The following is a 57,671-nucleotide window of genomic DNA, read 5'->3' as shown; positions in this document are numbered from 1 at the left end:
CGCAGCCTCGCCCTCGTACCGCACGCGAAGGTGCAGAGCGTACGGCTCGCGCAGGGGCCCTGGGCCCGCCTCAAGGGGCTCGCGGACGTCCATGTGGACACCGGCGCCGACAAGACGGTGACGGCGCGGCTGCGGGACGCCGGGGAGGCGGCGGCACTCCTGCAGTCCCAGGCCGACCGCTCCCGCACGGGGCGCGGACAGGCCCGCCCGGACCGCTGGATGGCGTGAAGCACGAAGCACGACGGGCGGCCCGCAGGACCGGGGGCCGGGGTGGCAGGTCCGTGGAAGCGCCTGCGGACGGCCCGGAGAGGCGCGGTGCGGTCCCGGCCCGGTACGACGTGAGGGCACCGGCGACAGTGCCGGTGCCCTCACGTGAACCCGTGGACGTCCTGCCTCAGCGGCCGTCCTGCCTCAGGAGACCGCGCTCCGCAGTCCCGCCACGTCGATCCGCTCCGTCTCGTCGTGCGCGGTCAGGTCGATGACCTGGCCGACCCCGCGGGACTCCTCGTCCGCGGGCTTGAACTGGACGGCCTCCGACTCGGCCTTGTGCAGCGCGAGCGCCTCCTGGCCGACGACGTCCGCGAGGTCCTCGTTCTGCACGGCCTCCAGCGCGTCCGGCGACGTGCCCTGCTGCGTGCCGAAGAAGTCGAAACCGCCCTCGACCCGCCGACGCCGCCGGGGCGCGTTCGGTACGACCGCCACGGCCGTCGGCACGGTGAAGTGCCCGGAGGGCCGGACCGACTTCACGGGCTTCGTGGGCTTCACGGGGGTGAGGGCCGCCGCCGCGGACGCGTCGTCGGCGGGGGCCTGCGGTGCGGCGGTCTCCGGGGCGGCAGCGCCGGCCGGGCGGGCGGGTGCGGGCCGGGTGGACGGCGGTCGCACGGGCACCGGCCGGACGGTCGCGGAGGCGGTTTCCCCTGCCGAGGGCGCGGCGGCCGCGCGCCGGTGCCCGTCGGCCGCCTCGGACTTCCCCTCCGCCTCGTCCTCCTGGACCTGCGCCGGCCCGGACGCGGCCTGCGCCGGGTCGTCCTTCACCGGACCGCGCCGCGCGGACGTGTCCTTCGCCGGGCCCTCCGCGGCGGCGGCCTGCGTGCCGGAACCGCCCTTGGAAGAGGGGGTCTTCGCGGGTCCACCGCGGCCGGGGCCGTCCGTGCCGGGACCCGGCTCGCGATCAGCCTCAGCGTCGGTGTGCGCATCGGCGTCGGCGTCCACCTGGAGTTCGGGTTCGGTTGCGGATCCCGAGCCGGGCTCGGGCTCGGGCTCGGGCTCGGGCTCGGGCTCGGGATCCGGATCGAGGTCGGGTGCTGATTCGGGCTCGGATCCGGAGTTCGGGTTTGCCGCCCGCTCGCCCACGATCCGGTCCAGTGCCGAGTTGGCGCGCAGGAACAGCGAGGAACCCGTCGGGGAGAACGGCTTCGAGGAGTCGCCCCCCGACTCGCCGCCCTCCGGGCGGGTTCCGTCCTCCGGGCCGGTCGGGTCCTTCAGGCCGGCGCCGGTGCGCTCGGACGCCGGAGTGGGCGACGGCGCCGGAACCGTACGAGCCGCCTCGGCGGCCGACGCGGACCCCGGACCCGCCGACGGGACGGCGGCACCGGACGCCGCGGCACCGGACGCCCCCGGGGACGCCACGGCCCCGGGCGCCTGCGCTGTCCGGTCGGCCGAGGCCGCGGTCAGCGCCCGTGCGGGAACCGCCGTCTCTATCGCGAGCACTCGACGGCTCTCCAGCGCGGTCGCGCGCTCCGTCTCCGCCGTGGCGTACCGCCGCAGCAGCGCCGCGTGTTCGTTGCGAAGGCCTGCCAGTTCCGCCCGCTTGGCACGCAGCCGCTGCTCCAGCTTGGTGCGCAGCTCGCGAGACTCCTCGAGGTCGGTCTCCAGTTCGGCGACCCGCTCCTCGTAGCGCCACTCGTCGCCCGCACGCGCGCGCGTGAGCTCCGCGACGCGCTTGCCCGCGGCCGTGTCCCAGCGGCGCATGACGACCGAACCCACCACGGTCGTCAGCGCGGCGGCCGCGGCCAGCCCACGGAGCACCGAGGGCTCCGTGAACAGCCAGGGTCCGACGGCGCAGAGAAGCGAGACGCCGGCGATCGCCGAAGGAGGCAGCAGCCTGTGCAAGGGCGGGGAATGACGGTGACGTCCACGTGGCATGGCCAGAAACTTACCGCGCGTAGGCGAATCATGGTGCCCCGCGAGGTAAAAACACAGCCACCCCGCACCCTTCACACGCCCCGGGCACGAACACGATCACCGCATCGCCTCGCGAAAGCGCCACAACCTCAGGGCGAAGCCCCTCCCACGTCTTCGCAAAGACGTTGCAGGGGCCGCCACTTCGGTCCGCGGGAGACCCGTCACTTCACTCCCGCGAAGAGCGCATTCCGCCGGAGAGGCGGGGCGGCTACTTCTTGATCAGCCCCTTCGACTCCAGATACTCCTTCGCCACGTCGGCTTCCTTCTGGCGCTCCGCGTCGACCTTGCGGTTGAGTTCCACAAGATCATTCGTGGTGAGCGTTTCCGTCAACTTCCCCAGGGCGTCGGCTATCGCCCGGTCGCCGGCGTCCTTCGCGTTCACCACCGGAAGCACGTTGTCCGCGTTCTGCAGCTTCTTGTCGTCCTGAAGGAGCACGAGGTCGAAGTTCTTCAGCGTCGCGTCCGTGGTCGTGGTGAGGACCAGCTGGTCCGTGCCGTTGCTGACCGCCTGCTTCGACTGCGTCGTACCGACGCCCTTGGGGTCGATTCCTGATACGTCGATGCCGTACGTCTTCTTCAGACCCGGCGCGCAGAAGGGCCGCGTCTCGCATTCGTCGCCGGCCGCGATCTTGACCTTGACGCCCGACCTGCCGAGGTCGGAAAGGGTCTTGAGGTCGTGCTTCTCGGCGAATTCGGTGCTGACCGCGAACGCGTTCTGGTCGACCGCCGCACCGGCCGGCAGCACCTTGAGGCCCTTCGGCCCGGCGAGCTTCTCCAGTGCGGCGACCGTGGCGCCGACATCAGCGGAGGCGACGGGCTTCGCCTTCGGGCCGTTCTCCTTCACGTTGAGGAATTCCGCGAGGGTCGCCGCGTAATCGGGGACGATGTCGATGGCCCCCTTCTCCAGCTGGGGTTCGTAGATCTCGCGGTTCTCGACGGTCTTGACCGAGACGCTGTAACCCGCATTGTCGAGCACCTGCTTGTAGAGCTCGCCGAGGACCTTCGCCTCGGTGAACCCGGCCGCGCCGACCACGAGCTTGCCCTTGCCGCCGCCCGCCGCCTTGTCGGGGCCGTCGTCCTCCAGGCTGTCCCCGCCGCACGCGGTGAGCCCCGCGGTCAGCGCGCCGACGGCCACCGCCGCGACCGCCATCCGACGCGTTCTGCTGTTCATCGTTACCCCTCTTCGGAAGTCGTACGTCATCACGGTGCGCCCAGAACCGGGAGGTCACCGCGTATCGAGAAGCCGGATGTCACCGGGCGGTGCCCTGGCGCCCGCGCATCGGGTCGAAGACCCGTCCCGCCATCACCAGCGCGCCCTCGATCAGCAGCGCGAGCACGGCGACGAGGAACGCGCCGGCCACCACCTGCGGCGTGTTCTGCAGGCTGAATCCGGCGGTGATGATCCGGCCGAGTCCGCCCTCGCCGGCCGCCGCGGCGAGCGTCGCCGTGGCGATGATCTGCACCGTCGCGGACCGCACCCCGGTCATGATCAGCGGATACGCCAGCGGCAGTTCGACCTGCCGGAACACCTGGCCACCGCTCATGCCCATCCCGCGGGCCGCCTCCACGACGGACCTGTCCACCTCGCTCATGCCGATGTACGCGTTCGTCAGCAGCGGCGGCACGGCGAACAGCACCAGCGCGATGAGCGTGGGCAGGTCCCCGTGCCGGCCGAGCGGGGTGAGGGTGAGCAGGACGAGCACGGCGAGCGTGGGCACCGCCCGCCCCACGTTGGAGAGGTTCACGGCGAGCGCGCCCCCCTTGCCGATGTGCCCGAGCCACAGCGCGAGCGGCAGCGCGACGAGACAGGAGACGGCGAGCGTGACCCCGCTGAAGTACAGATGCTCGGTGAGCCGGTGCCAGACCCCCTTGTCGCCCTGCCAGTTCGCACCGGTCGTCAGCCAGTCGTACGCACCCGATACCGCGTTCACGCCGCCTCAGCCACCTTCGCCGGGGCCGCACGCCGCCGTATTCGGGGGGCGCGGGTCACCCGCGCCCAGGGAGTGAGCAGCCGCTGGAGCCCGAGCAGCAGCAGATCGGCGGCCAGGGCCAGCAGCACGCAGATCACGGACGCGGTGAGCACCTGCGCCTTGAAGTCGCTGTGGAGGCCGCTGACGATGAGCGTGCCGAGACCGCCGTAGTCCACGATGTACCCGACGGTCGTCAGGGCCACGGTCGAGACGGTGGCGATGCGGACCCCGGCGAGGACCGAGGGCAGCGCCAGCGGCAGTTCGATTTCCCAGAGCAGCCGCGCGGATCCGTAGCCCAGACCTCGGGCGGCCTCGCGGGCCTCCTCCGGGACGGCGTGCAGCCCGGCGAGGATGTTCCGTACGAGGATCGTCAGGGAGTACAGGACGAGTCCCGTGACGACCAGGGAGGCCGAGAGGCCGAACAGGGGCAGCAGCAGCGAGAACATCGCGAGCGAGGGGACCGAGTACAGGACGGTCGTCAGACCGAGGATCGGCCCGGCGAAGGCGCGGAACCGGCGGGCCAGCAGCGCCAGCGGGAAGGCCACGACGACACCGATGGCCACGGAGACCACGGTGATCCACACGTGCTGCACCGTCGCGTCGGTGAGCTCCTGGCTGCGGGAGCGGACGTACTCCCCGCAGATCCAGTCGTTGGCCACCAGGCAGTTCTGCTCGCTCACTCCGCCCACCTCCCCCACATCATCGAACGTATGCCAGTGGACCGCACGCCCGCACATCGTTTTGACTTGCTGGCGACCCTAACGCCGACCACTGACAATGGCCGAGAGTCGCCGTACGAGCGAAACACCGCCTTCACACAACGTCCGCCGTCCGCGGCCACAATGGGGAGCCATGATCCGGTTCGAGAACGTCACCAAGCGGTACGCGGACGGCACCACGGCCGTCGACGACCTGTCCTTCGAGGTCGCCGAGGGGGAGCTGGTCACGCTGGTCGGCCCCTCGGGCTGCGGCAAGACCACCACGATGAAGATGGTGAACCGGCTCATCGAACCGTCGAGCGGCCGGATATTCCTGGACGGCGAGGACATATCCACCGTCGACCCCGTCCGGCTCCGCCGCCGTATCGGCTACGTCATCCAGCAGGTCGGCCTCTTCCCGCACAAGACGGTGCTGGACAACACGGCGACCGTCCCACACCTGCTCGGCGTCAAGCGCGCCAAGGCCCGCGAGCGCGCGGCCGAGCTCCTCGACCTGGTCGGTCTCGACCCGTCCGTCTACGGCGGCCGCTACCCCGAGCAGCTGTCCGGCGGCCAGCGCCAGCGCGTCGGCGTGGCCCGGGCCCTGGCCGCCGACCCGCCCGTGCTGCTCATGGACGAGCCGTTCGGCGCGGTCGACCCGGTGGTGCGCGAGCACCTGCAGAACGAGTTCCTGAGGCTCCAGCAGTCCGTACGCAAGACGGTCCTGTTCGTCACGCACGACATCGAGGAGGCCGTACGTCTCGGCGACCGCATCGCCGTCTACGGCGCCGGCCGCATCGAGCAGTTCGACACCCCGTCCGCCGTCCTGGGCGCCCCGGCGACCGACTACGTGGCGGACTTCGTGGGCGCGGACCGGGGCCTGAAGCGGCTCTCGGTGACGCCCATCGAGGAGAGCGACCTCGACCAGCCGCCCGTGGTGCGCCTCGACGATCCGCTGCCCGGGAAGCTCGACGCGCCCTGGGCGGTCGTCCTGGACGCGAACGGCGACCTGCACGGCTGGATCTCCGCCGACCACGCGCGCGGGCGGACCGGCACGGTCAGGGAGCACGCCCGCCGCATGGAGGCCTGGCTGCCGGTGGGCGCGTCCCTGAAGCAGGCGTTCTCGACGATGCTCCAGCACGACGCCGGCTGGATCGCCGTCATCGACGAGAACAGCGAGGGCCGCTTCCTGGGGGTCCTCACCCCCGCCCGGCTGCACGAGGCCCTGCGCCGCTCCACCGCCGCGGACGCCCGGGACATCGCCCGCGCGGACGTCGATCTGGAGACGGTCAGCGGCTCCTGAGGCCCGCCGGCCGCCCAGGCCGCGGGCCCTCGCCGCGGGCCCTTGGCCGCAGACGGCCGGGGTCCCGCGGTGCTCAGCGGTCGCTCAGCCGTCCGCTGATCCACTGGAGGGTGCCGGGGATCTCGCGCCGCCAGGTGTTGAAGTTGTGTCCGCCGCTGTCGAGGATGACCGACGCGATCCGGGTCGGCGGCCTCGACTTCACCAGCTCTATGAACTTCAGCGTGTCCCGGTAGTTCGCCTCCCCCTGCCTGCTGCTGGTGACGAGCAGTGAGGTGTCGGGCGCGGGCCGGTGCTTGAGGTACCACCACAGGTCGGCGTGGTCGCGCAGCGCCACGTCCCCGTGGAAGAGGTCGCCCGTCGTGGGGTCAATGGGCGCCCGGTAGTACGGCGAGAGCCCCGCCCCCGCGGCGTACGTCCCGGGGTGGTGGACGGCGAGTTTCAGTGCGCAGTACCCGCCCGTGGAGTCGCCCACGACGCCCCAGCTGCCGGGCTTCCTGCCCACCCGGTAGTGGGCCGCCACGGCGTCGGGGAGGTCCTTGGCGAAGAAGGACTCGGCCTGCGGGCCGCCGGGTACGTCGACGCACTCGGTGTCCCGCGGCGGCGCCACGGTCGGCCGCAGCATGACCAGGATCATCGGCTGGATCTTCCCGTCCTTGGCCATCGCGTGCGCCGTCTGCGGGTAGTGCAGCCCCTTGATGAGCGCCTCGGCGGTGCCCGGGTAGCCGGTGAGGACGGTGACGGCCGGGAACGTCCGGGTGCGGTACCGCGGCTGGAAGTACTCCGGCGGCAGGTACACGTACGCGGGCGTGGCGATGTGGGTCGTACGGCCGACCACGTCGACCTTCTGGATCTGGCCGCCGACCTGCGGACGCGCCCCGCCCGACACGTTCACCTGCTGGGTGCCGACGACCTGGAGGGGGCCGCCGCCCGCCCCGCCGGGGCCGTGGTCGACGACCACGCCCTGACCGCTCTCCCGGCCGAACAGATCCGCCCAACTGGCGTAGAAGCCGAAGGCCTGGTTGGCGCAGAGCCCGACGGCGGCGAAGACCGCGACCTGGGTGGCCAGCAGCAGCCCGACCCGGCCGCTGACGGCCCGCCAGGTGTGCCGCGCCAGCCGCGGCCACAGCCACACCGTGCCGAGGAACAGCAGCACGGCGGCCACGACCGCCAGTACCAGCACCTTGTTGCTCGTGAGACCCATGGGCTCTTCCTGCCTGCGCTTTCCGGTCCCGGGCGCGCGCCACGCCTCTTCGCGGACGCTTGCCCGGGACTTTCCCTGCCTTTTGAAACGGCTTTCCGGAAGGGAGTGAACCTGTCTCCCCAAGACACCGTCCTAGAGGGCGCAATGTCGCCGGATGCCGGATTGGCACCGGATTCACGGTCTCTCGCGGAACTACGGGATGCGATGTCTGTCAGGATAGATGGGGAAATGTCCGGCGCGGTTCCGGACCGGCCGCACAAGACGCGCCGACTGCTCCGCGGCCCGAGTGCCGAGGCCGCCCCCACGGTGGTCGCCCGGGCCTGCGCCCTCGTAGGACTCCTGGACATCTCCGCAGGTGTCTTCCCGCGTTTCCGGCACAGCCGCATGCACACGCTGGCCGAGGTACTGCCGGGCGCGCTGGGCCCGTTCGCCGCCGCGCTGTCGCTCAGTGCCGGCGTGCTCCTGCTGCTCCTCGCGCACGGGCTGCGCCGTCACAAGCGCCGGGCGTGGCGGGCCGCCGTCGTCCTGCTGCCGGCCGGTGCCGTGGCCCAGTTCGCGTACCGGCACTCCCTCATCGGCGTCGCCATCTCCCTCGCGCTGCTCGTGCCGCTGCTGCGCCACCGCGGTGAGTTCGCCGCCCTGCCCGACCCGCGCAGCCGGTGGCGGGCCCTCGCCAACTTCGTGCTGATGGGCGCCGGTTCACTGGCCCTCGGGCTGGTCATCGTCAGCGTCCACTCCGACCGGATGACCGGCGACCCCAGCCTCGCCGACCGCATCCAGCACGTGCTGTTCGGCCTCTTCGGCTTCACCGGCCCCGTCGACTACACGGGACCCACCTCCTGGACGGTCGCCTTCTCCCTCGGCGCGCTCGGCCTCCTGACCGCCGTCACCACGATCTACCTGGCCTTCCGGCCCGAACACCCCGCCGCGCGGCTCACACCGGACGACGAGAGCCGGCTGCGCGCCCTGCTGGAACGGCACGGCGGCCGCGACTCCCTCGGCCACTTCGCGCTCCGCCGCGACAAGGCCGTCGTCTTCTCCCCCAGCGGCAAGGCCGCGGTCACCTACCGCGTCGTCTCGGGTGTGATGCTCGCGAGCGGCGACCCGATCGGCGACGTGGAGGCCTGGCCCGGCGCCATCGAGCGCTTCATGGACGAGGCCAGGGCCCACTCCTGGACGCCCGCCGTCATGGGCTGCTCGGAGACGGGCGGTGAGGTGTGGACGCGCGAGACCGGGCTCGACGCCCTCGAACTGGGCGACGAGGCGGTGGTGGACGTCGCGGATTTCAGCCTGTCCGGGCGCGCGATGCGCAATGTGCGCCAGATGGTGAAGCGCATCGAGCGGGCCGGTTACGAAACCCGCGTCCGGCGCGTCCGTGACCTCGGCGAGGGCGAACTCGACCGGATACGCCGGGCGGCCGAGGACTGGCGCGGCACCGACACCGAACGCGGCTTCTCCATGGCGCTGGGCCGCATCGGCGACCCCGCGGACGGCGACTGCCTGATCGCCACCGCCCACAAGGCCGACGCCCGGCCGGGCCCGTACGGCGACCTCAAGGCCGTCCTGCACTTCGTCCCGTGGGGTGCCGACGGCGTCTCGCTCGACCTCATGCGCCGCGACCGTGCGGCCGACCCCGGCATGAACGAACTCCTCATCGTGGCCGCCCTGCAGGCGGCCCCCCGCCTGGGCATCGCACACGTGTCCCTGAACTTCGCGATGTTCCGCGCGGCGCTGGCCCGCGGCGAGAAGATCGGGGCGGGGCCGGTGCTGCGCGCCTGGCGCGGCCTGCTGGTCTTCCTGTCCCGCTGGTTCCAGATCGAGTCCCTGTACAAGTTCAACGCCAAGTTCCGGCCCCGCTGGGAGCCCCGCTTCGTCGTCTACCGCTCCTCCGGCGAACTCCCGCGGATCGGCCTCGCGGCCATGCAGGCGGAAGGGTTCGTGAACCTGGCCCTGCCCCGGCTGCTGCGCCGCCGCACGCCGGTACCCCGCCGCCCCTGCGCGCACGGGGTCACGGAGCGGGAGATCCGGCCGGCGTGAACCCCCGGGAACGTGCCGGGGCGGGTCCTCCCGCCCCGGCCCCGGGGTGCCTCCCTCGGGCCCTCGCGTCCGCAGAGCCCGCCGACGGCGGGGACGGGCCGGTCCGCCCGAGGGGAAGCGGCCCACCCCCGGAGGCCTAGGCTGGACGTATGAGCACCAAGAGCGGGCGCGGCGAAGTCGCGGGGCTGCCGGCATGGGACCGCTGCGCGGTCATGGGGGTCGTCAACGTGACGCCCGACTCCTTCTCCGACGGGGGCCGCTGGTTCGACACGACGGCCGCTGTCAAGCACGGCCTCGGTCTGGTCGCCGAGGGCGCCGACCTGGTGGACGTCGGCGGTGAGTCGACCCGTCCCGGGGCCACCCGCGTCGACGAGGCCGAGGAACTGCGGCGCGTCGTCCCCGTCGTGCGGGGACTGGCCTCGGAGGGCGTGACCGTCTCGGTCGACACCATGCGCGCCTCGGTCGCCGAGCAGTCCCTCGCCGCCGGGGCCGCCCTCGTCAACGACGTCAGCGGCGGCCTCGCCGACCCCGCGATGATCCCGGTCGTCGCCGCCGCAGGCGCCCCCTTCGTGGTCATGCACTGGCGCGGCTTCCTCACGGGCGGCAACGTCGAGGGCTCGTACGAGGACGTCGTCTCCGAGGTCGTCGACGAACTCCACGCGCGCGTGGAGGCCGTTCTGGCGGGCGGCATCGCCCCCGACCGGATCGTCCTGGACCCCGGCCTCGGCTTCTCCAAGGAGGCCGGCCACGACCTGTCCCTGCTGGCCCACCTCGACCGGCTGCTTGCCCTCGGCCACCCGCTGCTCGTCGCGGCCTCCCGAAAACGTTTCCTCGGTCGTGTTCTGGCGGGCCCCGAGGGCGCCCCGCCGCCCGCCCGCGAACGGGATGCCGCCACCGCCGCCGTCTCCGCGCTCGCCGCCCAGCAGGGCGCCTGGGCCGTCCGTGTCCACGAGGTGCGGGCCACCGCCGACGCCGTCCGGGTCGCCCGTGCCGTGGAGGGTGCCCGCGCCGGCACGCCCGCCCGGGCCGCGGGCACCGTCCCCGGCACCGCGGTCCGGGACGCCGGCCCGCACGAGCCGGGCGGAGCGGGAGACCGGTGAGCGCGCCCCACACCGACGTCGAGCAGGTGGAGCTCGCCAACACCGCCTACTACGAGGCGATGGAGCGAGGTGACTTCGACGAAGTGTCCTCACTCTGGATCACACCGTCGGATCTCGGCCACGACGAAGACGTCCACGACCCGGCGGACGCCGCCGTGATCTCCTGCGTCCACCCCGGCTGGCCCGTGCTGTTCGGCCGCGGCGAGGTCCTCAGGTCGTATGCGCTGATCATGGCGAACACCGAGTACATCCAGTTCTTCCTCACCGACGTCCACGTCTCCGTCACCGGCGACACCGCCCTGGTGACCTGCACCGAGAACATCCTGAGCGGCGGTCCGCCGCCGGCGGACGGCGACGAGCTGGGCCCGCTCGTGGGCCAGCTCGTCGTCGCCACCAACGTGTTCCACCGCACACCGGACGGCTGGAAACTCTGGTCGCACCACGCCTCGCCAGTACTGGCCGAATCCGGTACCGAGGACGACGAGGACACACCCGGTTGAGTGGGTAGGCGCGCAGCAGCGGTTCGAACCACGGGGCCCTGGGTAGGGGCGGCTATCAACCCGTGAGCCGCCGTGTTCCCCATGGGAAACGTCCGGTGCAGCCCTGGCGGCTTCGCACCGGCGCCCCACCCGTGGCCGAGCACTGTCAGTGCCCGCAGGTAGATTCACCTGAGGCTGGTGCGCCGACCGCACTCGGTACGCACCCGCCGCCACCGACGATTGCAGGAGTGATTCGCGTGGATCGTGTCGCGCTGCGCGGCCTGAAGGCCCGTGGGCACCACGGCGTCTTCCCCAGGGAGCGCGAGGAGGGCCAGACCTTCATCGTGGACCTGGCACTGGGCCTGGACACCCGGCCGGCCGCGGCCGACGACGACCTGACGAAGACCGTGCACTACGGCATCGTGGCCGAGGAGGTCGTGGCGGTCGTCGAGGGCGAGCCCGTCGATCTCATCGAGACGCTCGCCGAGCGCATCGCCCAGACCTGTCTGAAGCACGAAGGGGTCCTGGAGGTCGAGGTCTGCGTCCACAAACCGGACGCGCCGATCACGGTCCCCTTCGACGACGTGACCGTCACCATCACCCGGAGCCGAGTATGACCGCCTTCTTCACCGGGGGTCAGAGCGACCCGACCGTCCAGCCGGTGCCGCCCTCGGTGGTCGAGCGGGTCGACGCCGCCGACATCACCCTGAACAACCCGAAGCGCGCGGTGATCTCCCTCGGGTCGAACCTGGGCAACCGCCTGGAGACCATCCAGGGGGCCGTCGACGCCCTGGAGGACACCCCCGGCGTCCGCGTCAAGGCCGTCTCCCCCGTCTACGAGACCGAGCCCTGGGGCGTGTCCCCGGACAGCCAGCCCGCCTACTTCAACGCGGTCGTGGTCCTCAAGACCACCCTTCCGCCCTCGTCCCTGCTGGAGCGGGCGCACGCGGTGGAGGAGGCCTTCAACCGCGTCCGCGACGAGCGCTGGGGCCCCCGCACGATCGACGTGGACATCATCGCCTACGACGGTGTCGTCTCCGACGACCCCGAGCTGACGCTGCCCCACCCGCGCGCCCACGAACGCGCGTTCGTCCTCGCGCCCTGGCACGACGTGGACCCCGAGGCCCAGTTGCCCGGGCACGGCTCCGTGGCCGGTCTCCTCGGCTCCCTCACCCGGGACGGTGTCACGCCCCGCGCCGACCTGGAACTCCGGCTGCCCGAGTAGTCGTTAAGGTCAGGACGACCAACCAAGGCCGGCTTACCGAAGGGGCAACGTGAAAGAGCTGCGCATCAGGACGCTGGCTGCCGTGTTCGTCGTGGCCGGCGTCCTGTCCTGGGCGGGCGCCCGCCTGTGGAACGCGGTGGGGACCCTCCCCCGGGTCCCGCTGGCCGCCCCCGTCGTCCTCGCCCTGATCGCCGTCGTCCTGCTGGCCACGGCGCTCTCGCTGCGCGCCCGCCTCCGGGCCCAGCGCGAGCGCCGGCCCGGCGCCAAGGGCGTCGACCCCCTGATGGCCGCCCGCGCCGTCGTCTTCGGCCAGGCCAGCGCCCTCGTCGCCGCCCTGGTCTCCGGGATGTACGGCGGCACGGGCGCCTTCCTGCTGGAGTCCCTGGAGGTCCCCGCCCGCCGCGACCAGGCCATCTACGCGGGCTTCTCGGTCCTCGCCGGCATCGGCGTCATCGCCGCCGCCTTCTTCCTGGAGCGCGTCTGCAAGCTCCCGGAGGACGACGACGAGAACGACGGGACGGCCGCGGCGGCGTAGGCGCGCCGCGCGGGCACCCCCGGAGCCGCCGTCTCGCGGCGGCCCGGACGCGGGTCAGCGGGCCCCGGCGCGGGTCAAGGCCCCCCGGCGCGGGTCAGCGGGCCATGATCAGGCTCATCGCCTCGTTGCGGGTGGCCGGGTCGCGCAGCTGCCCGCGCACCGCCGACGTGATGGTCTTGGCCCCCGGCTTGCGCACCCCCCGCATGGACATGCACATGTGCTCGCACTCCACGACGACGATCACCCCGCGCGGCTCCAGGATCGCCATCAGCGAGTCGGCGACCTGCGTCGTCAGCCGCTCCTGCACCTGAGGGCGGCGGGCGTAGACGTCCACCAGACGGGCCAGCTTCGACAGACCCGTGATCTTGCCGTCGACGGACGGGATGTACCCGACGTGGGCCACCCCGACGAAGGGCACGAGGTGATGCTCGCAGGAGCTGAGGACCTCGATGTCCTTCACCAGGACCATCTCGTCGTGCCCGATGTCGAACGTCGTCGTGAGCACGTCCTCGGGCTTCTGCCACAGCCCCGCGAATATCTCCCGGTACGCCCGGGCCACCCGCCCCGGCGTCTCACGCAGGCCCTCGCGGTCCGGGTCCTCGCCGACCGCGATGAGCAGCTCGCGCACGGCGTTCTCGGCACGCTTCTCGTCGAACACGCCGATCGTGCCCTCGCCGTCCAGCGTCACGGGGTCGGTCATCTGTTCCTCGTTCCTTGGCCTCTCACGCGTGTGACTCGACGCGTGATCATTCCGGGCATCAGAAATGCCGCACCCCCCAGGCTAGAACCTGGGGGGTGCGGCATCCATTCCGGGCCTGGTGAGGCCGCCGGGAGCCGGGACATCAGCTCTCGGGGCGCTCCTCCGGGGCGGTCTCCGTCGAGGGGACGGACTCCGTCGCGCCGGCGATGGCGGCGGAGGCGCCGTTCGCCCCGTTCGTCAGCGACAGCTCCTTGGGGGAGAGCACCGGCGGGCGGGTGGACGGCGTGCGCCGGGAGGAACCGGTCCACGCGGGGCGGGCCGGACGCTTGACGATGGGAGTGAAGATCTCGGCGATCTGCTCCTTGCCCAGCGTCTCCTTCTCCAGCAGCTGGAGCACCAGGTTGTCGAGGACGTCGCGGTTCTCGACCAGGATCTCCCAGGCCTCGTTGTGCGCGTTCTCGATGAGCTTCTTGACCTCTTCGTCGACGAGCGCGGCGACCTCTTCCGAGTAGTCGCGCTGGTGCGCCATCTCCCGGCCGAGGAACGGCTCGGTGTTGTCGCCGCCGAACTTGATCGCGCCGAGGCGCTCGGTCATGCCGTACTGCGTGACCATCGCGCGGGCCGTCGCCGTGGCCTTCTCGATGTCGTTCGCGGCACCCGTGGTCGGGTCGTGGAAGACGAGTTCCTCGGCCGCGCGGCCGCCCAGCATGTACGCGAGCTGGTCCAGCATCTCGTTGCGCGTGGTCGAGTACTTGTCCTCGTCCGGCAGGACCATCGTGTAACCGAGGGCCCGGCCGCGCGACAGGATCGTGATCTTGTGCACCGGGTCGGAGTTCGGAGACGCCGCCGCGACCAGGGCGTGACCGCCCTCGTGGTACGCGGTGATCTTCTTCTCCTTGTCCGACATGATCCGGGTCCGCTTCTGCGGGCCCGCGACCACACGGTCGATCGCCTCGTCGAGCATGTTGTTGTCGATGAGCTTCAGGTTGCTGCGCGCCGTGAGGAGCGCGGCTTCGTTCAGCACGTTCGCCAGGTCCGCACCGGTGAAGCCCGGAGTGCGGCGCGCCACGGCGGACAGATCGACGTCCGGGGCGACCGGCTTGCCCTTCTGGTGGACCTTGAGGATCTCCAGACGGCCCTGCATGTCCGGGCGGTCGACCGCGATCTGGCGGTCGAAGCGGCCGGGGCGCAGCAGCGCCGGGTCGAGGATGTCGGGCCGGTTCGTGGCGGCGATGAGGATCACGCCGCCCTTCACGTCGAAGCCGTCCATCTCGACGAGCAGCTGGTTCAGCGTCTGTTCGCGCTCGTCGTGACCGCCGCCGAGGCCGGCGCCGCGATGACGGCCGACCGCGTCGATCTCGTCGACGAAGACGATCGCCGGAGCGTTCGCCTTGGCCTGCTCGAACAGGTCACGGACCCGGGAGGCACCGACACCGACGAACATCTCGACGAAGTCGGAACCGGAGATCGAGTAGAAGGGAACGCCCGCCTCACCCGCGACGGCGCGGGCGAGCAGCGTCTTGCCCGTGCCGGGCGGGCCGTAGAGGAGCACACCCTTGGGGATCTTCGCCCCGACGGCCTGGAACTTCGCCGGCTCCTGCAGGAACTCCTTGATCTCGTGGAGTTCCTCGACCGCCTCGTCCGAGCCCGCGACGTCCGAGAACGTCGTCTTCGGGGTGTCCTTGGTGATGAGCTTCGCCTTGGACTTCCCGAAGTTCATGACCCGGGAGCCGCCGCCCTGCATCTGATTCATCAGGAACAGGAAGACGACGACGATGAGGACGAAGGGAAGCAGGGACAGCAGGATGCCCACGAAGGGGTTCTGCTTGGACGGCGAAACGGTGTAGCCGTCCGGAATCTGCTTGTTCTGGTATTTGTCCTGGAGGGTGGTGGCGAGGGCCACACCCTGGTCGCCGATGTAGCTCGCCTGGATCTTCGAGCTGCCGTCGACCTTCTCACCGTCCTTGAGCGAGGCCTTGATGACCTGCTCGTCGCCGGTGGTGATCTTGGCCGACTCGACCTTGTTGTCATTGATCGCCTGGACGACCTGGCCGGTGTCCACTGTCTTGTAGCCGCCGGACGAGCCGACGACCTGCATCAACACGACCACGGCAAGGACGGCCAGCACGATCCACATGACCGGCCCACGGAAGTATCGCTTCACGTCCATCCATACGGAGCGGAACCGCCCCGTCCCTCCTGCCATAGTGAGTTTGACAAAGACTTGTAAAGACTGTTCTTCGGACGGTACCCCAGCATTGTCACCCGAAGTCGCAGGGGACGACTGTCAATCCCGCCCACGCATGCTCCAACGGCGCGGAACCCGCTGGGGTTCCCGATCGTCCTGTGAAGAACGGCACCGCGCCCGTCAGCCGCCGTAGACGTGGGGCGCGAGCGTACCGACGAACGGGAGGTTGCGGTACTTCTCGGCGTAGTCGAGGCCGTAGCCGATGACGAACTCGTTCGGGATGTCGAAGCCGACCCACTCCACGTCGATCGCGACCTTGGCCGCCTCCGGCTTGCGCAGCAGCGTGCACACCTTGAGGGAGGCCGGCTCGCGGGAGCCGAGGTTGGAGATCAGCCAGGACAGCGTCAGACCCGAGTCGATGATGTCCTCGACGATCAGGACGTGCTTGCCCTTGATGTCGGTGTCGAGGTCCTTGAGGATCCGCACCACACCGGAGGACTGGGTGCCCGCGCCGTACGAGGACACGGCCATCCAGTCCATCGTGACGGGGGTGGACAGCGCACGTGCCAGGTCCGCCATGACCATCACCGCGCCCTTGAGTACGCCGACGATCAGCAGGTCCTTGCCCGCGTACTCCGCGTCGATCTTCGCGGCCAGCTCGGCCAGCTTCGCGTCGATCTCTTCCTTGGTGATGAGCACCGACTTGAGGTCGGTGCCCATGTCTTTCGCGTCCACCCGCATCACTTTCGGTCGTCCGTCCCAACGGCCGCTCGGACCGCCCACACCCCGCGTAAGCGGTCCCCAGGAGCCACGCGAGCGGCTCCGGCGGAGGGTCCGGTTCAGCCTTGCCGGATCACCAGTCTGCCACCCTGCCGCCGGGCGACGACTTTGCCCGGGAGATTGATGGCCCCCTGACCGCGCCATCCGGTGATCAGCCGGTCCATCTCCTCGACGTGCCGGGCGAACAGCGAGCCGGCCGGTGCGCCCGCCTCGATGGCCGCGCGGCGCAGGATGCGGCGGCGCACGGCGGGCGGCAGGGCGTAGAGCTTGGCGCACTCCAGGAGGCCGGCGGAGTCGCGCACGGACGTCTCCGCCTGCCGGGCCCAGGCGTCGAGGGCGTCCGCGTCGTCGCGCGAGAGCTGGGCCGTACGGGCGAGTGCCTCGACGACTCCTTTGCCGAGGGCCTTCTCCAGCGCGGGCAGCCCCTCGTGGCGCAGCCGGGAGCGGGTGTAGGCCGGGTCGGCGTTGTGCGGGTCGTCCCAGACGGGGAGCGACTGGGCCATGCAGGCCTTGCGGGCGGTCTGCCGGTCCAGGTGCAGGAACGGGCGCCGGTAACGGCCGTCGGCCCCCGAGACCGCGGCCATTCCGGACAGGGAGCGGATGCCGGAGCCGCGGGCGAGGCCGAGCAGGACGGTTTCCGCTTGGTCGTCGCGGGTGTGGCCGAGCAGGACCGCGGCGGCTCCGTGCCGTTCGGCGGCGGCGTCCAGGGCGGCGTAGCGGGCGTCGCGGGCGGCGGCTTCGGGCCCGCCGTCGCGGCCGACGGTGACGGCGACGGACTCGGCGGGACCCAGTCCCAGCTCGGTCAGGCGCAGGACGACCTCGTCGGCGCGCAGGCCGGAGCCGGGCTGCAGGCCGTGGTCGACGGTGATGCCGCCGGCCCGGATGCCGAGTTTGGGGGCCTCGAAGGCGAGGGCGGAGGCGAGCGCCATGGAGTCGGCGCCGCCGGAGCACGCCACGAGCACGAGCGGCGGGGGCTGTTCGTGCGGAATGTCCGCAGACGCGCGGGTGCCGCGGGCGCGCCGGCCGGCAGGGGCCGGGACGCGCTCGCCGCTGCCGAGAGCCGCGGGGCGTACGGCGGCGGAGGAGGGCGCGCACCCGGCGCAGGAGGCGGGCGTGCGCCCGGCGTCCGGGGAGGGCGCGTGCTCGGTGAGGATGTCGTGGAGTACGCGGCGAACCGCCAGGCGTATCGCCGCGACCGCAGGATGGGGACCCATGTCCGGTTCCCTTCATGAAGTTTTCGGGGGGTGAACTCGGTGTCGGTCACTCAGAGTGTGTAGATGGTGACAGAACCGGGCCGTTCCCCGAGCATTGCACGCCTACTCCTGGCTCACGGTCCCTCGGACGGGTGATTGAAGGGGCGTTCGCCTGCCGTCGGCCGGATTCGTTTCACGCCCCCCGCGGGCGGCTTCACGACTCCGCCGTGCGGTGCACCCGGGTGACCCAGTCCGCCGGTTTGGCGATCTCCGCCTTGGTCGGGAGCGTGTTCGGGGAGGTCCAGACGCGGTTGAAGCCGTCCATGCCGACCTGTTCGACGACCGCGCGGACGAACCGCTCGCCGTCCCGGTACTGCCTGAGCTTGGCGTCGAGGCCGAGCAGCTTGCGCAGGGCGAGGTCCAGGCGGGAGGCGCCCGCGGCGCGGCGCTGCTGGAATTTCTCGCGGATCTCGGCGACGGACGGGACGACGGCGGGGCCGACGCCGTCCATCACGAAGTCGGCGTGCCCTTCGAGCAGGGACATGACGGCGGTGAGTCGGGCGAGGATCTCCCGCTGGGCGGGCGTCTGCACCAGTTCGACGAGGGACCGGCCGCCGTCCTCGCCCTCCTCGCCCTCGGGGCGTCCGCCGACGAGGGACTGCGCGGCTTCCCTGATCCGCTCCAGGACGGTCATCGGGTCGACGTCGGTCTCCGCCAGGAAAGACTGGATTTCGCCCTCGAGGTGGTCGCGCAGCCAGGGCACGGCCGTGAACTGGGTGCGGTGCGTCTCCTCGTGCAGGCAGACCCAGAGGCGGAAGTCGTGGGGCTGGACGTCGAGTTCGCGCTCCACGTGCACGATGTTCGGGGCGACCAGGAGGAGCCTGCCGCCGCCGTTCGCACCGGCCGGGAGGTCGCGGGTGGCGGGGGCGAAGGTCTCGTACTGCCCGAGGACCCGCGACGACAGGAACGACAGGAGCATGCCCAGCTCGACGCCGGTGACCTTGCCGCCGACGGCTCCGAAGACGGCTCCGCCGGCGCTGCTGCCGCGCCGTTCCTGCATCTTGTCCAAAAGCGGCTTGAGGAGTTCCCGGAACCCGGCGACGTTCGCCCGGACCCAGCCGGGGCGGTCGACGACGAGTACGGGGGTGTCGTGCACGCCGTCCACACCCAACCGGGTGAAGCCGCGGACGTGTTCCTCCGAGGCCTTCGCGTGCCGCCGCAGCTCCGCGACGACGGCCCTGGCCTCGTCGCGGCTCACCTCGGGGCCCGGCCTCACGAGCCGGGTCGCGGTCGCCACCGCGAGATTCCAGTCGACCATCTGGGCACCACCGATGCTCGTCATGCGTCAACCGTACGTGAGGGCGTCCGAGTGCGGTGAGGGGTGCGCCGCCGGGCGTGCGCCCGCCCCGTGGCCCCGGGGGTCCGCGAGGACCCGCGGTGCCTCGGGGGCGACCGGGGCGCTGCCGCTACCGGCAGCCGCAGGCCGCCAGGGCCGACGCCGAGCGGTCCAGGGCCGATTGGGCGCCCGTGCGGTCCGTGGTCCCGGAGGCGAGGAACGCGAAGGCGAGCAGGCGTCCCTCGGTGTCGACCACCGTGCCGGCCAGCGCGTTGACCCCCGTCAGGGTGCCGGTCTTGGCGCGTACGACTCCGGTGGCCGGGCGGTCCGCACCGTCCGCGTAGCGCTGGCTGAGGGTGCCCGTGAAGCCTGCCACCGGGAGCCCGGTGAGGGCGGGGCGCAGCTCCGGGCGGGCGGGGTCACCGGCCTTCGTGATCAGGGCGGTCAGCAGTTCGGCAGAGAGCTTGTCCGAACGATTCAGGCCACTTCCGTCCGCGAAAACGGCGCCTTGCAGGGGCATGTCCAGTTTCTTCAGCTGGGCGCGGATCGCGGTCCCGCCGCCCTGGAAGCTCGCGGGTTCGCCGGAGGCGAGGGCGGTCAGCCGGGCGAGGGCCTCGGCGATGTCGTTGTCGCTGTTGGTGAGCATCCGCTCGACGAGGGCGGACAGGGGCGGGGACTCGACCTCGGCGAGGGTCCTGGAGCGGCCGGTCGCCTTGGAGGGGCCCGGCGCGGTCGTCTCGATGCCCTCGGTCTCCAGGAGTTCCGCGAACTTGCGCGCCGCGTCCGCCGCCGGGTCGGCGCTGCGTCCCGTGGCGCCGCTGGAGGAGTCGTCGAGGCGGCCCTCGTCGACCATCAGCGGCGTGACCTGGGCGAGATTGCCCTCGACCCCGCTGGGCGGCTGCCCCGAGCCCGCGTACAGCGAGGTGTCGTACGAGAGCGTCACCTTCTCCCGCTTGCGGGCCTTGAGTGTGCGGGCGGTGTCGGCGGCCAGGGTGCGCAGGCTCGCCCAGCCCCCGTCGGTCTTCTTCCGGGCGGTCAGGGTCGGGTCGCCGCCGCCGACCAGCACGACCTCTCCGGTGTCGGGCTCCAGGGCGGCGCGGGTCGTGATGCGGTGGTCGGCGCCTGCGGCGGTGAGCGCGGCGACGGCGGTGGCGATCTTCGTGGTGGAGGCGGGGGTCAGTGCCTCGGCGGCGCCCGTGCCGTACAGCCGCCTGCCGGTCGCGACGTCGACGACGACGGCCGAGCGCCGCGTACCGAGGGAAGGATCCTGCAGAAGCGGGTCGAGGACGCCGGCGAGGGCCCTCTCGGCGGGCGGGCGCGCCGAACCGGTGGCACCGCTCAGGGCGGCCAGGACGGACGCGGCGCTGGGCGCGGGCCGGGGCCCGCCGGGCGCCGCACCGGGGTCGCGGCCGTGATCTGTGCCACCCTGCCGGTCCCGCGCTGCGGCCCGGTCGCGCTCCGCCGTACGCTGACCCGAGGAGTCCCAGGGACCGGCCGCGGTCGCCAGCCCGGCCGCGAGCGCGAGGCCCACGGTGGCGGCAACGGCCGTGAGCTGCACGGTCGTGACCTTCACGGGGCGCGGCCGGACGGCTCGGGTGACCCGCACGACGTGCGGTGCCACGGTTCGCGCGACCCGCACCACATGCGGTCTCGCGGCCCGCCAAGCCCTCAGCTCTGGCACGATCACCAGCCCCTTTCGCGATCACACACCTGCGTGAGGGACACTTAACCACCAGAACTATGTGCTGATCATGGAGGAGCCACCGGTGGAGTTCGACGTCACGATCGAGATTCCGAAGGGTTCGCGGAACAAGTACGAGGTGGACCACGAGACCGGTCGGATCCGCCTGGACCGTCGACTCTTCACCTCGACCAGTTACCCGGCCGACTACGGCTTCGTCGAGAACACCCTCGGCGAGGACGGCGACCCGCTGGACGCGCTGGTCATCCTGGACGAGCCGACCTTCCCCGGTTGCCTCATCCAGTGCCGCACGATCGGCATGTTCCGCATGACCGACGAGGCGGGCGGCGACGACAAGCTGCTGTGCGTCCCGGCGCACGACCCGCGGGTGGAGCACCTGCGCGACATCCACCACGTCTCCGAGTTCGACCGCCTGGAGATCCAGCACTTCTTCGAGGTCTACAAGGACCTGGAGCCCGGCAAGTCCGTCGAGGGCGCCAACTGGGTGGGCCGCACCGAGGCCGAGGCCGAGATCGAGCGTTCCTACAAGCGCTTCAAGGAGTCCGGCGGTCACTGACCTGCCACTTCTTCGCGAGCGGGCCGTGCGACCCTGAGAGGGCCGCGCGGCCCGCTCGCGTTTCCGTACGCATACTGAGGCGTACGGCAGGTACGGGTGAGACGTACGGAAAGTACGCGTGAGGCGTACGCGCACATGCACGAGAGGCAAGGCAGGGGCTGGTGACGGACCCGCAGGCGGAAGACCGCACACCGCAGTCGGACGAGGCGAGGAGTGCGTTCGCCCCACCGGCCGGTGTGGTGGCGCCGCAGGCCCCGGTGGCCGAGGACGAGTCGTCCACGACGTCGGAGTTCGCGCTCCCCAAGGGTCTCGACGTCCCGCACCCGGTCCCCGGCGACACCGAGGGCTCGGCGTTCAACACCCCGCGCACCTACAGCGCGAAGCACGCGCCGCCCGCCTTCACCCCGGCGGCCGGCCTGCCCGTGGTCGGGCTGACCAAGGACGCGCCCTGGCAGGACCGGATGCGCACCATGCTGCGCATGCCGGTGACCGAGCGTCCGGCGCCGGAACCGGTGTCCAAGGAGGACGACTCGGGGCCGGCCGTCCCGCGCGTGCTGGACCTGACGCTGCGTATCGGCGAGCTGCTGCTGGCGGGCGGCGAGGGCGCCGAGGACGTGGAGGCGGCGATGTTCGCCGTCTGCCGCTCCTACGGCCTGGACCGCTGCGAACCGAACGTCACGTTCACCCTGCTGTCGATCTCGCACCAGCCGTCCCTCGTGGACGACCCCGTGACGGCCTCCCGGACGGTGCGGCGCCGAGGCACCGACTACACGCGTCTCGCGGCCGTGTACCGGCTCGTGGACGACCTCAGCGACGCCGAGACCGCGATCTCCCTGGAGGAGGCCTACGGGCGCCTCGCGGAGATCCGCCGCAACCGCCACCCGTACCCCGGCTGGGTGCTGACCGCGGCGGGCGGGCTGCTCGCGGGAGCGGCCTCGGTGCTCGTCGGCGGTGACGTCTTCGTGTTCGTGGCCGCGGCGCTGGGCGCGATGCTGGGCGACCGGCTGGCGTGGCTGTGCGCGGGGCGCGGACTGCCGGAGTTCTACCAGTTCACGGTGGCCGCGATGCCACCGGCCGCGATCGGGGTCGCCCTCCAGCTGTCCGGGGCGGGCGTGAAGGCGTCCGCGGTGATCACCGGTGGGCTCTTCGCGCTGCTGCCGGGAAGAGCGCTGGTCGCGGGCGTCCAGGACGGCCTCACCGGCTTCTACATCACCGCGTCCGCGCGCCTGCTGGAGGTCATGTACTTCTTCGTGGGCATCGTCACGGGCGTGCTGCTGGTCCTGTACTTCGGCGTGAAGCTGGGCGCCGAGCTGAATCCGGACCAGGCCCTCGGCGTCTCCGAGCGGCCGGTGCTCCAGCTCGTCGCGTCGATGCTGCTGTCGCTCACCTTCGCGGTGCTGCTCCAGCAGGAGCGCTCGACCGTGCTGGCGGTGACCCTCAACGGCGGTGTGGCCTGGGCGGTGTACGGCGCGATGCACTACGTCGGTGACATCTCACCGGTCGCGTCCACCGCGGTGGCCGCCGGTCTGGTGGGCCTGTTCGGGCAGCTGCTGTCCCGCTACCGGTTCGCGTCGGCGCTGCCGTACACGACGGCCGCGATCGGCCCGCTGCTGCCCGGTTCGGCCACGTACTTCGGGCTGCTGGCCATCGCGCAGAACGACGTCGACAAGGGTCTGGTGTCCCTGACCAAGGCGGCCGCGCTCGCGATGGCCATCGCCATCGGGGTGAACCTCGGGTCCGAGATCTCCCGGCTGTTCCTGCGGGTGCCGGGCGGGGACGCCGCGAGCCGCCGCGCGGCGAAGCGGACGCGTGGCTTCTGAGTCCGTACGGCGGCGGAGCGGTCCCCGGGTGTCCCCGCCGCGCCCCGAGGCGGGCGTTCAGCGCTTGGCGTGACGGCCGCGCGGGCCCTGCGGGGGCTGGGCCGAGGGGGCCGAGGCGGCGGCCTTCCTGCCCTTGCCGCGGGCCCGCAGGTACTCGATGGCGATCGGGACCACCGAGACGAGGACGATCAGGATCAGGATCGCCTCGATGTTCTTGTGCACGAACTCAATGTTGCCGAGCCAGAAGCCGAGCAGCGTCACCCCCGCGCCCCACAGGACGCCACCGATGATGTTGAAGGTGATGAACGAGCGGTACCGCATGCCGCTGACGCCGGCGATGATCGGCGTGAAGGTGCGCACGATGGGCACGAAGCGGGCCAGGACCAGGGACTTGGGGCCGTACTTCTCGAAGAACTCGTGGGCCTTGACCACGTTCTCCTGCTTGAAGAGGCGGGAGTCCGGGCGGGTGAAGAGCGAGGGACCGACCTTCTTGCCGAAGAGATAGCCGGCCTGGTCGCCGGCGATCGCGGCGAGGCAGATCAGCGCGACGGCCGCCCACAGGGGGAAGTCCAGCTGCTTCGAAGCGATCAGCAGACCGCAGGTGAACAGCAGCGAGTCGCCCGGCAGGAAGAAGCCGATGAGCAGACCCGACTCCGCGAAGACGATGAGCAGCAGGCCCCAGATGCCGAAACTGTCCAGGAGGGTGTTCGGATCCAGCCAGCTTGGTCCAAGGGCAAGCGTCGTCACGGTTCCGGGCTCCTGAGGGTGAAGGAAGGGTACGGCGGTGAGGTTCGGCCGTCCCAAAGCTATCAACGTCGGGTGCCCCCGCCAGGTTCCACGGGTGCCTCCGGGATGCACTGTGCCCCTACTGGGACAAAGCTGTGAGGCATGGGAATCGAAGACTACGGCGGCGGCATCGGCCCCCAGTCCGACGTACTGGTCGTGACGACGAACGATGTGCCGGGCCATCGCGTCGAGCAGGTCATCGGGGAGGTGTTCGGCCTCACCGTGCGCTCACGGCACCTGGGCAGCCAGATCGGGGCGGGCCTGAAGTCGATGATCGGCGGCGAGCTGAAGGGCCTCACCAAGACGCTGGTGGAGACCCGCAACCAGGCCATGGAGCGGCTCGTCGACCAGGCACGCGCGCGGGGCGCCAACGGCGTGCTGATGTTCCGCTTCGACGTGTCGGAGGCCGCCGACGTCGGCACGGAGGTGTGCGCGTACGGGACGGCGGTGGTCCTGGCCCGGGAGTGACCCCGGGCCGGGCGGTCAGGCGTGCCGTTCGGCGTTCGCCGTGATCGCGTCCCGCAGGTGCTCGGCGAGCCCCGGCCGCACGGAGTCGTAGAACTCCTTGAACCGCTCGTCGGAGACGTACATCTCGCCGAGCCCTTGGTGGATCTCGTACGAGCACGCGTAGAACCACCGGGTGATGTGCCGGCGGTGCTCCTCGGCCAGGTCCATCGCCCGCTCGCCGGCCGGGGGCTCGCCCGCCGCCATGAGGGCGTCGTAGCGCGCGCCCCAGGCGGCGGCCTCGGCCTGCATCCGCTTCCAGTCGTCCTTGGTGTAGCGGGCGGTCCGGCGCTGCGACTCCGCGTACGCCTCCGTGCCGCCCCAGCGCCGCCCGGCCTCCTCCGCGTGCGCCCCGGGGTCCTTGTCCCCGAAGACCTCGAACTTCTCCTCGGGCGTGAGATCGATGCCCATCGTGTGTGCCTCCATGGCGTGCTCCACGGCCGCGGCCATCCGCCGCAGCTTCTCGATCCGGGCGGTCAGCAGCTCGTGCTGGCGGCGCAGATGCGCGCGCGGGTCCGCTTTTCCGGTGGCCTGCTCGTCGAGCAGGGCCGCGACCCGGTCCAGCGGGAAGCCGAGCTCCCGGTAGAACAGGATCTGCTGCAGCCGGTCGAGGTCGGCGTCGCCGTAGCGCCGGTGTCCCGCGTGGCTGCGCTCGCCCGGTGCGAGCAGGCCGATCTCGTCGTAGTGGTGCAGCGTGCGCACCGTGACCCCGGCGAAACCGGCGACCTGGCCCACTGAGTAACTCACTTCCGCTCCTTCTCCGGTACGCCTCCAGGCTGGGGCCTCACGTCGCGTGAGGTGCAAGCCGGAATCCTCCGGGATGTTATGAGGCTTTTGCCCGCTTAAGGTGTGGATCGTGAGCACCGAAGCCCCGGCGGCGCCGGGCCGGACCCCCGTCCGGCGTCTGCTGCCGCTGATCGTGCCCTCCATCGTCGTCGGCGCCGCCGCGGCGCTGGTCCTGCTGGCCGTGAGCACGGTCGCCGGACAGCTCCAGGACGTCCTGTGGGAGACCCTCCCGGACGCCCTCGGCGTCGGCCGCTACTCCGTGTTCTGGATGCTCGTGGTGCTCACGGCGACCGGTGCCGCCGTGGGACTGGCCGTGTGGAAGGTGCCGGGGCACGCGGGCCCCGACCCGGCGGCCAGCGGCCTGGTCGACCCGCCGCTGCCGCCCGGCGTGCTGCCCGGGCTGCTCCTCGTCACCGTCCTGGCCCTGGCGGGCGGGGTCAGTCTCGGCCCCGAGAACCCGATCACGGCCGCCAACATCGCCCTCGCGTGCTGGCTGGGCACCCGGGTCGCTCCCGGCTCCCCCGCCCTGCTGTGGATGTCGCTGGCGGCCGCGGGCACGGTCGGCGCGCTGTTCGGCACCCCGGTGGCGGCCGCGCTGATCTTCTCCGAGGTGCTGGCCGGGCGGCCGGGACCCGGCGCGCTGTGGGACCGGCTGCTGCCACCGCTGCTCGCCGGCGGCACGGGCGCGGTGACCGTGTCCCTGCTCGCCCACCCGAGCTTCGACCTGTCCCTGCCCGACTACCCGGGCCCGCACTGGGGCGACCTGCCGGGCGCCTTCGTCGTCGCCTCGGTCGCGGCGGTGATCGGCATGGCCGCGGTGTACGCCCTCCCGTACGTCCACGGCGCCTTCGCGCGGCTCCGGCGTCCGTGGCTGGCGATTCCCCTGGGCGGGCTGGTGCTCGGCCTGCTGGGCGCGCTGGGCGGGCATCTGACGCTCTTCAAGGGCCTGGACGAGGTGAAGGTGCTGGCCGCGGACCCCGGGGGCTGGTCGGCGGGCGGGTTCGCGCTGATGACCGTGGTGAAACTGGCCGCGCTGCTCGTCGCCACCTCGTGCGGGTTCCGCGGCGGCCGGATCTTCCCCTCGGTCTTCGCCGGGGTGGCCCTCGGTCTGTGCGCCCACGCGCTGGTGCCCCAGGTGCAGGTCACGCTCGCCGTGGTCTGCGCCGTCCTCGGGGTCCTGCTCGCCGTCACCCGGCAGGGCTGGATCAGCCTGTTCACCGCGGCCGTCCTGGCCGCCGACACGACCGTACTGCCGCTGCTCGCACTGGCGTCCGTACCGGCCTGGCTGCTGGTGACCGGCCGGCCCCAGATGCAGCTGCACGACGACGGAACCCCGCTCCGCTGACCCGCTCCCCCGACCTCAACCGCACCCCCATCCGCAACCTCATCAGCACGGAGGCGACATGGCGCTCCACAAAGGCCCCGGACAGTCCGAATCCGAGGACCGTCCCCTGTACGTCAATCCCTTCTACGGGCAGACCAACCCGGTCAGCGGGATGGCCGAGGCCCCGCCCAAGCACCGGCTCCCGGACGGCCCGCTGCCGCCCATCACGGCGTACCAGCTCGTCCACGACGAGCTCATGCTGGACGGGAACTCACGGCTCAACCTCGCCACCTTCGTCACCACCTGGATGGAACCCCAGGCCGGGGTGCTGATGGCGGACTGCCGCGACAAGAACATGATCGACAAGGACGAGTACCCGCGCACCGCCGAACTGGAGCGGCGCTGCGTGGCGATGCTGGCCGACCTGTGGAACGCGCCCGACCCGGCCGCCGCCGTGGGCTGTTCGACGACCGGGTCGAGCGAGGCGTGCATGCTCGCCGGGATGGCGCTCAAGCGGCGCTGGGCCCGGCGGAACGCGGACCGGTACCCCGGGGCCCGACCGAACCTGGTGATGGGCGTGAACGTCCAGGTCTGCTGGGACAAGTTCTGCAACTTCTGGGAGGTCGAGGCGCGGCAGGTGCCCATGGAGGGCGACCGGTTCCACCTCGATCCGAAGGCCGCCGCCGAGCTGTGCGACGAGAACACCATCGGGGTGGTGGGTGTCCTCGGCTCCACCTTCGACGGGTCGTACGAGCCGATCGCCGACCTGTGCGCGGCACTCGACGAGCTCCAGGAGCGCACGGGCCTGGACGTCCCCGTCCATGTGGACGGCGCGTCCGGGGCGATGGTGGCGCCCTTCCTCGACGAGGACGTGGTGTGGGACTTCCGGCTGCCGCGGGTGTCGTCCATCAACACCTCGGGCCACAAGTACGGGCTGGTCTACCCCGGTGTCGGCTGGGCGCTGTGGCGGGACAAGGAGACGCTGCCCGAGGAGCTCGTCTTCCGGGTCAACTACCTGGGCGGTGACATGCCGACCTTCGCGCTGAACTTCTCCCGGCCGGGCGCGCAGGTGGTGGCGCAGTACTACACGTTCCTGCGGCTGGGCCGCGAGGGCTACCGGGCCGTGCAGCAGACGACCCGGGACGTGGCCCGCGAACTCGCCGGGCGCGTCGAGGCCCTGGACGACTTCCGGCTGCTCACCCGGGGCGACGAGCTGCCGGTCTTCGCCTTCACGACGGCGCCCGGGGTGACGGCTTACGACGTCTTCGACGTGTCCCGGCGGCTGCGGGAGCGCGGCTGGCTGGTGCCCGCGTACACCTTCCCGCCGAACCGGGAGGACCTGTCCGTACTGCGCGTGGTGTGCCGCAACGGCTTCTCGATGGACCTCGCCGAGCTCTTCGTGGACGACCTGAGCCGGCTCCTGCCCGAACTGCGCCGGCAGCCGCGACCGTCGACCCACGACAAGGAAGCGGCCACCGGCTTCCACCACTGAGGCTCCCTCAGCACACCGTCAGCGGCTGAGGCGGGCGAACCTCCGCACCGCCAGCGGGAAGAACACCGCGAGCAGGGCGAGCGGCCAGGCGACGGCCGCCCAGACGTGGCCCGGCTCGCCGCCCGGGCCGCCGAGGAGGTCCCGTACCGCCGTCGCCGTCCGGGACATCGGGTTCCACTCGACCGCCGTGCCCAGCCAGCCGGGCATGGCGTCCGGGGTCGCGAACGCGTTGGAGAGGAAGCCGACCGGCCACACCAGGATCTGGACGGCCTGCACCATCTCGGGCCGGCCGGCCACCATCGCCAGCAGGATGCCGATCCACAGCATCGCGAACCGGAAGAGCAGCAGCAGGCCCATGGCGCCGAGGAAGGCGTCCGGGCCGCCGTGCGCGCGCCAGCCGATCGCGTACGCGACGCCGGTCAGCACGAGCAGGGCCAGCGCCGACTGGAGCATGTCGGCGGCCGAACGGCCCACGAGCACGGCGCCGTTGGTCATCGGCATCGACCGGAACCGGTCGACGACCCCCTTGTTGAGGTCCTGGGTGACGGCGAGCATCGTGCCCTCCAGGCCGAACGCCATGGTGAGCGCGAGCATGCCCGGGACCAGGTAGTCGACGTAGGCGCCCGCCACCTCCCGGCCGCCGCCGACCAGGTAGCCGAACATCAGCAGCAGCATCACGGGGAAGACCAGGCCGACGAGCACCTGCACCGGCTGCCGTGCCCAGTGGGCGAGTTCGCGGCGGGTCATGGTCCAGCAGTCGGTCAGGACGTGGGATCCGGTGCGGCTGCGGCCGCTCTCGTACGTCGTGCTCACGCGGCCTCCTTCGCGCGGTGGTCGCCTGCGGTGAGGTGCAGGAACACCTCGTCCAGCGTCGGCCGCCGCAGGGCGATGTCCTCGGCCACGATCCCCGCCTCCTCGAGGGCGCGTACGACTCCGGCGAGCGCTGCCATCCGGTCGGTGACCGGCGCGCTCAGCAGGCGCCGGTCCGTGTCCACCGAGACACCCTCGGCGGGGACGGGCAACAGGGCGACGGCCGCGCCCAGTTGGCCCCCGTCGCGCAGCACCACGTCGATGCGGTCGCCGCCGGTGCGGGCCTTCAGCTCGTCCGCCGTGCCGTCCGCGACGACCCGGCCCCGGTCGACGACGGAGACACGGTCGGCGAGCTGGTCCGCCTCCTCCAGGTACTGCGTGGTGAGCAGGACCGTGGTGCCGCCGCCGACCAGGGACCGCACGGCCGCCCACACCTCGGCGCGTCCGCGCGGGTCGAGTCCGGTCGTCGGCTCGTCGAGGAACAGCACCTCCGGTTCGGTGATCAGGGACGCCGCCAGGTCGAGCCGGCGGCGCATGCCGCCGCTGTACCGCTTGACGGCCTTGCGTCCGGTGTCCGCGAGTCCGAAGCACTCCAGCAGCTCGCCGGAGCGCACGCGCGCCCGGCGGGCGCCGAGGTGGTGGAGCCGCCCGAACAGCTCCAGGTTCTGCCCGCCCCCGAGCTCCTCGTCGAGTGCGGCGTGCTGGCCGAGCAGGCCGATACGGCGCCGCACCCGGGCGGCCTCGCGCACCACGTCGCACCCGGCGACCGCCGCGCGCCCCCCGTCGGGCCGCAGCAGGGTGGTGAGCACCCGCACCGCGGTGGTCTTGCCCGCGCCGTTCGGGCCCAGCAGGCCGTGCACGGTGCCCCTGCGGACCGTCAGGTCCAGGCCGTCCAGCGCCGCCCTGTCCCCGTACCGCTTCCGTAGGCCCTCGACTGCGATCGCGTCGGTCATCCGGCTCCCTCCACCCCGTGTAGTCAAACTTGACCACTTGAGCAAGGTAACGCGCGGGACTGCAATCGTCAAACTTGACTAGTCGCGGTCCCCGGGGTGCGGGGTCCCCGTGGCGTACGGGTTCTCCTCGCCCTCCGCCAGCACCCCCACGAACGGTTCGCCCTCACCCGCGAAGGTGTACGCCCCGCCCTCGACCCGTTCGATCAGCCCCCGGGTCCACTCGGCGTCGGCGTCCGCGGCGGAGACCCACAGGTTCATGATCTCGCCGATGTGGCCGAGCTGTCCGGGGCCGCCCTCGGGCACGTAGTGCTCGGTGACCGCGGAACGCCACGCCTCGATCCGGTGGATGCGCTCCTTCAGGAGCCCCACAGCCTCGTCCCGCGGCAGTTCGACCAGGAACCCGACCGCCGCCGACTTCACGTCCATCTTCTGGTCGTACGACGTCAGGGACTCCCGCAGGAGCGCCAGGAACTCCTGCGTGCCGCGGTCCGTGATCTCGTACTCGGTGCGCGGCGGGCCGCCCGCCGTGGAGGGCGCGATCTCGTGGGCGTGCAGCAGCCCCTGCTTCGCCATCTGCTTGAGGGCGTGGTAGATCGAGCCGGGCTTGGCGTTGGACCACTCGTGCGCGCCCCAGTACTCCAGGTCGTTGCGCACCTGGTAGCCGTGGGCCCGCCCGTGCTGACGCACCGCGCCCAGCACGAGGAGACGGATCGCTGACATGGGGTCCAGGTTAGGACCCCGCCCTCCACCCGCCCGAGTCCGGGCCGCTCAGCCCCGGCCGCCGCCCCGTTCCTCGGCGACCAGCTCGAAGGCCGTCCTTCCGTCCAGGGACTCCCTGATGATGTCGGCGTGGCCGGCGTGCCGGGCCGTCTCGGAGATCAGCCGCAGCATCACCCAGCGCATGGAGACCCGCTCGTCCGGCGGGAACCAGGGGTCGTTCGGCAGCGGGAAGGTGTCGTCGAGGCTCGGCACCGAGCGGATGAACGCCTCGGTCCCTGCCGCGACCTCCTCCCAGTACGCGAGCACCGACTCGGGGGTCTCGTCCCCGGCCAGCACGAAGCACTCGTGCCAGTTCGACTCGTCCCGCCGGACGGCGGGATTCTCGCCCCTGGCGCGGGCGATCCAGCCCTGCTCGACCTCGGCGAGGTGCTTGGCCAGCCCGGCGAGGGACAGTTCGCTCGCGCTCGGCCTGCTCGTGGCCTGCTCCGCGGTGAGCCCGAGCAGGGCCCGCCTGATGGCGCCGCGCTCGCCCTCCAGGAAGGAGAGCAGCGCGCCGCGCTCGTCGCCGTGTGCTTCCGCCGACACGTGAGTGACCATGACGGGCCGCCTTTCGTGGATGCCGTTGCCGTTCTTTCCGACACCCCGAACGTACGGGCCCTTGCGGACACCTACTGTCCGCAAGGGCCCGGTGCGGGCCGGAAGAACCGGAACGGATCAGAACGGGAAGAGGCTGCGCCCGTGCTGCACGGAGATCCACTTCTGCGTGGTGAAGGCCTCGACGGTCGCCTCGCCGTTCAGGCGGCCGACGCCCGACTGCTTCTCGCCGCCGAAGGCGACCAGCGGCTCGTCGTGGACGGTGCCGTCGTTCACGTGGAACATGCCGGTGTCGATCTGCTTGGCGAAGGCGACTCCGCGCTCCACGTCCGCCGTGTGCACCGCGCCGCTGAGGCCGTAGGGGGTGTCGTTCACGATGCGCACGGCCTCCTCCTCGCCGTCGAAGGGGACGAGCAGTGCCACCGGACCGAAGATCTCCTGGCGGAGGATGCCGGAGTCGGCGGGCAGGCCGGTCAGCACGGTCGGCTCGACGAGGTTGCCGGTGGTGGCGCCGCGCAGGAGCGCGGTGGCGCCCTCGGCGAGCGCCTGGTCCACGACGCCCGTGAGCGCGTCCGCCTGCGAGGAGTTGATGACCGGGCCGATGACCGTCTGCGGGTCGCTCGGGTCGCCGGCCTTCAGCCCCCTGACCTTGGTGACGAACTTCTCGGTGAACTCGGCCTCCACCGAACGGTCCACCAGGACGCGGTTGGCCGCCATGCAGACCTGGCCCTGATGCACGTACCGGCTGAAGACCGCCGCGTCCACGGCGTAGTCGATGTCCGCGTCGTCGAGCACCACCAGCGCGCTGTTGCCGCCGAGTTCGAGCACCGAGCGCTTGAACTGCGCGGCGCAGACGGTGGCGACGTGGCGGCCCACCTGGTCCGAGCCGGTGAAGGAGATGACCTTGGGGACCGGGTGCTCCAGGAAGGCGTCACCGATCTCGGCGATGTCGGTGATCACCACGTTCAGCAGGCCGCCGGGCAGCCCCGCGTCCTCGAAGATCCTGGCGACCAGCGAACCGCCGACGACCGGGGTGTTCTGGTGCGGCTTGAGGACGACGCCGTTGCCGAGCGCGAGGGCCGGCGCGACGGACTTCAGCGACAGCAGGAACGGGAAGTTGAAGGGGCTGATCACGCCGACGACGCCGACCGGGACGCGGTAGACGCGGTTCTCCTTGCCGTCGACCGGCGAGGGCAGGATGCGCCCCTCGGGCCGCAGCGCGAGCTGGATCGACTCGCGCAGGAACTCCTTGGCGAGGTGCAGCTCGAAGCCGGCCTTGAGGTGGGTGCCGCCCAGCTCCGCGATGATCGCCTCGGTGATCTCCGGCTCGCGCTCCTCGATGATCCGCAGGGCGCGCTCGAAGACGGCACGGCGCGCGTACGGGTTGGTCGCGGCCCACTCCTTCTGGGCGCGCTGGGCCGCGCGGTACGCGTCGTCGACCTCGTCGACCGTGGCTATCGTGATCGACGCCAGCTTCTCGCCGTTGTACGGGTTGAAGTCGATGATGTCCCAGGAGCCGGTACCCGGGCGCCACTCGCCGTCGATGTACTGCTGTGCCAGGTCGGTGAAGTAGGACGACATGTGATCCCTCAATCCCAGGGCTGCCGAGGCAGACATCCGATCAACGTCTGATCACACGTCATCGTACTGGTGAGTCAAGGGAGTTGAGGGACGCTCGGGACAGTCCGCGGGGACTCCGGAAGACCTCGCGGACGGCACGGCCGGCCGGGTCAGGAGAGCTGGAGGAGTCCCCTGAGCAGGTCGCGGCTCTCGGACGGTCCCGGGCTGTCCTGCTGGAGCTCCTTGAGCGCGCCCTCGTACTGGGCGACGTCCTCGCGCTTGTCCAGGTACAGGGCGCTGGTGAGCTGTTCCAGGTAGACGACGTCCGACAGGTCGGACTCCGGGAAGCTCAGGATGGTGAAGGAGCCGCTCTCGCCCGCGTGGCCGCCGAAGCTGAACGGCATGACCTGGAGCTTGACGTTCGGCCGTTCCGACAGGTCGATCAGGTGCTGGAGCTGGCCGCGCATCACCTCGCGGTCGCCGTACGGGCGGCGCAGCGCGGCCTCGTCCAGGACACAGTGGAACTCGGGGGCGCGCCCGGAGACGAGGTGCTTCTGGCGCTCCATGCGCAGGGCGACCCGCCGGTCGACGTCCGCGGCGCTCGCACCCTTCATGCCGCGCCGGACGACCGCGTGCGCGTACGCCTCGGTCTGCAACAGGCCGTGCACGAACTGGACTTCGTAGGAGCGGATGACGTGTGCCGCGCCCTCCAGGCCGACGTAGGTCGGGAACCAGCTGGGAAGCACGTCCGAGTAACTGTGCCACCACCCCGCGACGTTGGCCTCCTTCGCGAGGGAGATGAGGGACGTGCGCTCGGCCTCGTCGGTGATGCCGTAGAGCGTCAGCAGGTCCTCGACGTCACGCGTCTTGAAGCTCACCCGTCCCAACTCCATGCGGCTGATCTTCGATTCGGAGGCGCGGATCGAGTAACCGGCCGCTTCCCGGGTGATCCCGCGCGCCTCCCGCAGACGCCTCAGGTGCGACCCCAGCAGCATCCGCCGCACGACCGAGCCGCTCGATTCACCAGCGCTCACGTTCGTCCGCCTCCCCAACCGTTCCAGGAGCCGCAGTCTGCCACTAAAACACTTCGAGCTGTACTCGTCCGGTTACAGAAACGGAAAGTAACCGAAGGGGCCGGGCCGAAAAAGATCAGCGAAGGACAAACAAGAGGGAATAAGAGGGGAGAAGAATCACTCCGAAAGTCGTACGGATCGTACTAATTCGCGCGCGTGCACGTGCATCTGCCCTTGCATCTGCTGAACGCTTTCGGAACCATGGCTCCCGCGCCACCGCTGCATCGCCACGACCGCGAACCCCGGGAGTGCCTCGCATGGGGACGAATGGATCGACCATGCTCGAGCCTTTACGGCAGGGGCTTCCGCCGCTCGACCCCACGGCCGTGTCCGACGCCGCCTCGTGCGCTCTGCCCGCCCGCTACGAAGCGGTGCGCGAGGCACGGCAGTTCACCCGCAGAACGCTCGACCAGTGGGACATCGGCGACCGCTTCGACGACGTCTGCCTGGTGGTCTCCGAACTGGTCACCAACGCGCTGCGGCACGCGCTGCCCACGGACACGCCGCGCGCCGGCGAGCAGGACCCGCCCGTACGGCTGCATCTGATGCGGTGGACCACGCGCCTGGTGTGCGCCGTGCGCGACCCCAGCGGCGAGAGTCCCGTCGCGCGCGACTCGGACGACTCGGCGGAATCGGGACGCGGCCTGTTCCTGGTCGACTCGTTCACCGACGGCTGGGGCTGGCATCCGCTCGCGGGCCGGCTCAGCGGCAAGGTCGTGTGGGCGCTGTTCAGGCTGCCGCACGCCGGGGCCACGACGGAGTGAGGGACCGCGGCGCTTTTCGGCGCCGCGGTTCTACGCGCGTCGCCGTGCGTGATTCAACCGTCACGGAAAGTTGTACGGGTGAGTGGGCTCAGGCCCGGCCCTACGGACGGCCCGAGCGGGCGCTTCCTTCCGGACCGGCCGTGCGGGCGGCTTCCGGGCGGCCGTGCGGGCGTCCCGTGCGGGTGGCTTCGGGGCGGCCGTGCGGGCGGGGCCTTCAGGCGCCCGCTACCAGGTGATCGAACTCGCCGTCCTTGACACCCATCAGCATGGCCTCGATCTCGGCGCGCGTGTAGACGAGCGCGGGCCCCTCGGGAAAGCGCGAGTTGCGCACCGCCACCTCACCGCCGGGCAGCCGCGCGAACTCCACGCAGGAACCCTGCGAGTTACTGTGCCTGCTCTTCTGCCAGTTCACCCCATGCAGCGCCGTGGCCGCCATGCCGTTGTACACGTCGTCCACGTCGCACACGTCGTGGTCCACAGGTCGCTCCCCGGATGGTGCATTGGCTGATGTGGCCATTGATGCAGTGGTCAACTGTTCCGGATCATAGCTCTGTTCATGTGCAGATGCATGGGCAGATGCACGTGCACGCGGGGTGGTCCCGCGGTTACAGCTTTTACCGGTTCTTGACTACTGCGCGCTGTCCCGCCGACTACAGCCGGTCCAATTCCGCCTGAGAGGACGCGGCACCCGCGACGCCGACGCCCGCCCATGATCTTCCGCGCCCGCGTCCGCGCGGGGTCGTCCCGGCCGAATCCCTCGTGCACTAGGAAGAGACGCGTGCCGCGGCGTTCCTGTTCCACTGTCCGCGTGCGGGTCCGGTCCACGGGTCCGGCGGGACCGGCCCCGGCCCGCTCGACGCACGGCGTCGGCCGCTCCCCCGGTGCGAGAACGTGCACGTCGGCCACGCCGCAGAAGTCGGCGTTCGGCCGTGGGAGGGAGGTCAGGGGTACCGGGGCAGGATCTCCGGCCGAAAGTTTTCGGAGCCGACGGGTGATCGTCGCGCGGTACGGCCGCCCGGCGGGCCGAACCGCGGACGAGCGCCCCCGCGGCTCCGCGCGCCGCCGGGCTCTCCGGGTCGACCCGCGTGAGCAAGCGCACGCCCGTTTTCTCCCCGGGGTCCGCACGTCCTCCTGGTAGCTTGCTGCGGTCGTTCCGGCGACCTCAGTGATCATTCCGATCATCCGCCCACCTATGGGGGACTTCCAGTGACTACGGCGACCTTCCCGCGCCAGCGTGTACGGAGCGCGGCCGCGGCCGCGGGACTGGCGGCCGCACTCGTGCTGACCGCCTGCAGCAGCGACGGCGACAGCGACGGCGGCTCGGAGAAGGACTCCGCCACCTCCGCGAGTCCGTCCTCGACCGCTGGTGCGGACGGGGACACCGGGGGCTCCGGGAGTACGTCCTCCGCGGGGAAGCTGGAGGGCAGCTGGCTGGCCACGACGGACGGCAAGGCGGTGGCCCTGGTCGTGCACGGCAAGGAGGCCGGGCTGTTCGCCACCGGCGGCACCATGTGCACCGGCACCGCGGGCAAGGAGGCGGGCATGCGGATGATCCACCTGAAGTGCCCGGACGGCTCCGCCGAACGCTCCGACGGCATGGTCGAGTCCGTCGGCTCCACGACCCTCAAGGTCAAGTGGGAGGGCGGCCTCCAGGAGACGTACCGCAAGGCCGAGGGCGGAAAGCTGCCCACCGCTCTGCCGACGGCGAGCGGCTCCTGAGCTTCGCCGGGGGCGGGCACGGGGTGGCTTCCGGACAGGCGGCAGCCGACGGGCCGGTCATGGTGGTCGGGCCGGTCATGGTGGTCGGGCCGGTCATGGTTGCCGGGCCGCGACATTCCTCGGGGTGCCGCGGCCCGACGCCGTTTCCGGGAGAACGCGTAACGGCGGGGGCGCGACACGGACGTGGACCGGACACTCGTAACGCCGGGGGCGCGACACGAGCGTGGACCGGACACTCGTAACGGCGGGGGCGCGACGCGGACGTGGAGCGGGTTGCGTGATGATCCATGTGCACCGTCACGACTTCAAGGGGAACCCATGCGCGCCCTTCCGATCGCCGTCACCGTTCTCGCGGCGGCACTCACGCTGACCGCCTGCGACGACAGCGGCACCGACGACGCCGACACCAAGCCCTCCGCGGCCTCCGGCGCCTGCACCGCCGACCAGGTCGGCGTGGAGGTCGGCCCCGGCAACGCCGCCCCCGCCGCCGGGGACACCGGCAACATCCCGGTCACCGTCACCAACCAGGGCCCCGGCGACTGCTCCGTGCGGGGCTTCCCGGAGGTCGGCCTGCACAACGGCTCCGACTCCTGGACCGTCGCCCCGCAGGAGGGAGCGAACCCGGTGAAGGTGAAGCTGAAGGCGGACGAGGCCGCGACCTTCACGATCACGTACGTACGGGGGCCCGAGGGCGACTCCGCGAAGAGTGCCGACGTGAAGACCGTCAAGATCGGCCTGCCGGGCGCGACGGCCGCGAAGTCCTTCCCGTGGGAGTACGGTCCGGTCGCCCTCCGCGGCAAGAGCGAGCCGGACACGTCGGTCAGCCCGTTCCAGACGGCGGGCGACTGAGTCCGGGCCCGAGGCCGTCCGGACCGGGGGCAGCCGGCCGACGTCGTTCCGGTCGGTCACCGCGGTGGCGGGACCCAGTCCCGCCGAGGGCCGGTTCACCCCCGAAGCGACCGGCCCCGGCCGCTTCGGGACCGGCTCACCCCAGCCGAGGCCGGGCCCTGACCTGGGCCTCGTCCGCCGCGGCGGCGCCCTCGTGCCAGCCGGCGGCGTCGGTGACGCCGCGCAGGCGGGTGGTGACCGTGCGCGGGAACATGTCGTCCACCCGGTCCGCGACCGCGACGTCGCGGGCCGCGAGGACCGGCAGCAGCTCCCCCGCCGAGTCGGCCACCTGCCCCTCGGCGGCCGCCGCGAGCCGGTCGCCGATCCGGTGCGCGTACGCGGCGAGGAAGGACTGCCGGAAGGTCTTCGTGCGCTTGCGGCCCCCCGCCCGCTGGGCCGCCTCCGCCCTGGTCATGGCCGCCGTGGCCTGCACGAGCAGGGAGGTGTGGAGCAGCTCGACCGCCTCCAGGTCGGCCTCGAAACCGACGACGGTGGAGAAGCCGAGGTCGTCGTTCCACACCGCGCGGCAGCGGTTCGCCCGGGCCACCGCGTCCAGCAGCACCGCCTTGGCCGTCTCGTACGGCGCCTCGATCCCGATCCGGCAGGCGCCCGGCGCGTCCTTGGCGTGCGTGCGGGCGGCGAGCAGCGCCTCGTCGATGCTGTGCCGCGCCATCAGCTCCTGTGCCTTGGCGCTCAGTGCCTCCGCCTCCTCCGGGAACCCGGTCGCCTCCGCCTTCGCGAGCAGCGCGCGGATCCGGCCGAGCATGCGGGAGTCCTGGGAGGCCCGCCCGGCTTCCCTGGGGGCGCCCTCCCGGGATGCGTCGAGCGGCTCGACGGACGGGAGCCGCAGCAGCAGCCGGTACAGCTCCAGCACGGCGGTCGCGTACGAGAAGCGGTCGGTGCGCGGGGCACGCGCCTCGTCCGCGAGGTCGTCGAGCTGTGCCGTCCACCGCGAACCCCGGCCGGCCTCCTCCCGCCGCTTCGACTGCGCCAGGATCAGCTCCGCCACCAGGCGCACGTGCACGTCGTCCAGCCGGCGGCGCACCATGCGTACGACGTCCGCGGGCTGCCAGCCGCGACGCCAGGCGGCGGCGACGAACTCCTCGCCCCGCCGGGTGAGTTCGGCGTCACAGGCGGGGTCGGCCGCGAGCAGCGAGGCCCCGGTGTCGAGGGCGGCGTCGGTGTCGGCGTAGAGGGCCTCGAAGGCGCGCTCCACGGTGCCGGGCGTACTGCTGGTCATGCACCGATCGTGCCACGGCCGGCGGGAGTGGCCCGCCCTGGCCTGCGGGGCAATGCCTGGGGTAGGCCTGGCCCTACCCCGGGGACGCCCGCTGGCGGTCGTGTGCGCGGGGCCAGCGGACGGTTCGCTGGGAGGCATGACCACCACAGCCGTACGTATCCGATCCCTGCGCCGCCACTACGGCGCCGTCACCGCCCTGGACGGGGTGGACCTCGACTTCGCCGCCGGGACCTTCACCGCCGTGATGGGGCCGTCGGGGTCGGGCAAGTCGACGCTGCTGCACTGCGCGGCGGGCCTGGACCGGCCGACCTCCGGGACGGTGACCGTGGCCGGGGTGGAGCTGGCGGTGCTGAGCGAACGGCGGCGGACACTGCTGCGGCGGGAGCGGATCGGGTTCGTGTTCCAGTCCTTCAATCTGCTGCCGTCCCTGACCGCCGCGCAGAACGTGGCGCTGCCGCTCCGGCTGGCCGGGCGCCGCCCGTCGCGGAGTGCGGTGCGCGAGGCGCTGGACCGGGTGGGGCTGGCGGAGCGGGCCGGGCACCGTCCGTCGCAGCTGTCGGGCGGGCAGCAGCAGCGGGTGGCCCTCGCGCGGGCGCTGATCACCCGCCCCGACGTCCTCTTCGGCGACGAGCCGACGGGCGCCCTGGACACCACTACCGGCCGCCAGGTCATGCTGCTCCTGCGGCAGTTGGTGGACCGTGAGGGACAGACGACCGTGCTGGTCACCCACGACCCGGTGGCCGCCTCGTACGCGGACCGGGTGGTGTTCCTGGTCGACGGCCGGGTGAGCGGCGGGCTGTCGGCGCCCTCGGCGGGAGACGTCGCCGCGCGTCTGACGCGGCTGGAAGGCGTACGCGGCGAGGCGACCGCGCCGTCGGGTGCGCCGTGCTGACCTGGTCGTCCCTGCGTACGCGCGGGGTGTCGCTGCTCGGTTCCTTCGTCGCCGTGGCGCTCGGGGTCGGGGTGACGGCGGCGATGGGCCTCGGTCTGGCCGCGACGCTGGACGCCCCGGCGCGCGAGCCGCAGCGCTTCGCCGGCTCGCCCGTCGTGGTCATGGGGCAGGACACGCTCACGGTGGAGGTGCGGCGCGGACCGGGCACCGCGTCCGTGTCGAGGAGGCTGGCGCAGCCACACCCTGTGGATGGCGAACTGCTGCGCCGACTACGTGCGTTGGGGACCGTCCGGACCGACGGCGCGGCCCGGGACGCGGTCGGCGTCGACGCGCCGGCGGCCGCCGTGCGCGCGGTCGTTCGCGAGGCCGCGTCGCCGGACGGGGCCGCGGGCGGGGCCGGAACCGGCCGGGTGCGGGTACTGACGGGTGACGACCGGCGGCTGGCCGATCCCGCGACGGCACGGGACACCGAGGCACTCGTCGCGGTCAACTCGCTGCTGGGGACGGCGGCCGGGGTCACGGTGTTCGTCTCGGTCTTCGTGACGGCGTCCACGTTCGCCTTCGTCGCGGCCCTGCGGCGGCGGGAGTTCGGGCTGCTGCGGCTGGCCGGGGCGACCCCGGGACGGGTGCGCCGGCTGCTGCTCGGTGAGGCGCTCGCGGTCGGCGTCGCGGCCTCGGCGGCGGGGTGCGCGCTGGGGGCGTGGGGGGCACCGCGGCTGGTGCGGGCGCTGGTGGAGGGCGGGATGGCACCGCCGTGGTTCGCGCTGCGGGGGACGACCTACTGGCCGTACGAAGTCGCCTGCTGCACCGGCCTGTTGGTGGCCGTCACCGGTGCGTGGGCCGCCTCCCGCCGGGCGGGCCTGACCTCTCCCGTGGAGGCGTTGCGCGAGGCGGCGGTGGACCCGGGGGTGCTGCCGTGGCCGCGGCGGGTGCTCGGCCTCGCCCTGCTGGCGTGCGGACTCGGCCTGCTGGCCTGGAAGCTCGGTTCCGGCCCGGCCGAGCTGCTGAAGCGCAAGACGTACACGACCCAGCCGATGATCCTGGTCACCGCGGTGGCCGCGCTGGCACCCGTCCTGGTCCGCCCGCTCGCGGGCCTGGCCCGGCTGCCTGGCGCGAGCGGCCTGCTGATCCGCGAGAACGCGCGCGCCTCCGTGCGGCGGACGTCGGCCGTGGCCGCTCCGGTGCTGGTGACCGTCGCGCTGGCGGGCTGCCTGCTCGGGTCGGCACAGACCGTCACGGCGGCGAAGGCGCGGGAGGCCGGCCAGGGGACGAGCGCCCGATTCGTCGTGACCGGCGACGACTTGACCCCGGTCCGGGTCGCGGGGGCGACGGTGTCGGGCACCGCGTCCACGGCGGTGTTCGTACGGGAGGAGGGCACCTCGCTGATCCGGTCGGACGCGCGGGCGGTGACGGACGTGCGCGCGTTCGCGTCCGTTGCGCGGTTGCCGGTGGTGGCGGGGGACGTACGCGATCTCGACGACCGCTCCATCGTCGTGAACGAGGAGTGGGAGCGGCACGAAGTGGGTTCCGTGGTCCGGGTGTGGCTCGGCGACGGACGGCCGGCCCGGCTGCGTGTCGCCGCGGTACTGGCGCGGGGCACGGGGAACAACGGCGCCTACGTGACCAGGGCGAACGCTCCGCGGGCCGCCGTCGACCGGCTCGATGTACGGGTCGAGCGCGGCGCGGATCCGGCGGCGGTCGCGGCTGCCCTGCGGGCGTCCGGTTGCGGCGGGCAGGTGCGTACGACGGCGGCCTGGCTGGCCGCCACCCATCCGCGCACCAGCCCGCAGACCCGGCTCGGACTGCTCGTCGTGCTCGGTATCGCCCTCGTGTACGCGGGCATCTCACTCGCCGGCACCCTGCTGATGGCGACCTGTGTCCGAGGCCCGGAGCTGCGCTCGCTGCGGCTGGCGGGAGCCACCCGGGCGCAGGTGCTGCGGGTGGTGGCGGGTGAGTCGGCGCTGGGAGTCGCCGTGGGCGCCGTCCTCGGCCTGGCCGTCACCGCCGTGACCCTCACCGGACTGGCCGCGGCCCTGGGCCGCCTGTCGGCACCGGTGGTGGTCGCGGTCCCGTGGGACCTGCTGGGCGGGTGCGCGGGAGCGTGCCTGGTGGTCGCGGTGGGGGTGTCGGCGGCGGGGGCGATGGTGGTGGGGCGTCGGTAGCGGAACCGGGGAGTCGCGGCGCCCTCGCGCGCAACTCCCCGCCCTCGACGCGGTGGTGGCGACGAAGGCCGGACATGACCGGCAGTGCCACCGGCTGCTGCGCCCCGCCGGGCAACCGCCCGCCGAGGATGAACGGTCCCCCTCGTACGCCGTCACCGTTCTCGTGCTCCGGCAGGGCCTCCTCCGCGCCGGGGCGGTCCGGGCGGCGGGGTACGAGCGCCGGGCGTTCCGTGCCGAATGCCGATGTCAGACCCCCCTGCGACACTCGCAGACATGACGGACCGGTGGGCTCTCGCGCCGGCCGAGGACGGCGGCGTCGAAGTCGTCGGCCTCGGCCGGGGCGGGCTGCCCGCGGGCCCGGTCCGTCGGGAGGCGGATCTCGTCGAGGCCGTGCGCGCACGGCCGGACGTGGTCCGCTGGGTGTGGCGGTCGACGGCCGAGGTGTATCCGCGTCTGCTCGCCACGGGGGTGCGAGTCGAGCGGTGCTACGACATCGAGGCCGCCGAGACCCTGTTGCTCGGCCACGAGGGTCGCCTCGGTGAACCCCGGTCGGCGGCCGCCGCACTGGCCCGGCTGCACGGCGGCCCCGTACCGCGGGACCCTCCGCAGCGCTCCGCCGAGCCGGGCTCGCAGTCGTCCCTCTTCGAACCGCGCCCCGCGCACGTACCCCTTGGGGACCTCCTGGAGGTCTACGCGGACCAGCAGCGCCGCCACGACGCGGCCGAGCACCCGCAGCGGATGCGGCTGCTGACCGCCGCCGAGTCTGCGGGGATGCTGGTGGCCGCCGAGATGAACGGGTCGGGGCTCCCGTGGAGCGCGGACGTCCACCGCGAGGTACTGCACGAACTGCTCGGCGAGCGGTACGCGGGCGGCGGCGAGCCGCGCCGCCTGGCCGAGCTCGCGGACGAGGTGTCGGCCGCGTTCGGCCGCCGGGTCCGCCCCGACCTGCCGGCGGACGTCGTCAAGGCCTTCGCCCAGGCCGGGATCAGGATCAGATCCACCAGACGGTGGGAGATCGAGTCCCTCGACCACCCGGCCGTGAAGCCGCTCGTCGAGTACAAGAGGCTGTACCGCATCTGGGTCGCCCACGGCTGGTCCTGGCTCCAGGACTGGGTCAGGGACGGCCGCTTCCGTCCCGAGTACCTGCCGGGCGGCACGGTCACCGGCCGCTGGGTGACCAACGGCGGCGGCGCCCTGCAGATCCCCAAGGTGATCCGCCGCGCAGTCGTCGCCGACCCGGGCTGGCGGCTCGTCGTGGCCGACGCCGACCAGATGGAACCGCGCGTGCTGGCGGCGATCTCCCGCGACCCCGGCCTGATGGAGGTCGCGGGCCGCGAGAGCGACCTGTACCAGTCGGTGTCCGACCGCGCCTTCGCCGGCGACCGCGCCCAGGCCAAGCTCGCCGTACTGGGCGCGGTGTACGGACAGACGTCCGGCGACGGCCTGAAGAACCTCGCCCTGCTGCGCCGCCGCTTCCCCAAGGCCGTCGCGTACGTCGACGACGCGGCGCGGGCGGGCGAGGAGGGGCGCCTGGTGCGTACGTGGCTGGGGCGGACGTGTCCCCCGGCCGCCGGGTCCGGCGAGGACTCCGCGGAGGAGGCCGGCATCCCGCAGGGCGACCCGGCGGACCCCGCCGACACCGCCATGAGCACCGCCGACCAGGCCTGGGTCCCGGGTTACGCGTCCAGCGACTCCCGCGCCCGCGGCCGGTTCGCGCGCAACTTCGTCGTCCAGGGCAGCGCCGCCGACTGGGCCCTGCTGGTGCTCGCCGCCCTCCGCCGCACGTGCGCCGGCCTGGCCGCCGAGCTCGTCTTCTTCCAGCACGACGAGGTGATCGTCCACTGTCCCGCCGAGGAGGCCGACACGGTGGTCACCGCGATCCGCGAGGCAGCGGAACTGGCGGGCAGGCTCACGTTCGGGGAGACCCCGGTCCGCTTCCCGTTCACCACGGCGGTGGTGGAGTGCTACGCGGACGCGAAGTGACGTCTGCCGGCGTCCTCGTCACCTCGCGGACGCGAAGTGACGTCTGCCGGCACCTCGTCACCCCTCCCCCAGCAGGACCCTCAGCTCCTCGACCGCCGGGGTGTCCCTGCCCTCCAGCGCGTCGAGCGCCGACTCCCGCTGCCGGTGGGCCTCTTCGAGGTGCCCGTCCACGCGGAGCAGCAGCCCCCGCCGATGCCGTGCCAGCCCCTGCGTGAACCGGTCCGCGCAGCCGTTCCCGGTCGTACGAACTCCGTCTGTCGGCAACGCCCGGCACCGCGAACGCGCTCAGGCAGCCGTCCAGGGAACCCGGCAGGTGTGCGGCGCCATGCCCTCCGGGCACAGGCTCCTGACGACCGTCTTGCGGATGGCCCGCCACGTCCGCAGGGAACACACCAAGTGGACCCGCAGCTCGACCGGTTCCCGCGCCCCGCCGGACTGACCGGGATGCTCCCAGGCCCACTGCTCCGCCAGGAAGTCGTACAGGTGGGCGGTCGTCAGCCCTCCGTCGGAAACCGTGCGCACGGCGACCTCACCGACGACCCGAGCACTCCGAGCGCCCACGGCCTCCCCGACGAGCCCCCGAACCCACGCGGCCCCTTGCTCGTCCGCGTACAGTCCGAACCGCAGAGTGCGCTTCCGCATCGCCCCGGACCTTCCTGAACTGCTCACGGTCATCGGCTGTCCCCCGAAGGCCTCATCCCGCGCGAACTGGAGCGACCGGCCGCGCCCGATCCGGGCCCCACTGAGACCCTCGACAGCCGAACGGCCCGCGCCGAGCGCCGTCACCGCGTCCGCGCAAAGCAAAAGCCCCAGGTCACGGCGAGTGAGTCCTGAGGCTTTTACAGAGCCGCCTTCGGGATTCGAACCCGAGACCTACGCATTACGAGTGCGTTGCTCTGGCCATCTGAGCTAAGGCGGCGCGCTGTCCGCACCATGGTGCGATCAGCAACGTCGGTAAGTCTACACAGTTTCGCAGGGTGCTCCGCACAGGCCCCGGGGCCCGGGACACCGGGGCGTGCGGTGGGTTACGAGCAGCGCTTCTCCTTGCTGGGGGCGGCCCCCTGGAGGAGGTAGCGGTTGATCGCGGAGTCGATGCAGGCGCTGCCGCGGCCGTAGGCGGTGTGGCCGTCGCCGTTGTAGGTGAGCAGCGTCGCGGAGGCGAGCTGGTCGGCGAGGGCCTCGGCCCAGGCGTAGGGGGTGGCCGGGTCGCGGGTCGTGCCGACCACGAGGATCGGGGCGGCGCCCTTCGCCTCGATGCGGTGCGGCTCCCCGGTGGGCCGGACCGGCCAGTACGCGCAGTTCAGGGAGGACCAGGCCAGGCCCTCGCCGAACACCGGGGACGCCTTCTCGAAGGCCGGGAGCGCCTTCTCCACCTCGTCGGGGCCCGAGAAGGCCGCCGGCAGGTCCACGCAGTTCACCGCCGCGTTGGCGAACATCAGGTTCGTGTACTTGCCGTTCTCGTCGCGCTCGTAGTAGCTGTCCGCGAGGACGAGCAGACCCGCCCCGTCCTTGTCCTTCATCGCCGACGTGAGCGCCTCGCGCAGCTGCGGCCAGGCCGTCTCGTCGTACATCGCCGCGATGACGCCGGTGGTGGCCAGCGCCTCACCGAGCTTCCGGCCGTCCGCGTCGCCCGCCGGGACGGGTGCCTTGTCGAGCCCGTCGAAGAACGCCCGCAGGTTCTTGCCCGCCTGGGCCGCGCTCGTGCCCGCCCCGCCGAGCGGGCAGTCGCCCTGTCCCACGCAGTCCTTCGCGAAGGCCTGGAACGCCGTCTCGAAGCCCGCCGTCTGGTCCTCGTTCATCCTGCGGGCGGACAGCGAGGGGTCCATCGCGCCGTCCAGCACCAGCCTGCCCACCCGGCCGGGGTACAGCCCGGCGTACGTCGCCCCCAGGAACGTCCCGTACGAGGCTCCCACGTAGTGCAGCTTCGAGTCGCCGAGCACGGCGCGCAGCACGTCCATGTCGCGGGCCGCCTCGACCGTCGACACATGCCGCAGCAGACGGGGCGAGTCCCGGCCGCAGCCCTCCGCGAACTCCTTGTGAGCGGCGACCAGTTCCCCCTTCTCCTTCTCTTCGTCTGGGGTGACATCCGTCTGCGTGTACGCGTCCATGCGGGGGCCGGTGAGGCATTCGACGGGTTCGCTGCGGGCCACGCCCCGCGGGTCGACCGCCACCATGTCGTAGCGCGCCCGGACCTCGGCCGGGTAGCCGATGCCCGCGTACGACTGCAGGTAGCCGATCGCCGAACCGCCCGGTCCGCCCGGGTTGACCAGCAGCGAGCCGATGCGCTTGCCCGGGCCCGTGGCCTTCTTGCGGGCCACGGCCAGCTTGATGGTGCCGGACGCCGGCTTCGCGTAGTCGAGCGGTGCCTTCATCGTGGCGCACTCGAAGCCGGGGACACCGCACGAGCGCCAGACCAGCTTCTGCTCGTAGTACGGGGAGAGCGCCGACGGCGTGGCCCGGGGCAGCGCGGCCAGCGCGGCGTCCGCCGTCGACGCCGTGGATGCCGTCGTCGAACTGCCCGGGGAGCAGGCGGAGACCAGGAGCGCCGCGGCGGCGAGCAGGGTGCCGCCGGCGCGCAGAGGACGCGGCACTCCCACCGTCCGGACACGGCGGGGTGACTGGGAACGGAGGGCCCGGGAGGGCCGGAGGGACCGCGACGGCCGCAGGGAGCGCCTGATGTGCATCCCACGAGCGTAACCTTGCGCGACCGCCCGGTCACCATCCGTGGCGAAACCTGCTCGTACGAGTGACCCGGTCAAACGAGTCCGTCCTCGCGATGCTGCGCAGGTCCCCCTCGAAGCACCGGGCAGCCGTCAGCCCGCTCTGAGCGTCACCGTCATCGCCTCCACGGCGAGCAGCGGGGCCACGTTGCGGTCGAGGGCCTCGCGGCACGCCGCGATGGCGTCGATACGGCGGAGCGTCGCCTCGGGGGAGCTGCCGCGCGCTATGCCCTCCAGGCTGTCCTGCACCTCGGTGTTGGCGATGGCCACGCCGGACCCCAGCTGCAGGGCGAGCACGTCGCGGTAGAACCCGGTGAGGTCGATCAGGGCGAGGTCGAGGCTGTCGCGCTGCGTACGCGTTCTCCGGCGCTTCTGCCTGTCCTCCAGGTCCTTCATGACGCCCGCCGTACCGCGCGGCATCCGGCCGCCCTGGCTCGCGCCGAGGGCCGTCTTCAGGTCGTCGGTCTCCTTCACGTCGACCTCCTCGGCGAGCTGCTTGGCGTCCTCCGCCGCTGTGTCGATCAGCTCCTGGGCCGCTCTGAGGCAGCCGCCGATGTCGTCGATGCGCAGCGGGAGCTTGAGGACGGCGGCGCGGCGCGCGCGGGCCCGCTCGTCCGTGGCCAGCCGGCGGGCCCGGCCGATGTGGCCCTGGGTGGCGCGGGCGACGGCCGCGGCGACCGTCGGATCGATGCCGTCGCGGCGTACGAGGATGTCGGCGACCGCGTCCACCGGGGGGGTGCGCAGGGTGAGGAGGCGGCAGCGGGAGCGGATGGTGGGGAGGACGTCCTCGATGGAGGGGGCGCACAGAAGCCAGACCGTGCGGGGCGCCGGCTCCTCGACCGCCTTCAGGATGACGTTGCCCGCGCCCTCCGTGAGGCGGTCGGCGTCTTCCAGGACGATGACCTGCCAGCGGCCCGTCGCGGGGGACATCTGGGCGCGGCGGACCAGGTCGCGGGTCTCCTTCACGCCGATGGAGAGCAGGTCGGTGCGGACGATCTGCACGTCGGCGTGCGTGCCCACCAGGCTCGTATGACAGCCGTCGCAGAAACCGCAGCCGGGGACTCCGCCGAGGGCCCGGTCGGGGCTCACGCACTGGAGCGCGGCGGCGAACGCCCGTGCCGCCGTGGAACGGCCCGAGCCGGGTGGCCCCGTGAACAGCCAGGCGTGCGTCATCTTCGTCGCCTCGGGGGGCGCGGTGTCCGTGGCGATCGCCGTCACGAGCGCGTCGGCGTCACGGGCGGCACCGGCGAGCTGCACGCTCACCTTCTCCTGGCCCACCAGGTCGTCCCACACGGGCATGGGGCACCGCCCTTCCGTCGCACTTCGCCCTACCGCGTCCCATTGTGCGGGAGGGCACTGACAATCCCGCCGGGCGCCGGGAATCCACCGCCGGACGCGATGCTCCGCCGGCCCCGACAACGCCAGGGGCGGGGCGCCCGGTCCGGGCACCCCGCCCCCATCACGAATCCGGCGGCACTCGGCTCATCGCCTCCGGTGCCGATGCCGCCGCTCTGCCGGCGCCGGTGCCGCCCGTCGATGCCGGTGCGGGCGCCGGTGCCGGATCGGCTCAGCGACGCCGTCCGCCCCTGCCGCGCCCCTCGTCCCGGTCGTCGTCCTCGCGCGGGCCGAGCAGCTCGTCCGCCAGGCTCGGGAGGTCGTCCAGCGGAGTCTCCTCCGCCCAGTCCGAGCGCCGCCGGCGCGGAGTGCCCGTCTCGTCGACCTGCGGCAGCTCGCGCGTGCGCTCGTTGCCACCCTCGCTCGCGTCCCTGCCGTCGGGCCGCCGGCGTTCGTCGCCCGCCGGGCGCTCGTCGCGGAAGAAACCCGGCGGCACACGGTCGGTCGACCCGCCCGTTGCCCCGCCGCGTGCCGGGGCCTCGCCCGCGTCAGGTACGGGCGGCAGCACCTCCGTCTCGTCGGCAGGACGGTCCGCACGCACCGGAGGCAGCACGGCCGTCTCGTCCGACGAACCAGGCGTCACCGGGGGCAGCACCGCCGTCTCGTCCGCTGCCGTCGAAGGAACCGGCGGCAGCACCGCCGTCTCGTCGGCCGCCGTCGGCGGTACCGGCGGTTTCGGCAGCGTGGCGGTCTCCTCGCCGTCCCCACGGAAACCGCCGTCCCCACGGGAACTGCCGTCGCGTCGGGATCCACCGTCCCGTCGGGAACCGCTCCCGGAACCGGAAGTCCCAGAACCGGAAGTCCCAGAACCGGAAGTCCCAGAACCGGAGGTCCCTGAACCGGAGGTCCCGGACCTGAGGCCCTCCCCGACGTCCCGCAGGGGCGGCAGTACCGCCGTCTCGTCCGCCGGGCCGCCCGTCGCGTTCGTCGGTGTCACGATCGGCGTCGGCACGGTCTGCCGGCTGTCCGCAGCCGGCGTGGAAGGCGTCGAAGCGGGCACCGAAGGCGCCGCAGACGCGGCACCGGCGCCCGAGGGCCCCGCCTCCAGCGCCCCGGCCGCGGTCACCGCGGCCGCCGAAGCAGCCGCGGCCTCCGCCGCCGCCCGTCGCGCCTGTTCCGCCCGCAGCAACGCCTCCTCGGCCTTGCGCTGCTTCTCCAGGCGCCGGGCCTCGGCCTCGGCACGAAGCCGCGCCTCCTCCTCGGCCTGCCTGCGCCTGCGCTCCTCCTCGGCGGCTCGCGCCTGCTCCTCGGCGAGCTTGCGGACGCGCTCCTCCTCGGCGCGGCGGCGGGCCTCCTCGGCGCGCTGCCGGGCCTCCTCGGCCTGGCGCTCGGCCTCGCGGCGCTGAGCCTCCTCCAGTTCGCGCTGCTTGCGCTCCTCCTCCTCGGCACGCAGCTTGGCGAGCTGCTCCTGGCGCTCGCGCTCCAGACGCTCCTCCTCGGCCTTGCGGCGTGCCTCTTCCTCCGCCTTGCGCCGGGCCTCCTCCTCGGCCGCCCTGCGCGCCTCCTCCTGGGCCTTCACCTCGGCCTCGGAGAGGGGCAGCATCATGTCGAGCCGGTGCCGGACGACGGTGGTGACCGCCTCGGGCTCCTGGCCGGCGTCGACGATCAGGTAACGCCCGGGGTCGGCGGCGGCCAGGGTGAGGAAACCGGACCGCACGCGCGCGTGGAACTCGGCCGGCTCGGACTCCAGGCGGTCGGGTGCCTCCGTGAACCGCTCACGGGCCGTCTCCGGAGACACGTCCAGCAGAACCGTCAGATGCGGCACGAGACCGTCGGTCGCCCACCGCGAGATCCGCGCGATCTCGGTCGGCGACAGGTCGCGGCCGGCTCCCTGGTAGGCCACCGAGGAGTCGATGTAGCGGTCCGAAATGACGATGGCGCCGCGTTCGAGCGCGGGGCGCACCACCGTGTCCACGTGCTCCGCGCGGTCGGCCGCGTAGAGCAGGGCCTCCGCGCGGTTGGAGAGGCCGGCCGAGGACACGTCGAGCAGGATCGACCGGAGCCGCTTGCCGACCGGCGTCGCCCCGGGCTCGCGGGTGACCACGACCTCGTGTCCCTTGGCGCGGATCCAGTCCGCGAGGGCCTCGGCCTGCGTGGACTTGCCGGCCCCGTCGCCGCCCTCCAGGGCGATGAAGAAACCGGCTGCGGCGGGCGCCTGCTCCGGGTCGTCGCCGCCGCGCAGCGCGTCCCTCAGATCGTGCCGCAGCGGCACTCCGGACCGGTCGTCGATCTTGGCGAGCACCAGCGCGGCCACCGGCAGCAGCAGGGCGCCGACGAGCATCAGCGTGAAGGCGGCACCGCCGTGCGCGAAGACGAACTTGCCGTTCTCCAGCCGGTGCGGACCGATGGCGGCGGCGACCAGGGGCGCCACCAGCACACCGAGCGCCACGAACACCCTTACGACCGCGTGCAGGTGCTCGGTCGTCCGCGGCCGGCGGTACTCCTCGGTCTCCTGGTCGAGCAGCGTGTGCCCGGTGTTGGCGGCGACACCAGCGCCGACCCCCGCGAAAGCGACTATCAGCAGCACCGTCGTAACGTCCGGGACGAGTCCGGCGGTGAGCAGGGCGACGCCCGTGAAGGCGATGGCCAGCGCGAGCAGCCGGCGCCGCGACAGCGAGGGCAGCAGGGACGGCGCCGTACGGATGCCGATCACGACACCGCCGGTCAGCACGAGCACCAGCAGCCCGTACGTCACCGGGCCGCCGCCGAGGTCCTTGGCATGCAGCACGAAGACGGCGACGGCGGCCGCGACGGCCCCGGCGACGGCGGCGCAGGCCGGCACGAGCAGCGGTATGGCCCCCGTACGGCCCTTGTCGACGCCCGTGCCGGTCTTGGGACGGCGCAGCCCCTCCAGGGGCGAGCGGGCGCGGGGGGTGCGGGTGCCGGGCAGTTCCAGGGAGATGAGCACGGTGAGGGAGGCGGCGAACAGACCGGCGGCGACGTACGAGGCGAGGGCCGCCTGGTGCTGCTCGAACCAGTCGAGCCCGGCGCCGAGCAGGTTGTTCAGCAGCGACACGACGACGAGTGCGGCGGCCGCGAGCGGCACCGACACGAAGGCCGTACGCAGCGACAGGCGCCGCAGTGTGGCCATGTGGTCCGGCAGCGGGCGCACCGTCGCGCCCTCCAGGGGCGGCGCGGGCAGCAGCGCGGGCGCCGCGCTCTCGCGGCACACGGTCCAGAAGCGCTCGGCGACGCCGGTCACGAAGGCGGTCACCAGGAGGACGGCCAGCGCGTCGTCCGGGGTCCAGTCGATCCACAGCGGCGCGACGATCAAAAGGGCGGCGCGTACGGCGTCCGCCCCGATCATGGTCCAGCGGCGGTCGAGAGGCCCCTCATGGGAGGTCAGTGAGCTGAGCGGGCCGAGGAGTACCGCCCCGAAGAGCAGCGTCGCGAGGACGCGTGCCCCGAAGACGGCCGCCACGGCGAGGCTCACCCCGCGATAGCCGCCGCCGAAGGAGCCATCGGCGATGGCCGCCTGGAGGACGAGGAGGACCAGGACCAGCAGGGCCAGGGCATCGCCGACTCCGCCCACCAGCTGCGCGCTCCACAGGCGTTTCAGCTGCGGTCGGCGCAGGAGTGCGCGGACGGCACGCTCCCGGGAATCTGCGACCAGGGCGTCGTCGGGGGCCCGGTGGTGGGCCGTTGGCTGCTCGGCTCGCGTCATCCTGACAGCCTATCCGGAGGGGACCGGCTCCCCGAAGGGGCGGCCGAACATACGAGCGCCCCCACATCTGGAGGTGTGGGGGCGCGCGAGGGCGGGCAGAAGAGAGCCCGCGTGGGCTTCAGGGAGCCGAGCTGAGGGATCCGTGCAGACCTTCGAAAAGGCCCTGCGACAGAGGCGTCCGGCAGAGGCCTCCCGGAGAAGGCCCCCGGAAGTCCTCCGCGGGAGTCAGCTCTCCGAGGCGGTCGTCTTCTCGGCGGCGGCCTTCTTGGCAGGTGCCTTCTTGGCGGGTGCCTTCGACGCCGTCGTCTTCTTCGCGGCCGTCTTCTTGGCCGGCGCCTTCTTGGTGGCCGCCTTCTTGGCCGGTGCCTTCTTGGCGGTCTTCTTGACCGGGCCCTTGGCGCGCTTCTCGGCGAGCAGCTCGAAGCCGCGCTCCGGGGTGATCTCCTCGACGCTGTCGCCGGACCGCAGGGTCGCGTTGGTCTCGCCGTCGGTGACGTACGGGCCGAAGCGACCGTCCTTGACCACGACCGGCTTCTGGCTGACCGGGTCCTCGCCCAGCTCCTTCAGCGGCGGCTTGGCGGCGGCGCGTCCACGCTGCTTGGGCTGCGCGTAGATCGCGAGCGCCTCTTCCAGCGTGATGGTGAAGAGCTGCTCCTCGGCGGTCAGCGACCGCGAGTCCGTGCCCTTCTTCAGATACGGCCCATAGCGGCCGTTCTGCGCGGTGATCTCCACGCCCTCGGCGTCCTTGCCGACGACTCGCGGCAGCGACATCAGCCTGAGGGCGTCGTCGAGCGTCACCGTGTCGGGCGACATCGTCTTGAACAGCGACGCCGTACGCGGCTTGACGGCGTTCTTGCCGGTCTTCGGGGTGCCCTCGGGGAGCACCTCGGTGACGTACGGGCCGTAGCGGCCGTCCCTGGCGATGATCTGGTGGCCGGTCGCCGGGTCGGCGCCGAGCTCGAAGTCGCCGCTGGGCTTGGCCAGCAGCTCCTCCGCGTACGCGACGTCCAGTTCGTCCGGGGCGAGGTCCTCGGCGACGTCCGCGCGCTGGTGGTTCTCGGAGTCCTTCTCGCCGCGCTCGACGTAGGGGCCGTAGCGGCCGACGCGCAGCACGATGTCGTTGCCGACCGGGAAGGACGACACCTCGCGGGCGTCGATGGCGCCCAGGTCGGTGACGAGTTCCTTGAGACCGCCGAGGTGGTCGCCGTCGCCGTTGCCCGCCTCGGCGGCACCGCTCGCCTCGCCCTCGCCGAAGTAGAACCGCTTCAGCCACGGCACGGACTGCGCCTCGCCCCGCGCGATGCGGTCGAGGTCGTCCTCCATCTTGGCGGTGAAGTCGTAGTCGACGAGCCGCCCGAAGTGCTTCTCCAGGAGGTTGACCACGGCGAAGGAGAGGAAGGACGGGACGAGAGCCGTGCCCTTCTTGAAGACGTATCCGCGGTCGAGGATCGTGCCGATGATCGACGCGTACGTCGACGGGCGGCCGATCTCGCGCTCCTCGAGCTCCTTGACCAGGCTGGCCTCGGTGTAGCGGGCCGGGGGCTTGGTGGCGTGGCCGTCGACCGAGATCTCCTCGGCGGAGAGCGGGTCGCCCTCGCTCACCTGGGGCAGCCGGCGCTCGCGGTCGTCCAGCTCGGCGTTCGGGTCGTCGGCGCCTTCGACGTACGCCTTGAGGAAGCCGTGGAAGGTGATCGTCTTGCCGGACGCGCTGAACTCGGCGTCGCGGCCGTCGGAGGCACGGCCCGCGATCTTGACGGTGACGGAGTTGCCGACCGCGTCCTTCATCTGGGAGGCGACGGTCCGCTTCCAGATCAGCTCGTACAGCTTGAACTGGTCGCCGGTCAGACCCGTCTCGGCCGGGGTGCGGAAACGATCACCCGAGGGGCGGATCGCCTCGTGCGCCTCCTGCGCGTTCTTGACCTTCCCGGCGTACGTGCGCGGCTGGGCCGGCAGGTAGTCGGCCCCGTACAGCTGCGTGACCTGGGCACGGGCGGCGCCGACCGCCGTGTCCGACAGCGTGGTGGAGTCCGTACGCATGTAGGTGATGAAGCCGTTCTCGTACAGCTTCTGCGCCACCTGCATGGTGGCCTTCGCGCCGAAGCCGAGCTTGCGCGAGGCCTCCTGCTGGAGCGTCGTCGTACGGAACGGGGCGTACGGCGAGCGGCGGTACGGCTTGGACTCGACCGAGCGGACGGCGAAGTCCGTGTCCCCGAGGGCGGTGGCGAGCGCGCGGGCGTTCGTCTCGTCCAGGTGAAGCGTGTTCGGGCCCTTGATCTGCCCGAGCGAGTCGAAGTCGCGGCCCTGGGCGACACGCTTGCCGTCGACCGCCGTGAGCCTGGCGACCAGCGCCGACGGGTCCGACGCGTCGCCCGCGCGGCCCGTATTGAAGGTGCCGGTGAGGTCCCAGTACTCGGCGGAGCGGAAGGCGATGCGCTCGCGCTCACGCTCGACGACGAGGCGGGTCGCCACGGACTGGACACGGCCGGCCGACAGGCGCGGCATGACCTTCTTCCACAGGACCGGCGAGACCTCGTAGCCGTAGAGGCGGTCGAGGATGCGGCGGGTCTCCTGGGCGTCGACCATGCGCTTGTTGAGCTCGCGCGGGTTGGCGACGGCGGCGCGGATGGCGTCCTTGGTGATCTCGTGGAAGACCATCCGGTGGACGGGGACCTTGGGCTTCAGGACCTCGAGGAGGTGCCACGCGATGGCTTCGCCCTCGCGGTCCTCATCGGTGGCCAGGAAGAGTTCGTCGGAGTCCTTCAGCAGGTCCTTGAGCTTCTTGACCTGGGCCTTCTTGTCAGCGTTGACGACGTAGATCGGCTGGAAGTCGTGTTCGACGTCAACGCCGAGGCGGCGCACCTCGCCGGTGTACTTCTCGGGCACCTCGGCGGCGCCGTTCGGGAGGTCGCGGATGTGCCCGACGCTCGCTTCGACGACGTAGCCGGGGCCGAGGTAGCCCTTGATCGTCTTCGCCTTGGCAGGCGACTCGACGATGACGAGTCGGCGGCCGCCGTGTGCGGTGTCGCTGGTCGGGGACAACTTCGCTCTTCTCTCCGGATCGACGAGGGGGGTCTCCCCAGGTCTTGCTCCCGGGGGTCGTGTCGTGCTGACGCTGCGGAGTGTGACGGTACATCCCGCCCCCGTGTCAAACGGGAAAAGCCCGCAACGGCCACTCGAACGGTAACCCGACTACCGCCATTCCTGCCGCCCGGAGTGGCCACCGGCTGTTTCACCCCTATCCGGAGCGTGACCTCTCAATTACCGGACGTCGTCCGCCCGGAGACCGGCGACCCCCTCCCTACGCGCGCGTGAAGCACCAGACGCCGAGCACCAGGGCGCCGGCCGAGGCGAGGCCCGCGAGCGTCGCCGATGCGACGGGGTTCACACCGAGGGCGACGGGCTCGCGGTGCCGCAGCCGCATCGCGGTCCACGCCAGCAGTGCCCCTCCGAACAGGGTGAACGCCGCTCCCGCGAAGATCGCCGGCCCGCTTTCCATGGCTTCACCCTTCCGTCCCGCCGTCCCAGGGTGCGGAGACTGGCACGGCCCGGAAGCGGCCGGACGAACCCACGGTGAACGCGGAGCGGCCGTCCCCTGTGAGCGCCCGGCGGAGCGTGCGCGCTGCCACCCTGCGGGTCCGCCGCCGCCGCGTGGGCGGGGGCCGCGCCGACGACGTGGTGTGGCGAAGTCGTCGTTTCGCCGACCCCTTGCCCCGTCTCGCCTGCGGCTCCCGACGGCGGCCTCCTTGTACAGGCCCCGTCGTACGCAGGCCCGTCCCACGCAGCCTCCGCAGGACGGCCGAGGGGGCCCGCCTACCCGACGGCGCTCCCGACCCAGGGGGCCGCGCGCCAACCCGGCGGCGCCCCCCGACTCACGGGGGCAACGCGCTACCCGACGGCACCCCCGGCCCCGGCCCCGGCAGCCGTGTCCCGCGCGGTGTCACCTCACCGGCTCGATGAACCCCTGTTCCACCAGCAGCCGGATCTGCTCGGGTGTGCGGTCGCGCAGCAGGACGGGGTCCTCGCCGACGAGTTGCGCGATGGCGTCCAGGATCCGCCCCGCGCTCAGCGTGCCGTCGCAGACGCCCGCGAAGCCCGCGCCGACGGTGTCCACCTTGGTCGCCCGGCGCATACCGCGGTGCTGACGCAGCACCACGTGCTCGGGGTCCTCCGCACCGGGCAGCCCGACCTGCTCCTGGACGACCTCGGCCACGAGCCTGAAGTGGCCGGAGAGCAGGGCCGCGTCGTCGTGCTCCCGCAGATAGCCGACGCGGTCGAAGTGCGCGCGCACGGCGTCACCGAGCGGCTGTTCGACCGAATGCGGCCATTCCTCGACCGTGACCGAAGGCTCCGCAGCGCCGGTCCTGCGGAGGCTGATCCAGCCGAAGCCGACGGCCTTCACCTTGCGCGCCTCGAACTCGTCGAGCCAGGCGTCGTACCGCGTCTGGTACTCGGCGGGGTCGCTGCGGTGGTCGCCCGCGTCCCGCAGCCACAACTCCGCGTACTGCATGACGTCCTGCACCTCGCGCTGCACGATCCACGCGTCGCAGCCGCGCGGCACCCACGAGCGGAGCCGGTCCTGCCAGTCCTCCCCCTCCACGTGTTGCCAGTTGGCGAGAAACTGCGCGTACCCCCCTTCGTTCAGCCGCTCCCCCGCCTGCTGAACGAGCGTGCGACAGAGATCATCCCCGCCCATCCCCCCGTCCCGGTACGTGAGCCGGGCGCCGGGCGAGATCACGAAGGGCGGGTTCGACACGATCAGGTCGTACTTCTCGTCGGCGACCGGCTCGAAGAGGGAGCCCTCCCGCAGATCGGCCGCCGGGGCGCCGGAGAGCGCCAGGGTGAGTGCGGTGATGTGCAGGGCGCGGGGGTTGACGTCGGTCGCCGTCACGCGCGTCGCGTGCTGGGCGGTGTGCAGCGCCTGGATCCCGGAGCCGGTGCCGAGGTCGAGCGCGGAGGCGACGGGCGTGCGCACGGTGATGCCGGCGAGCGTCGTGGACGCCCCGCCGACGCCGAGGACGACACCTTCCTCCCGGCTGCCGATGCCGCCGGCCCCGCCGACCGCGCACCCGAGGTCGGACACGATGAACCAGTCCTCGCCGTCCGTCCCGCCGTACGGCCTGATGTCCACGGTCGCGGCGACCTCGTCCCCGCCCACCGAGGTCAGCCATCCGCCGTCCAGGCAGTCGGCGACGGGCAGCACGTCCGCCACGCGCGCGTGCGGCACCGGCTGCTGCAGCAGGAACAGGCGTACAAGGGTCTCCAGCGGGGTGTCCCCGCGGGTCGCCCGGAGCGCGGGCACGGTCTCGCTGCGCGCCAGCGCCGCGTACGCGGGGGCGCCGAGCAGATCGAGCATCCCGTCGGCGGTGTAGGACGCGCCGAGCAGGGCGTCCCGCAGCCGCGCGGCGACGTCGGGACGGTCGGACGAGGGCAACGGTGACAGGCTGGTGTGGCTCACCACCCCATTGTGACCCGCAGGGCGCCGCGACGACCGCGCGACCGGGCACCGTACGCCCGCCACCACCCCCGCGCACCGCGCACCGCGCACCCAGCGCCGTACGACCGCCACCACGCCCACGCACCGGGCTCCGGCTCCGCCAAGGCCGCCATCACCCCCACGCACCGGTGTTCCGCGCACCGGGCGCCACCAGACCGCCAGGCCGCCCACGCGGGCCCAGCACCGTCAGGGCCGCCCCGGACGCGGCTGAGCGTCAGAGCCCGCCCCCGGGCACGCAAAAGCGCGGGAGCCACCGCCAGGCGCGGCTGACCGTCAGCGCCACTCCCGGGCACGGGAGACCGGCCCCGCCGCCGACACCGCGGGGCGGGGCCGCCCGGCCGGCTCAGCCCTTGGTGACCTCGGGAGAGCCGGACGCGCTCTTGCAGCTCGCCTGCTGGGCCATGGCCTGGCCCACGTCACCCTCCTCGAGCTTCTTCAGCGCGTCGTTACCGCTCTGGCTCAGCTTGTCGAGTTCGGTGGCGACATCCTTGAGGCCGTCGGCGAACTTCGCCTGGTCCTTGGTGTTGAGCCCGTCGACCTGCTTACGCAGATCGGCGTACGACGAGGAGATGTCGTCGAGTTCCTTGACCGCGTCGGTCTGCTTCTTCTGGCCACCGTCGACATTCGGCGCCCCGGCCTTCTTCACGGCGGCGCCGATCGCCTTGTAGGCGTCGGACATGTCCTGGAACGCCTGCGAGTCGGTCGACTGGACCGCCTTGGGCGTGCTGTTGTCCGACGTCTCCTTCTGGATCGCGGCGTTGGCCGCCTCGATCTTCTTCGCCTGCGGCTTCACCGCGTCACATACCTGCTTGGCCCACGCGTCCAGCTTCTCGTTGCCGTCGTCGCTGCTGCTGCTGCATCCCGACAGCGCCATCACCAGTACCGCACCGCCGGACACCGCGGCCGCGAGCTTCTTGTTCACCGGATTGGTCCCTTCCATGGCTCTCGGCCCCGGAACATACACGCCAAGTGGGGGACAACCGCATGCCGAACGTCGGCTTTATCCGTTATTGCGCCATTTGCACCAGGGAGACAAGGCTCACGGAGAGAGCGTGAACAGGAGCGGGGGGGGGGGGGGGGGGGGGGGGGGGGGGGGGGGACCACCCCCCTTGCTCCGCGCCGGCCGGCTCCGCCGCCCACA

49 protein-coding genes and 1 tRNA gene (1 of these 50 cut by a window edge) are annotated in these 57,671 nt (G+C 72.3%); 19 read left to right on the top strand and 31 right to left on the bottom strand.

The window, feature by feature from the left end:
* On the top strand, positions 1-228 hold the end of the coding sequence (locus AC069T_RS17420; RefSeq protein ID WP_478783616.1) for a PH domain-containing protein. Its footprint begins 1,107 nt before the window's first position; 228 of the gene's 1,335 nt are visible here — the last part of the coding sequence; the start codon falls outside the window, past its left edge; the stop codon is at positions 226-228.
* A gap of 183 nt (positions 229-411) precedes the next feature.
* Here AC069T_RS17420 and AC069T_RS17415 read toward each other — a convergent pair whose 3' ends face one another.
* The 4 genes from AC069T_RS17415 to AC069T_RS17400 form a co-directional block, all read right to left on the bottom strand.
* Positions 412-2,145: a coiled-coil domain-containing protein gene (locus tag AC069T_RS17415; RefSeq protein WP_478783578.1), complete on the bottom strand. Its 1,734-nt coding sequence runs from the start codon at positions 2,143-2,145 to the stop codon at positions 412-414.
* 247 nt (positions 2,146-2,392) lie between these two features.
* The gene (locus AC069T_RS17410) at positions 2,393-3,355 is read right to left on the bottom strand and encodes an ABC transporter substrate-binding protein (protein ID WP_478783577.1); all 963 of its coding nucleotides are present in this window, start codon (positions 3,353-3,355) and stop codon (positions 2,393-2,395) included.
* 79 nt (positions 3,356-3,434) lie between these two features.
* Positions 3,435-4,115, bottom strand: a complete 681-nt coding sequence (locus AC069T_RS17405) for an ABC transporter permease (protein ID WP_478783576.1) — start codon at positions 4,113-4,115, stop codon at positions 3,435-3,437.
* On the bottom strand, positions 4,112-4,834 hold the full coding sequence (locus AC069T_RS17400) for an ABC transporter permease (RefSeq protein WP_478783575.1): 723 nt from the start codon (positions 4,832-4,834) through the stop codon (positions 4,112-4,114). Before AC069T_RS17400 ends, AC069T_RS17405 begins: the two co-directional genes overlap by 4 nt.
* Positions 4,835-5,006: 172 nt before the next feature.
* Between AC069T_RS17400 and AC069T_RS17395 the strand changes: the two genes are divergently transcribed.
* On the top strand, positions 5,007-6,155 hold the full coding sequence (locus AC069T_RS17395) for an ABC transporter ATP-binding protein (protein WP_476753647.1): 1,149 nt from the start codon (positions 5,007-5,009) through the stop codon (positions 6,153-6,155).
* Between the two features lie 73 nt (positions 6,156-6,228).
* On the opposite strand, the gene AC069T_RS17390 is transcribed toward AC069T_RS17395, so the two are convergent.
* The gene (locus AC069T_RS17390) at positions 6,229-7,356 is read right to left on the bottom strand and encodes an alpha/beta hydrolase (RefSeq protein WP_478783574.1); all 1,128 of its coding nucleotides are present in this window, start codon (positions 7,354-7,356) and stop codon (positions 6,229-6,231) included.
* 228 nt (positions 7,357-7,584) lie between these two features.
* On the opposite strand from AC069T_RS17390, the gene AC069T_RS17385 reads away from it, so the two are divergent.
* From AC069T_RS17385 to AC069T_RS17360, 6 genes are all read left to right on the top strand, one after another.
* Complete coding sequence (locus AC069T_RS17385) at positions 7,585-9,393, top strand: phosphatidylglycerol lysyltransferase domain-containing protein (protein ID WP_478783573.1); 1,809 nt, start codon at positions 7,585-7,587, stop codon at positions 9,391-9,393.
* A gap of 149 nt (positions 9,394-9,542) precedes the next feature.
* Entirely contained in the window at positions 9,543-10,493 is a 951-nt protein-coding gene (folP, locus tag AC069T_RS17380) for a dihydropteroate synthase (protein ID WP_478783572.1), read from the top strand.
* The gene (locus AC069T_RS17375; protein ID WP_478783571.1) at positions 10,490-10,993 is read left to right on the top strand and encodes a nuclear transport factor 2 family protein; all 504 of its coding nucleotides are present in this window, start codon (positions 10,490-10,492) and stop codon (positions 10,991-10,993) included. Before folP ends, AC069T_RS17375 begins: the two co-directional genes overlap by 4 nt.
* Before the next feature lie 236 nt (positions 10,994-11,229).
* Complete coding sequence (gene folB / locus AC069T_RS17370; protein ID WP_358854735.1) at positions 11,230-11,589, top strand: dihydroneopterin aldolase; 360 nt, start codon at positions 11,230-11,232, stop codon at positions 11,587-11,589.
* Positions 11,586-12,197 (top strand): 2-amino-4-hydroxy-6-hydroxymethyldihydropteridine diphosphokinase, encoded by a 612-nt coding sequence (folK, locus tag AC069T_RS17365; RefSeq protein ID WP_478783570.1) that lies wholly within the window; start codon positions 11,586-11,588, stop codon positions 12,195-12,197. The genes folB and folK overlap by 4 nt, the downstream gene beginning before the upstream one ends.
* Positions 12,198-12,246: 49 nt before the next feature.
* On the top strand, positions 12,247-12,732 hold the full coding sequence (locus AC069T_RS17360) for a DUF3180 domain-containing protein (protein ID WP_476753653.1): 486 nt from the start codon (positions 12,247-12,249) through the stop codon (positions 12,730-12,732).
* 94 nt (positions 12,733-12,826) lie between these two features.
* Here AC069T_RS17360 and folE read toward each other — a convergent pair whose 3' ends face one another.
* From folE to dacB, 6 genes are all read right to left on the bottom strand, one after another.
* Positions 12,827-13,432 carry a GTP cyclohydrolase I FolE gene (folE, locus tag AC069T_RS17355; protein ID WP_358854732.1) on the bottom strand — a complete coding sequence of 202 codons (606 nt, stop codon included), beginning with the start codon at positions 13,430-13,432 and terminating at the stop codon, positions 12,827-12,829.
* Between the two features lie 142 nt (positions 13,433-13,574).
* Positions 13,575-15,602 carry an ATP-dependent zinc metalloprotease FtsH gene (ftsH, locus tag AC069T_RS17350; RefSeq protein WP_478783569.1) on the bottom strand — a complete coding sequence of 676 codons (2,028 nt, stop codon included), beginning with the start codon at positions 15,600-15,602 and terminating at the stop codon, positions 13,575-13,577.
* A 198-nt stretch (positions 15,603-15,800) separates the two neighbouring features.
* Positions 15,801-16,361 carry a hypoxanthine phosphoribosyltransferase gene (hpt, locus tag AC069T_RS17345; protein WP_010986089.1) on the bottom strand — a complete coding sequence of 187 codons (561 nt, stop codon included), beginning with the start codon at positions 16,359-16,361 and terminating at the stop codon, positions 15,801-15,803.
* Between the two features lie 98 nt (positions 16,362-16,459).
* A complete protein-coding gene (tilS, locus tag AC069T_RS17340; RefSeq protein WP_478783568.1) occupies positions 16,460-17,614 on the bottom strand; it encodes a tRNA lysidine(34) synthetase TilS in 1,155 nt (384 codons plus the stop codon).
* 193 nt (positions 17,615-17,807) lie between these two features.
* Positions 17,808-18,935 carry a zinc-dependent metalloprotease gene (locus tag AC069T_RS17335; RefSeq protein WP_478783567.1) on the bottom strand — a complete coding sequence of 376 codons (1,128 nt, stop codon included), beginning with the start codon at positions 18,933-18,935 and terminating at the stop codon, positions 17,808-17,810.
* A gap of 124 nt (positions 18,936-19,059) precedes the next feature.
* Positions 19,060-20,616, bottom strand: coding sequence for a D-alanyl-D-alanine carboxypeptidase/D-alanyl-D-alanine endopeptidase (gene dacB, locus AC069T_RS17330; protein WP_478783566.1), 1,557 nt, complete (start codon positions 20,614-20,616; stop codon positions 19,060-19,062).
* Between the two features lie 79 nt (positions 20,617-20,695).
* On the opposite strand from dacB, the gene AC069T_RS17325 reads away from it, so the two are divergent.
* Together AC069T_RS17325 and AC069T_RS17320 are read left to right on the top strand one after the other, a co-directional pair.
* Positions 20,696-21,187 carry an inorganic diphosphatase gene (locus tag AC069T_RS17325; protein WP_121406362.1) on the top strand — a complete coding sequence of 164 codons (492 nt, stop codon included), beginning with the start codon at positions 20,696-20,698 and terminating at the stop codon, positions 21,185-21,187.
* A gap of 161 nt (positions 21,188-21,348) precedes the next feature.
* Positions 21,349-23,007, top strand: a complete 1,659-nt coding sequence (locus AC069T_RS17320) for a threonine/serine exporter family protein (RefSeq protein WP_478783565.1) — start codon at positions 21,349-21,351, stop codon at positions 23,005-23,007.
* Positions 23,008-23,064: 57 nt separating this feature from the next.
* Here the strand turns inward: AC069T_RS17320 and AC069T_RS17315 are convergent, their stop codons facing one another.
* Positions 23,065-23,754, bottom strand: coding sequence for a DedA family protein (locus tag AC069T_RS17315; protein ID WP_478783564.1), 690 nt, complete (start codon positions 23,752-23,754; stop codon positions 23,065-23,067).
* 141 nt (positions 23,755-23,895) lie between these two features.
* Here AC069T_RS17315 and AC069T_RS17310 point away from each other — a divergent pair, with 141 nt between their 5' ends.
* Positions 23,896-24,261 carry a YbjQ family protein gene (locus tag AC069T_RS17310; protein ID WP_358854726.1) on the top strand — a complete coding sequence of 122 codons (366 nt, stop codon included), beginning with the start codon at positions 23,896-23,898 and terminating at the stop codon, positions 24,259-24,261.
* Between the two features lie 15 nt (positions 24,262-24,276).
* Here the strand turns inward: AC069T_RS17310 and AC069T_RS17305 are convergent, their stop codons facing one another.
* On the bottom strand, positions 24,277-25,044 hold the full coding sequence (locus AC069T_RS17305; RefSeq protein ID WP_478783563.1) for a MerR family transcriptional regulator: 768 nt from the start codon (positions 25,042-25,044) through the stop codon (positions 24,277-24,279).
* 109 nt (positions 25,045-25,153) lie between these two features.
* Between AC069T_RS17305 and AC069T_RS17300 the strand changes: the two genes are divergently transcribed.
* Positions 25,154-26,428 carry an ion channel protein gene (locus AC069T_RS17300; protein ID WP_478783562.1) on the top strand — a complete coding sequence of 425 codons (1,275 nt, stop codon included), beginning with the start codon at positions 25,154-25,156 and terminating at the stop codon, positions 26,426-26,428.
* Between the two features lie 58 nt (positions 26,429-26,486).
* Positions 26,487-27,899, top strand: a complete 1,413-nt coding sequence (gene gad, locus AC069T_RS17295; protein ID WP_478783561.1) for a glutamate decarboxylase — start codon at positions 26,487-26,489, stop codon at positions 27,897-27,899.
* Positions 27,900-27,917: 18 nt separating this feature from the next.
* Here the strand turns inward: gad and AC069T_RS17290 are convergent, their stop codons facing one another.
* From AC069T_RS17290 to AC069T_RS17265, 6 genes are all read right to left on the bottom strand, one after another.
* Positions 27,918-28,646 carry an ABC transporter permease gene (locus tag AC069T_RS17290; RefSeq protein WP_478783615.1) on the bottom strand — a complete coding sequence of 243 codons (729 nt, stop codon included), beginning with the start codon at positions 28,644-28,646 and terminating at the stop codon, positions 27,918-27,920.
* Positions 28,647-28,708: 62 nt separating this feature from the next.
* Complete coding sequence (locus AC069T_RS17285; RefSeq protein ID WP_478783560.1) at positions 28,709-29,662, bottom strand: ATP-binding cassette domain-containing protein; 954 nt, start codon at positions 29,660-29,662, stop codon at positions 28,709-28,711.
* 78 nt (positions 29,663-29,740) lie between these two features.
* Positions 29,741-30,382: a PadR family transcriptional regulator gene (locus tag AC069T_RS17280; protein WP_478783559.1), complete on the bottom strand. Its 642-nt coding sequence runs from the start codon at positions 30,380-30,382 to the stop codon at positions 29,741-29,743.
* Between the two features lie 48 nt (positions 30,383-30,430).
* Entirely contained in the window at positions 30,431-30,979 is a 549-nt protein-coding gene (locus tag AC069T_RS17275; RefSeq protein WP_478783558.1) for a DinB family protein, read from the bottom strand.
* Between the two features lie 117 nt (positions 30,980-31,096).
* Positions 31,097-32,557, bottom strand: a complete 1,461-nt coding sequence (locus AC069T_RS17270) for an aldehyde dehydrogenase family protein (protein ID WP_478783557.1) — start codon at positions 32,555-32,557, stop codon at positions 31,097-31,099.
* A 149-nt stretch (positions 32,558-32,706) separates the two neighbouring features.
* Entirely contained in the window at positions 32,707-33,531 is an 825-nt protein-coding gene (locus AC069T_RS17265; protein ID WP_478783614.1) for a helix-turn-helix domain-containing protein, read from the bottom strand.
* A gap of 356 nt (positions 33,532-33,887) precedes the next feature.
* Between AC069T_RS17265 and AC069T_RS17260 the strand changes: the two genes are divergently transcribed.
* Positions 33,888-34,373, top strand: a complete 486-nt coding sequence (locus tag AC069T_RS17260) for an ATP-binding protein (RefSeq protein WP_478783556.1) — start codon at positions 33,888-33,890, stop codon at positions 34,371-34,373.
* Between the two features lie 214 nt (positions 34,374-34,587).
* Here the strand turns inward: AC069T_RS17260 and AC069T_RS17255 are convergent, their stop codons facing one another.
* Positions 34,588-34,851 carry a DUF397 domain-containing protein gene (locus tag AC069T_RS17255; protein WP_478783555.1) on the bottom strand — a complete coding sequence of 88 codons (264 nt, stop codon included), beginning with the start codon at positions 34,849-34,851 and terminating at the stop codon, positions 34,588-34,590.
* Between the two features lie 728 nt (positions 34,852-35,579).
* Between AC069T_RS17255 and AC069T_RS17250 the strand changes: the two genes are divergently transcribed.
* Positions 35,580-36,092: a hypothetical protein gene (locus AC069T_RS17250; protein WP_478783554.1), complete on the top strand. Its 513-nt coding sequence runs from the start codon at positions 35,580-35,582 to the stop codon at positions 36,090-36,092.
* 318 nt (positions 36,093-36,410) lie between these two features.
* Positions 36,411-36,941, top strand: coding sequence for a DUF4232 domain-containing protein (locus AC069T_RS17245; protein ID WP_478783553.1), 531 nt, complete (start codon positions 36,411-36,413; stop codon positions 36,939-36,941).
* Positions 36,942-37,077: 136 nt separating this feature from the next.
* On the opposite strand, the gene AC069T_RS17240 is transcribed toward AC069T_RS17245, so the two are convergent.
* Positions 37,078-38,220, bottom strand: coding sequence for a DUF2786 domain-containing protein (locus AC069T_RS17240; RefSeq protein WP_478783552.1), 1,143 nt, complete (start codon positions 38,218-38,220; stop codon positions 37,078-37,080).
* Between the two features lie 136 nt (positions 38,221-38,356).
* On the opposite strand from AC069T_RS17240, the gene AC069T_RS17235 reads away from it, so the two are divergent.
* The 3 genes from AC069T_RS17235 to AC069T_RS17225 all read left to right on the top strand — a co-directional run bounded on the left by AC069T_RS17235 (position 38,357) and on the right by AC069T_RS17225 (position 43,257).
* A complete protein-coding gene (locus AC069T_RS17235; RefSeq protein WP_478783551.1) occupies positions 38,357-39,112 on the top strand; it encodes an ABC transporter ATP-binding protein in 756 nt (251 codons plus the stop codon).
* Positions 39,106-41,274 carry an FtsX-like permease family protein gene (locus AC069T_RS17230; RefSeq protein ID WP_478783550.1) on the top strand — a complete coding sequence of 723 codons (2,169 nt, stop codon included), beginning with the start codon at positions 39,106-39,108 and terminating at the stop codon, positions 41,272-41,274. Before AC069T_RS17235 ends, AC069T_RS17230 begins: the two co-directional genes overlap by 7 nt.
* A 273-nt stretch (positions 41,275-41,547) precedes the next feature.
* The gene (locus AC069T_RS17225; protein ID WP_478783549.1) at positions 41,548-43,257 is read left to right on the top strand and encodes a bifunctional 3'-5' exonuclease/DNA polymerase; all 1,710 of its coding nucleotides are present in this window, start codon (positions 41,548-41,550) and stop codon (positions 43,255-43,257) included.
* A gap of 57 nt (positions 43,258-43,314) precedes the next feature.
* On the opposite strand, the gene AC069T_RS17220 is transcribed toward AC069T_RS17225, so the two are convergent.
* From AC069T_RS17220 to AC069T_RS17175, 10 genes are all read right to left on the bottom strand, one after another.
* A complete protein-coding gene (locus AC069T_RS17220) occupies positions 43,315-43,521 on the bottom strand; it encodes a hypothetical protein (RefSeq protein WP_478783548.1) in 207 nt (68 codons plus the stop codon).
* A gap of 21 nt (positions 43,522-43,542) precedes the next feature.
* On the bottom strand, positions 43,543-43,899 hold the full coding sequence (locus AC069T_RS17215) for a hypothetical protein (protein WP_478783547.1): 357 nt from the start codon (positions 43,897-43,899) through the stop codon (positions 43,543-43,545).
* Positions 43,900-44,102: 203 nt separating this feature from the next.
* Positions 44,103-44,176 (bottom strand) — tRNA-Thr (locus tag AC069T_RS17210).
* A 106-nt stretch (positions 44,177-44,282) separates the two neighbouring features.
* Positions 44,283-45,941, bottom strand: coding sequence for an alpha/beta hydrolase (locus AC069T_RS17205; RefSeq protein ID WP_478783546.1), 1,659 nt, complete (start codon positions 45,939-45,941; stop codon positions 44,283-44,285).
* A gap of 129 nt (positions 45,942-46,070) precedes the next feature.
* Positions 46,071-47,276: a DNA polymerase III subunit delta' gene (locus tag AC069T_RS17200; RefSeq protein WP_478783545.1), complete on the bottom strand. Its 1,206-nt coding sequence runs from the start codon at positions 47,274-47,276 to the stop codon at positions 46,071-46,073.
* 268 nt (positions 47,277-47,544) lie between these two features.
* Positions 47,545-51,036 (bottom strand): dTMP kinase, encoded by a 3,492-nt coding sequence (gene tmk / locus AC069T_RS17195; RefSeq protein WP_478783544.1) that lies wholly within the window; start codon positions 51,034-51,036, stop codon positions 47,545-47,547.
* Between the two features lie 225 nt (positions 51,037-51,261).
* A complete protein-coding gene (gene topA / locus AC069T_RS17190; RefSeq protein ID WP_478783543.1) occupies positions 51,262-54,075 on the bottom strand; it encodes a type I DNA topoisomerase in 2,814 nt (937 codons plus the stop codon).
* A 259-nt stretch (positions 54,076-54,334) separates the two neighbouring features.
* Positions 54,335-54,532, bottom strand: coding sequence for a hypothetical protein (locus AC069T_RS17185; protein WP_476753681.1), 198 nt, complete (start codon positions 54,530-54,532; stop codon positions 54,335-54,337).
* A 441-nt stretch (positions 54,533-54,973) separates the two neighbouring features.
* Entirely contained in the window at positions 54,974-56,491 is a 1,518-nt protein-coding gene (locus AC069T_RS17180) for a DUF7059 domain-containing protein (RefSeq protein WP_478783542.1), read from the bottom strand.
* 382 nt (positions 56,492-56,873) lie between these two features.
* Positions 56,874-57,470 carry a small secreted protein gene (locus tag AC069T_RS17175; RefSeq protein ID WP_478783541.1) on the bottom strand — a complete coding sequence of 199 codons (597 nt, stop codon included), beginning with the start codon at positions 57,468-57,470 and terminating at the stop codon, positions 56,874-56,876.
* Positions 57,471-57,671: the final 201 nt, after the last annotated feature.

This window comes from Streptomyces sp. NPDC043867 (assembly GCF_056435845.1).
Note: the sequence above shows the minus strand (reverse complement) of the source record. Positions and strands in the feature narration are given on the sequence as shown.

Coding starts and splice junctions, on each gene's coding strand:
- AC069T_RS17415 (WP_478783578.1), bottom strand. CDS start 2,145: ATGCCACGTGGACGTCACCGTCATTCCCCGCCCTTGCACAGGCTGCTG.
- AC069T_RS17410 (WP_478783577.1), bottom strand. CDS start 3,355: ATGAACAGCAGAACGCGTCGGATGGCGGTCGCGGCGGTGGCCGTCGGC.
- AC069T_RS17395 (WP_476753647.1), top strand. CDS start 5,007: ATGATCCGGTTCGAGAACGTCACCAAGCGGTACGCGGACGGCACCACG.
- AC069T_RS17390 (WP_478783574.1), bottom strand. CDS start 7,356: ATGGGTCTCACGAGCAACAAGGTGCTGGTACTGGCGGTCGTGGCCGCC.
- AC069T_RS17385 (WP_478783573.1), top strand. CDS start 7,585: ATGTCCGGCGCGGTTCCGGACCGGCCGCACAAGACGCGCCGACTGCTC.
- folP (WP_478783572.1), top strand. CDS start 9,543: ATGAGCACCAAGAGCGGGCGCGGCGAAGTCGCGGGGCTGCCGGCATGG.
- folK (WP_478783570.1), top strand. CDS start 11,586: ATGACCGCCTTCTTCACCGGGGGTCAGAGCGACCCGACCGTCCAGCCG.
- folE (WP_358854732.1), bottom strand. CDS start 13,432: ATGACCGACCCCGTGACGCTGGACGGCGAGGGCACGATCGGCGTGTTC.
- ftsH (WP_478783569.1), bottom strand. CDS start 15,602: ATGGACGTGAAGCGATACTTCCGTGGGCCGGTCATGTGGATCGTGCTG.
- hpt (WP_010986089.1), bottom strand. CDS start 16,361: ATGCGGGTGGACGCGAAAGACATGGGCACCGACCTCAAGTCGGTGCTC.
- tilS (WP_478783568.1), bottom strand. CDS start 17,614: ATGGGTCCCCATCCTGCGGTCGCGGCGATACGCCTGGCGGTTCGCCGC.
- AC069T_RS17335 (WP_478783567.1), bottom strand. CDS start 18,935: ATGACGAGCATCGGTGGTGCCCAGATGGTCGACTGGAATCTCGCGGTG.
- AC069T_RS17310 (WP_358854726.1), top strand. CDS start 23,896: ATGGGAATCGAAGACTACGGCGGCGGCATCGGCCCCCAGTCCGACGTA.
- gad (WP_478783561.1), top strand. CDS start 26,487: ATGGCGCTCCACAAAGGCCCCGGACAGTCCGAATCCGAGGACCGTCCC.
- AC069T_RS17290 (WP_478783615.1), bottom strand. CDS start 28,646: ATGACCCGCCGCGAACTCGCCCACTGGGCACGGCAGCCGGTGCAGGTG.
- AC069T_RS17285 (WP_478783560.1), bottom strand. CDS start 29,662: ATGACCGACGCGATCGCAGTCGAGGGCCTACGGAAGCGGTACGGGGAC.
- AC069T_RS17280 (WP_478783559.1), bottom strand. CDS start 30,382: ATGTCAGCGATCCGTCTCCTCGTGCTGGGCGCGGTGCGTCAGCACGGG.
- AC069T_RS17275 (WP_478783558.1), bottom strand. CDS start 30,979: ATGGTCACTCACGTGTCGGCGGAAGCACACGGCGACGAGCGCGGCGCG.
- AC069T_RS17270 (WP_478783557.1), bottom strand. CDS start 32,557: ATGTCGTCCTACTTCACCGACCTGGCACAGCAGTACATCGACGGCGAG.
- AC069T_RS17265 (WP_478783614.1), bottom strand. CDS start 33,531: ATGCTGCTGGGGTCGCACCTGAGGCGTCTGCGGGAGGCGCGCGGGATC.
- AC069T_RS17260 (WP_478783556.1), top strand. CDS start 33,888: ATGCTCGAGCCTTTACGGCAGGGGCTTCCGCCGCTCGACCCCACGGCC.
- AC069T_RS17245 (WP_478783553.1), top strand. CDS start 36,411: ATGCGCGCCCTTCCGATCGCCGTCACCGTTCTCGCGGCGGCACTCACG.
- AC069T_RS17240 (WP_478783552.1), bottom strand. CDS start 38,220: ATGACCAGCAGTACGCCCGGCACCGTGGAGCGCGCCTTCGAGGCCCTC.
- AC069T_RS17235 (WP_478783551.1), top strand. CDS start 38,357: ATGACCACCACAGCCGTACGTATCCGATCCCTGCGCCGCCACTACGGC.
- AC069T_RS17225 (WP_478783549.1), top strand. CDS start 41,548: ATGACGGACCGGTGGGCTCTCGCGCCGGCCGAGGACGGCGGCGTCGAA.
- AC069T_RS17215 (WP_478783547.1), bottom strand. CDS start 43,899: ATGCGGAAGCGCACTCTGCGGTTCGGACTGTACGCGGACGAGCAAGGG.
- AC069T_RS17205 (WP_478783546.1), bottom strand. CDS start 45,941: ATGCACATCAGGCGCTCCCTGCGGCCGTCGCGGTCCCTCCGGCCCTCC.
- AC069T_RS17200 (WP_478783545.1), bottom strand. CDS start 47,276: ATGCCCGTGTGGGACGACCTGGTGGGCCAGGAGAAGGTGAGCGTGCAG.
- tmk (WP_478783544.1), bottom strand. CDS start 51,036: ATGACGCGAGCCGAGCAGCCAACGGCCCACCACCGGGCCCCCGACGAC.
- AC069T_RS17185 (WP_476753681.1), bottom strand. CDS start 54,532: ATGGAAAGCGGGCCGGCGATCTTCGCGGGAGCGGCGTTCACCCTGTTC.
- AC069T_RS17175 (WP_478783541.1), bottom strand. CDS start 57,470: ATGGAAGGGACCAATCCGGTGAACAAGAAGCTCGCGGCCGCGGTGTCC.